At 36.6% G+C, this 56,992-nt stretch carries 64 protein-coding genes (1 of these 64 cut by a window edge); 20 read left to right on the forward strand and 44 right to left on the reverse strand.

What is annotated here, in order from left to right:
* Positions 1-590: 590 nt before the first annotated feature.
* From ABE34_RS18645 to ABE34_RS18665, 5 genes are all read right to left on the reverse strand, one after another.
* Complete coding sequence (locus tag ABE34_RS18645) at positions 591-1,841, reverse strand: thymidine phosphorylase (RefSeq protein WP_197143960.1); 1,251 nt, start codon at positions 1,839-1,841, stop codon at positions 591-593.
* Positions 1,842-1,855: 14 nt separating this feature from the next.
* Positions 1,856-3,037 (reverse strand): phosphopentomutase, encoded by a 1,182-nt coding sequence (gene deoB, locus ABE34_RS18650; RefSeq protein ID WP_197143961.1) that lies wholly within the window; start codon positions 3,035-3,037, stop codon positions 1,856-1,858.
* Positions 3,038-3,112: 75 nt separating this feature from the next.
* Positions 3,113-4,015, reverse strand: a complete 903-nt coding sequence (xerD, locus tag ABE34_RS18655) for a site-specific tyrosine recombinase XerD (RefSeq protein ID WP_079560699.1) — start codon at positions 4,013-4,015, stop codon at positions 3,113-3,115.
* Positions 4,016-4,128: 113 nt separating this feature from the next.
* Positions 4,129-5,712 (reverse strand): zinc ribbon domain-containing protein, encoded by a 1,584-nt coding sequence (locus ABE34_RS18660; RefSeq protein ID WP_197143962.1) that lies wholly within the window; start codon positions 5,710-5,712, stop codon positions 4,129-4,131.
* Positions 5,712-6,134, reverse strand: a complete 423-nt coding sequence (locus ABE34_RS18665) for a zinc ribbon domain-containing protein (protein WP_197229946.1) — start codon at positions 6,132-6,134, stop codon at positions 5,712-5,714. Before ABE34_RS18665 ends, ABE34_RS18660 begins: the two co-directional genes overlap by 1 nt.
* Positions 6,135-6,272: 138 nt before the next feature.
* On the opposite strand from ABE34_RS18665, the gene ABE34_RS18670 reads away from it, so the two are divergent.
* Complete coding sequence (locus ABE34_RS18670) at positions 6,273-7,736, forward strand: TcaA 3rd/4th domain-containing protein (RefSeq protein WP_197143964.1); 1,464 nt, start codon at positions 6,273-6,275, stop codon at positions 7,734-7,736.
* 44 nt (positions 7,737-7,780) lie between these two features.
* On the opposite strand, the gene ABE34_RS18675 is transcribed toward ABE34_RS18670, so the two are convergent.
* From ABE34_RS18675 to ABE34_RS18685, 3 genes are all read right to left on the reverse strand, one after another.
* Positions 7,781-8,245, reverse strand: a complete 465-nt coding sequence (locus ABE34_RS18675) for a Fur family transcriptional regulator (protein WP_132363163.1) — start codon at positions 8,243-8,245, stop codon at positions 7,781-7,783.
* A 301-nt stretch (positions 8,246-8,546) separates the two neighbouring features.
* The gene (locus ABE34_RS18680; RefSeq protein ID WP_241747230.1) at positions 8,547-9,059 is read right to left on the reverse strand and encodes a hypothetical protein; all 513 of its coding nucleotides are present in this window, start codon (positions 9,057-9,059) and stop codon (positions 8,547-8,549) included.
* A gap of 73 nt (positions 9,060-9,132) precedes the next feature.
* Positions 9,133-9,669, reverse strand: coding sequence for an NUDIX domain-containing protein (locus ABE34_RS18685; RefSeq protein WP_197143966.1), 537 nt, complete (start codon positions 9,667-9,669; stop codon positions 9,133-9,135).
* Between the two features lie 76 nt (positions 9,670-9,745).
* Here ABE34_RS18685 and ABE34_RS18690 point away from each other — a divergent pair, with 76 nt between their 5' ends.
* Entirely contained in the window at positions 9,746-10,645 is a 900-nt protein-coding gene (locus tag ABE34_RS18690) for an aldo/keto reductase (RefSeq protein ID WP_197143967.1), read from the forward strand.
* A complete protein-coding gene (locus tag ABE34_RS18695) occupies positions 10,642-11,112 on the forward strand; it encodes a VanZ family protein (protein WP_197143968.1) in 471 nt (156 codons plus the stop codon). Before ABE34_RS18690 ends, ABE34_RS18695 begins: the two co-directional genes overlap by 4 nt.
* A 27-nt stretch (positions 11,113-11,139) precedes the next feature.
* Here ABE34_RS18695 and ABE34_RS18700 read toward each other — a convergent pair whose 3' ends face one another.
* From ABE34_RS18700 to ABE34_RS18710, 3 genes are all read right to left on the reverse strand, one after another.
* Positions 11,140-11,643: a GNAT family N-acetyltransferase gene (locus ABE34_RS18700; protein ID WP_197143969.1), complete on the reverse strand. Its 504-nt coding sequence runs from the start codon at positions 11,641-11,643 to the stop codon at positions 11,140-11,142.
* A 538-nt stretch (positions 11,644-12,181) separates the two neighbouring features.
* Positions 12,182-12,448 (reverse strand): YqkE family protein, encoded by a 267-nt coding sequence (locus ABE34_RS18705; RefSeq protein ID WP_197143970.1) that lies wholly within the window; start codon positions 12,446-12,448, stop codon positions 12,182-12,184.
* Between the two features lie 23 nt (positions 12,449-12,471).
* A complete protein-coding gene (locus tag ABE34_RS18710; RefSeq protein ID WP_197143971.1) occupies positions 12,472-13,656 on the reverse strand; it encodes an acetyl-CoA C-acetyltransferase in 1,185 nt (394 codons plus the stop codon).
* A 256-nt stretch (positions 13,657-13,912) separates the two neighbouring features.
* Here ABE34_RS18710 and ABE34_RS18715 point away from each other — a divergent pair, with 256 nt between their 5' ends.
* A complete protein-coding gene (locus ABE34_RS18715) occupies positions 13,913-14,884 on the forward strand; it encodes an alpha/beta hydrolase (protein ID WP_197143972.1) in 972 nt (323 codons plus the stop codon).
* A 57-nt stretch (positions 14,885-14,941) separates the two neighbouring features.
* Here the strand turns inward: ABE34_RS18715 and ABE34_RS18720 are convergent, their stop codons facing one another.
* The 3 genes from ABE34_RS18720 to sirA all read right to left on the reverse strand — a co-directional run bounded on the left by ABE34_RS18720 (position 14,942) and on the right by sirA (position 16,345).
* A complete protein-coding gene (locus tag ABE34_RS18720) occupies positions 14,942-15,445 on the reverse strand; it encodes an S-ribosylhomocysteine lyase (RefSeq protein WP_197143973.1) in 504 nt (167 codons plus the stop codon).
* A 153-nt stretch (positions 15,446-15,598) separates the two neighbouring features.
* A complete protein-coding gene (locus ABE34_RS18725) occupies positions 15,599-15,817 on the reverse strand; it encodes a YneF family protein (protein WP_049668607.1) in 219 nt (72 codons plus the stop codon).
* Between the two features lie 102 nt (positions 15,818-15,919).
* Positions 15,920-16,345 carry a sporulation inhibitor of replication protein SirA gene (sirA, locus tag ABE34_RS18730; protein ID WP_053483154.1) on the reverse strand — a complete coding sequence of 142 codons (426 nt, stop codon included), beginning with the start codon at positions 16,343-16,345 and terminating at the stop codon, positions 15,920-15,922.
* A gap of 273 nt (positions 16,346-16,618) precedes the next feature.
* Between sirA and ABE34_RS18735 the strand changes: the two genes are divergently transcribed.
* The 5 genes from ABE34_RS18735 (at position 16,619) to ABE34_RS18755 (ending at position 20,063) form a co-directional block, all read left to right on the forward strand.
* Positions 16,619-16,972, forward strand: coding sequence for an ABC transporter permease (locus ABE34_RS18735; protein ID WP_197143974.1), 354 nt, complete (start codon positions 16,619-16,621; stop codon positions 16,970-16,972).
* Between the two features lie 15 nt (positions 16,973-16,987).
* Complete coding sequence (locus ABE34_RS18740; protein WP_197143975.1) at positions 16,988-17,626, forward strand: PspA/IM30 family protein; 639 nt, start codon at positions 16,988-16,990, stop codon at positions 17,624-17,626.
* Between the two features lie 103 nt (positions 17,627-17,729).
* Entirely contained in the window at positions 17,730-18,422 is a 693-nt protein-coding gene (liaF, locus tag ABE34_RS18745; RefSeq protein WP_346655586.1) for a cell wall-active antibiotics response protein LiaF, read from the forward strand.
* Positions 18,419-19,456 (forward strand): sensor histidine kinase, encoded by a 1,038-nt coding sequence (locus ABE34_RS18750; RefSeq protein ID WP_197143977.1) that lies wholly within the window; start codon positions 18,419-18,421, stop codon positions 19,454-19,456. The genes liaF and ABE34_RS18750 overlap by 4 nt, the downstream gene beginning before the upstream one ends.
* The gene (locus tag ABE34_RS18755; RefSeq protein ID WP_197143978.1) at positions 19,431-20,063 is read left to right on the forward strand and encodes a response regulator transcription factor; all 633 of its coding nucleotides are present in this window, start codon (positions 19,431-19,433) and stop codon (positions 20,061-20,063) included. Before ABE34_RS18750 ends, ABE34_RS18755 begins: the two co-directional genes overlap by 26 nt.
* Before the next feature lie 52 nt (positions 20,064-20,115).
* On the opposite strand, the gene ABE34_RS18760 is transcribed toward ABE34_RS18755, so the two are convergent.
* From ABE34_RS18760 to ABE34_RS18780, 5 genes are all read right to left on the reverse strand, one after another.
* Positions 20,116-20,775 carry an HAD family hydrolase gene (locus ABE34_RS18760; RefSeq protein ID WP_197143979.1) on the reverse strand — a complete coding sequence of 220 codons (660 nt, stop codon included), beginning with the start codon at positions 20,773-20,775 and terminating at the stop codon, positions 20,116-20,118.
* Positions 20,776-20,792: 17 nt separating this feature from the next.
* Positions 20,793-21,779, reverse strand: a complete 987-nt coding sequence (locus ABE34_RS18765) for a serine hydrolase domain-containing protein (protein ID WP_197143980.1) — start codon at positions 21,777-21,779, stop codon at positions 20,793-20,795.
* Between the two features lie 181 nt (positions 21,780-21,960).
* Entirely contained in the window at positions 21,961-23,955 is a 1,995-nt protein-coding gene (gene tkt, locus ABE34_RS18770; protein WP_197143981.1) for a transketolase, read from the reverse strand.
* 126 nt (positions 23,956-24,081) lie between these two features.
* Complete coding sequence (locus ABE34_RS18775) at positions 24,082-24,315, reverse strand: DUF896 domain-containing protein (RefSeq protein WP_079560654.1); 234 nt, start codon at positions 24,313-24,315, stop codon at positions 24,082-24,084.
* A 288-nt stretch (positions 24,316-24,603) separates the two neighbouring features.
* Positions 24,604-25,221: a CPBP family intramembrane glutamic endopeptidase gene (locus tag ABE34_RS18780; protein ID WP_197143982.1), complete on the reverse strand. Its 618-nt coding sequence runs from the start codon at positions 25,219-25,221 to the stop codon at positions 24,604-24,606.
* A gap of 243 nt (positions 25,222-25,464) precedes the next feature.
* Between ABE34_RS18780 and ABE34_RS18785 the strand changes: the two genes are divergently transcribed.
* The 4 genes from ABE34_RS18785 to ABE34_RS18800 are packed head-to-tail and all read left to right on the forward strand — an operon-like array spanning position 25,465 to position 27,528.
* Entirely contained in the window at positions 25,465-25,917 is a 453-nt protein-coding gene (locus tag ABE34_RS18785; RefSeq protein WP_346655587.1) for a LytTR family DNA-binding domain-containing protein, read from the forward strand.
* A gap of 5 nt (positions 25,918-25,922) precedes the next feature.
* On the forward strand, positions 25,923-26,360 hold the full coding sequence (locus ABE34_RS18790) for a DUF3021 domain-containing protein (protein ID WP_197143983.1): 438 nt from the start codon (positions 25,923-25,925) through the stop codon (positions 26,358-26,360).
* A 55-nt stretch (positions 26,361-26,415) separates the two neighbouring features.
* Positions 26,416-26,928, forward strand: coding sequence for a GNAT family N-acetyltransferase (locus tag ABE34_RS18795; RefSeq protein WP_197143984.1), 513 nt, complete (start codon positions 26,416-26,418; stop codon positions 26,926-26,928).
* A 60-nt stretch (positions 26,929-26,988) separates the two neighbouring features.
* A complete protein-coding gene (locus ABE34_RS18800; protein ID WP_197143985.1) occupies positions 26,989-27,528 on the forward strand; it encodes a DJ-1/PfpI family protein in 540 nt (179 codons plus the stop codon).
* Between the two features lie 100 nt (positions 27,529-27,628).
* Here ABE34_RS18800 and ABE34_RS18805 read toward each other — a convergent pair whose 3' ends face one another.
* From ABE34_RS18805 to yneA, 3 genes are all read right to left on the reverse strand, one after another.
* On the reverse strand, positions 27,629-27,808 hold the full coding sequence (locus tag ABE34_RS18805) for a hypothetical protein (RefSeq protein ID WP_197143986.1): 180 nt from the start codon (positions 27,806-27,808) through the stop codon (positions 27,629-27,631).
* Between the two features lie 71 nt (positions 27,809-27,879).
* Complete coding sequence (locus tag ABE34_RS18810; protein ID WP_197143987.1) at positions 27,880-28,545, reverse strand: YneB family resolvase-like protein; 666 nt, start codon at positions 28,543-28,545, stop codon at positions 27,880-27,882.
* Complete coding sequence (yneA, locus tag ABE34_RS18815) at positions 28,542-28,859, reverse strand: cell division suppressor protein YneA (RefSeq protein WP_197143988.1); 318 nt, start codon at positions 28,857-28,859, stop codon at positions 28,542-28,544. Before yneA ends, ABE34_RS18810 begins: the two co-directional genes overlap by 4 nt.
* A 163-nt stretch (positions 28,860-29,022) precedes the next feature.
* On the opposite strand from yneA, the gene lexA reads away from it, so the two are divergent.
* On the forward strand, positions 29,023-29,640 hold the full coding sequence (gene lexA / locus ABE34_RS18820) for a transcriptional repressor LexA (protein ID WP_197143989.1): 618 nt from the start codon (positions 29,023-29,025) through the stop codon (positions 29,638-29,640).
* A gap of 170 nt (positions 29,641-29,810) precedes the next feature.
* Here lexA and ABE34_RS18825 read toward each other — a convergent pair whose 3' ends face one another.
* The 13 genes from ABE34_RS18825 to ABE34_RS18885 form a co-directional block, all read right to left on the reverse strand.
* Positions 29,811-30,533 carry a gamma-glutamyl-gamma-aminobutyrate hydrolase family protein gene (locus tag ABE34_RS18825; RefSeq protein ID WP_197143990.1) on the reverse strand — a complete coding sequence of 241 codons (723 nt, stop codon included), beginning with the start codon at positions 30,531-30,533 and terminating at the stop codon, positions 29,811-29,813.
* Between the two features lie 88 nt (positions 30,534-30,621).
* Positions 30,622-31,374 carry a prepilin peptidase gene (locus ABE34_RS18830; protein WP_197143991.1) on the reverse strand — a complete coding sequence of 251 codons (753 nt, stop codon included), beginning with the start codon at positions 31,372-31,374 and terminating at the stop codon, positions 30,622-30,624.
* A gap of 59 nt (positions 31,375-31,433) precedes the next feature.
* Positions 31,434-32,159, reverse strand: a complete 726-nt coding sequence (locus ABE34_RS18835; protein WP_197143992.1) for a potassium transporter — start codon at positions 32,157-32,159, stop codon at positions 31,434-31,436.
* On the reverse strand, positions 32,156-32,749 hold the full coding sequence (locus ABE34_RS18840) for a PilN domain-containing protein (RefSeq protein WP_197143993.1): 594 nt from the start codon (positions 32,747-32,749) through the stop codon (positions 32,156-32,158). The genes ABE34_RS18835 and ABE34_RS18840 overlap by 4 nt, the downstream gene beginning before the upstream one ends.
* Complete coding sequence (pilM, locus tag ABE34_RS18845) at positions 32,749-33,720, reverse strand: type IV pilus biogenesis protein PilM (RefSeq protein ID WP_197143994.1); 972 nt, start codon at positions 33,718-33,720, stop codon at positions 32,749-32,751. Before pilM ends, ABE34_RS18840 begins: the two co-directional genes overlap by 1 nt.
* Before the next feature lie 89 nt (positions 33,721-33,809).
* On the reverse strand, positions 33,810-34,244 hold the full coding sequence (locus ABE34_RS18850; RefSeq protein ID WP_197143995.1) for a prepilin-type N-terminal cleavage/methylation domain-containing protein: 435 nt from the start codon (positions 34,242-34,244) through the stop codon (positions 33,810-33,812).
* Positions 34,245-34,353: 109 nt separating this feature from the next.
* Entirely contained in the window at positions 34,354-35,559 is a 1,206-nt protein-coding gene (locus tag ABE34_RS18855; protein ID WP_197143996.1) for a type II secretion system F family protein, read from the reverse strand.
* Entirely contained in the window at positions 35,556-36,605 is a 1,050-nt protein-coding gene (locus tag ABE34_RS18860) for a type IV pilus twitching motility protein PilT (RefSeq protein ID WP_197143997.1), read from the reverse strand. The genes ABE34_RS18855 and ABE34_RS18860 overlap by 4 nt, the downstream gene beginning before the upstream one ends.
* A 15-nt stretch (positions 36,606-36,620) precedes the next feature.
* Positions 36,621-38,291: a GspE/PulE family protein gene (locus tag ABE34_RS18865; protein ID WP_197143998.1), complete on the reverse strand. Its 1,671-nt coding sequence runs from the start codon at positions 38,289-38,291 to the stop codon at positions 36,621-36,623.
* Between the two features lie 18 nt (positions 38,292-38,309).
* Positions 38,310-39,686, reverse strand: a complete 1,377-nt coding sequence (locus ABE34_RS18870; protein ID WP_197143999.1) for a G5 domain-containing protein — start codon at positions 39,684-39,686, stop codon at positions 38,310-38,312.
* Between the two features lie 614 nt (positions 39,687-40,300).
* A complete protein-coding gene (locus ABE34_RS18875) occupies positions 40,301-41,833 on the reverse strand; it encodes a pilus assembly PilX N-terminal domain-containing protein (protein WP_197144000.1) in 1,533 nt (510 codons plus the stop codon).
* Positions 41,834-42,280, reverse strand: a complete 447-nt coding sequence (locus ABE34_RS18880) for a type II secretion system protein (protein WP_197144001.1) — start codon at positions 42,278-42,280, stop codon at positions 41,834-41,836.
* Between the two features lie 17 nt (positions 42,281-42,297).
* Positions 42,298-42,747: a type IV pilus modification PilV family protein gene (locus ABE34_RS18885; protein ID WP_197144002.1), complete on the reverse strand. Its 450-nt coding sequence runs from the start codon at positions 42,745-42,747 to the stop codon at positions 42,298-42,300.
* Positions 42,748-42,859: 112 nt separating this feature from the next.
* Between ABE34_RS18885 and ABE34_RS18890 the strand changes: the two genes are divergently transcribed.
* The gene (locus ABE34_RS18890) at positions 42,860-42,997 is read left to right on the forward strand and encodes a hypothetical protein (RefSeq protein ID WP_197144003.1); all 138 of its coding nucleotides are present in this window, start codon (positions 42,860-42,862) and stop codon (positions 42,995-42,997) included.
* Between the two features lie 505 nt (positions 42,998-43,502).
* Here ABE34_RS18890 and ABE34_RS18895 read toward each other — a convergent pair.
* The 4 genes from ABE34_RS18895 to queF form a co-directional block, all read right to left on the reverse strand.
* Positions 43,503-45,608, reverse strand: a complete 2,106-nt coding sequence (locus ABE34_RS18895; RefSeq protein WP_197144004.1) for a DUF2339 domain-containing protein — start codon at positions 45,606-45,608, stop codon at positions 43,503-43,505.
* A gap of 97 nt (positions 45,609-45,705) precedes the next feature.
* On the reverse strand, positions 45,706-45,957 hold the full coding sequence (locus ABE34_RS18900; protein ID WP_197144005.1) for a phage holin: 252 nt from the start codon (positions 45,955-45,957) through the stop codon (positions 45,706-45,708).
* 201 nt (positions 45,958-46,158) lie between these two features.
* On the reverse strand, positions 46,159-46,794 hold the full coding sequence (locus tag ABE34_RS18905) for a queuosine precursor transporter (protein ID WP_197144006.1): 636 nt from the start codon (positions 46,792-46,794) through the stop codon (positions 46,159-46,161).
* Positions 46,794-47,294 carry a preQ(1) synthase gene (queF, locus tag ABE34_RS18910; protein WP_197144007.1) on the reverse strand — a complete coding sequence of 167 codons (501 nt, stop codon included), beginning with the start codon at positions 47,292-47,294 and terminating at the stop codon, positions 46,794-46,796. The genes ABE34_RS18905 and queF overlap by 1 nt, the downstream gene beginning before the upstream one ends.
* A 276-nt stretch (positions 47,295-47,570) precedes the next feature.
* Here queF and ABE34_RS18915 point away from each other — a divergent pair, with 276 nt between their 5' ends.
* Genes ABE34_RS18915 through ABE34_RS18925 form a run of 3 tightly spaced genes read left to right on the forward strand, consistent with a single transcriptional unit; the run spans position 47,571 to position 49,477 of the window.
* Entirely contained in the window at positions 47,571-47,930 is a 360-nt protein-coding gene (locus tag ABE34_RS18915) for a GntR family transcriptional regulator (protein WP_197144008.1), read from the forward strand.
* Positions 47,931-47,933: 3 nt separating this feature from the next.
* A complete protein-coding gene (locus tag ABE34_RS18920) occupies positions 47,934-48,800 on the forward strand; it encodes an ABC transporter ATP-binding protein (protein WP_197144009.1) in 867 nt (288 codons plus the stop codon).
* The gene (locus ABE34_RS18925) at positions 48,797-49,477 is read left to right on the forward strand and encodes a hypothetical protein (RefSeq protein WP_197144010.1); all 681 of its coding nucleotides are present in this window, start codon (positions 48,797-48,799) and stop codon (positions 49,475-49,477) included. The genes ABE34_RS18920 and ABE34_RS18925 overlap by 4 nt, the downstream gene beginning before the upstream one ends.
* An 83-nt stretch (positions 49,478-49,560) precedes the next feature.
* On the opposite strand, the gene ABE34_RS18930 is transcribed toward ABE34_RS18925, so the two are convergent.
* Both ABE34_RS18930 and ABE34_RS18935 read right to left on the reverse strand, forming a co-directional pair.
* Positions 49,561-50,118 carry a hypothetical protein gene (locus ABE34_RS18930; RefSeq protein WP_197144011.1) on the reverse strand — a complete coding sequence of 186 codons (558 nt, stop codon included), beginning with the start codon at positions 50,116-50,118 and terminating at the stop codon, positions 49,561-49,563.
* A gap of 178 nt (positions 50,119-50,296) precedes the next feature.
* Complete coding sequence (locus tag ABE34_RS18935) at positions 50,297-51,652, reverse strand: YjiH family protein (RefSeq protein ID WP_197144021.1); 1,356 nt, start codon at positions 51,650-51,652, stop codon at positions 50,297-50,299.
* A gap of 588 nt (positions 51,653-52,240) precedes the next feature.
* On the opposite strand from ABE34_RS18935, the gene ABE34_RS25230 reads away from it, so the two are divergent.
* Positions 52,241-52,702 (forward strand): CotD family spore coat protein, encoded by a 462-nt coding sequence (locus tag ABE34_RS25230; RefSeq protein WP_241747231.1) that lies wholly within the window; start codon positions 52,241-52,243, stop codon positions 52,700-52,702.
* Between the two features lie 384 nt (positions 52,703-53,086).
* Here the strand turns inward: ABE34_RS25230 and ABE34_RS18945 are convergent, their stop codons facing one another.
* A complete protein-coding gene (locus tag ABE34_RS18945) occupies positions 53,087-54,208 on the reverse strand; it encodes an S-layer homology domain-containing protein (protein ID WP_197144012.1) in 1,122 nt (373 codons plus the stop codon).
* Between the two features lie 141 nt (positions 54,209-54,349).
* Between ABE34_RS18945 and ABE34_RS18950 the strand changes: the two genes are divergently transcribed.
* The gene (locus tag ABE34_RS18950; protein WP_197144013.1) at positions 54,350-54,613 is read left to right on the forward strand and encodes a hypothetical protein; all 264 of its coding nucleotides are present in this window, start codon (positions 54,350-54,352) and stop codon (positions 54,611-54,613) included.
* Between the two features lie 703 nt (positions 54,614-55,316).
* Here the strand turns inward: ABE34_RS18950 and glnA are convergent.
* Positions 55,317-56,651, reverse strand: a complete 1,335-nt coding sequence (gene glnA, locus ABE34_RS18955; RefSeq protein ID WP_197144014.1) for a type I glutamate--ammonia ligase — start codon at positions 56,649-56,651, stop codon at positions 55,317-55,319.
* A 290-nt stretch (positions 56,652-56,941) separates the two neighbouring features.
* Positions 56,942-56,992, reverse strand: the 3' portion of a protein-coding gene (locus ABE34_RS18960) for a MerR family transcriptional regulator (RefSeq protein WP_079560583.1). Its footprint extends 324 nt past the window's final position; only the last 51 of its 375 coding nucleotides appear in the window; its start codon lies beyond the right edge, outside the window; it ends in the stop codon at positions 56,942-56,944.

Below are 56,992 nucleotides of genomic sequence, written 5' to 3' on the forward strand. Positions count from 1 at the left end.
TCGCTTCGGCCCTTCTTTCCGTCGCTTTGGCTCTTCTTTCCGTCGCTTTGGCTCTTCTTTCCATCGCTTTGGCTCTTCTTTCCGTCGCTCTGACTTCTTTCCGTCGCTCTGACTTCTTTCCGTCGCTTCGACTCTTTTTTCCGTCGCTTTGGCTCTTCTTTCCGTCGCTCTGACTTCGTTCCGTCGCTTTAGCTTTGCTTTCCGTCGCTTCGGCCCTTCTTTCCGTCGCTCTGACTTCGTTCCGTCGCTTTAGCTTTGCTTTCCGTCGCTTTGGCTCTTCTTTCCATCGCTTCGACTCTTTTTTCCGTCGCTTTGACTCTTCTTTCCGTCGCTTTGACTCTTCTTTCCGTCGCTCTGACTTCTTTCCGTCGCTTTAGCTCTTCTTTCCGTCGCTTTGGCCTTTCGTTCCGTCGCTCTGCCCTCTTTCCTTCACCTAGACCTTCTTCCCGTCGCCCAGACCCTTCTCCCCGTCGCTTCAGCCCTTCTTCCCGCGGCTCTAACTCTCCGTTCAACTGCTCCACCCCTTCGCTTTTCAGAACAAAAAAAGCGAGAATCCCCTTTTATTAAAGAGAATTCTCGCTTTGTAGTATTTATGCAATTGAATAAGCTTTCTGTACTTTTTCGATTGTTTCTTCATCAATTTGACCATTTGAATATAAATAAGCAATCGTTTCGCCAGCACGAACTTGGTCGCCTTTTTTGGCAATTAATTGAATACCGGCATCATAATCAAGCTCTGATTCCTTCGTTAATCGGCCTGCACCAAGACCAACGCTAGCTTCTCCGATTAATAGTGCGTTAATCGTCCCTACAGTACCTTCAGCAGATGCTTTAACAGCTACTTTATTTGCTGTTTCTTTTTGTAAGATATCTGCTAAATCGCCGCCCTGTGCTACGATAAATTCCTCGAATTTTGCAGCGGCTGAACCATCTTCTAATACTCGTTTAACAGCTGCCGTTGCTTCAGCTTCATTCACTCCAGCTGCAACTTGGTACATCAGCGAAGAGATAATAATACATTCATCTAGCAGATCTTCGTGCGTTTCGTCCATACGTCCACTTAATAAAGCAACTGCTTCTACTACTTCAAGCTTATTGCCAATCATTTTACCTAGTGGATTATCCATATCACTAATATGCGCGACTACTTTACGCCCTAGCTTTTCACCGATTGCAGTCATCGTATCAGCTAAAACTTGTGCTTCTTCTTCTGTTTTCATAAATGCACCTGAGCCACATTTAACATCTAGTACAATGCCGTCTGCACCACTTGCTATTTTCTTACTCATGATAGACGCGGCAATAAGTGGAGTTGAATCAACAGTACCTGTCACATCTCGCAACGCGTACAATTTTTTGTCAGCTGGTACAAGGTTGCCTGTTTGACCAGCAACTGCAATTTTATGTTTATTGACATTGTCGATAAATTCTTGTGATGAAAGCTCTGTTTTAAAGCCACGAATCGATTCTAATTTATCGATTGTCCCACCTGTAATGCCTAGACCCTTACCACTGAATTTTGCAACAGGAATACCAAGTGCAGCAATGATTGGAGTGACAATTAGTGTAACTTTATCGCCTACACCGCCAGTTGAATGCTTATCAATTTTAAAACCTTCAATAGATGATAAATCAATAACATCTCCAGATTCAATCATTGCTTTTGTTAAATAAAATGTTTCATCATATGTCATGCCCAATAAACGGATTGCCATTAGTAGGGAACTTGCTTGATAATCAGGAATTGCACCAGTAGTGTAACCCTCTACAAAATACTGTATTTCAGCTTGTGTAAGCTCTTTGCCTTGCTTTTTCTTTTCAAACAGCTGTGCCATATTCATATCTATTATCCCCCTTACTTCAGATCATTTAAGAAGCTTTTACCAAACTTTGGTGCTTCTACTTTGAAGTTTTCTGCAACTGTCGCTGCGATATCTGCAAAAGTTTCACGAAGTGCTAACTCACTACCACCATTAAAGCGTGGTGAATAAACAATTAACGGTACATATTCACGTGTATGGTCTGTCCCTGGGAATGTTGGGTCATTTCCGTGGTCCGCTGTAATGATTAGTAGATCATCTTCTGTCATTGCCTCAGTAATTTCTGGTAAACGTGCATCAAATTCTTGTAGTGCGTTACCATAGCCTATAGGGTCACGACGATGCCCAAAATTCGCATCAAAGTCTACTAAGTTTAAGAAGCTTATACCTTGGAAGTCACGACGTACTACCTCTGCAAATTTATCCATACCATCCGTATTATTTTTCGTACGTACTGCATCAGTAACGCCTTCACCGTTGAAAATATCAGAAATTTTCCCGATTGCGATAACGTCTAAACCTGCATCTTGTAAGACATTCATCGTTGTACGACCAAATGGTTTTAACGCATAGTCATGACGATTAGAAGTACGTGAGAAGTTTCCTGGTGTGCCGATAAATGGACGAGCAATAACACGACCAACTAAATATTCTGGTTGTAATGTTAGCTCACGAGCAATTTCACAAATTTTATATAATTCCTCTAATGGAATAATTTCTTCATGTGCAGCAATTTGTAAAACAGGGTCAGCAGATGTATAGACAATAATCGCTCCAGTCTCCATATGCTCCTTGCCAAAGTCCTCGATTACTTGTGTTCCGCTTGCAGGTTGGTTGCAAAGAACTTTGCGGCCTGTACGTTTTTCAAGCTCTGCAATAAGCTCAGCTGGGAACCCTTCCGGATATACCTTAAACGGTTTATCAATATTCAATCCCATGATTTCCCAGTGACCTGTCATCGTATCTTTACCAACAGATGCTTCTTGCATTTTTCCGTAGAATGCTTTTGGTTTGTCAGTAGCTTGTATACCTTGTAATGGTTCAATATTTGCTAAGCCGAAAGACTCCATATGTGGCATTGTAAGCCCATTCATTTTTTCAGCGATATGTCCAAGAGTATGTGAACCTACATCTCCAAAATTCGCTGCGTCTGGAGCTTCGCCAATTCCAACTGAGTCCAATACAACTACATGGATTTTCTTAAATGGTTTATTCATAATTTTGCCTCCTACTCTCATGTCTCTATTTTACCAAAAAAGCTCGAAAAATAAAGGTCAGACCTCCTACTAATTTTAAGCACGTGGATGAAATTGCTTATAAACCTCTGATAGTCGGGATTTACTAATATGTGTATAAATTTGCGTTGTGGAAATATCCGCATGCCCAAGCATCTCCTGTACTGCACGTAAATCCGCCCCGTTCTCCACTAAATGTGTTGCGAAGGAATGGCGTAATGTATGTGGCGTTAGTTCATGTTGGATGCCTGCTTTTAAAGCGTGCTCCTTCATTAATTTCCAACAACCTTGCCTTGTTAAACGTTTTCCTCTTTGATTAATAAAAAAAGCATCCGTTTTTGGGTACTTTCCTTGTAATTGACTCCGTGCGCCATCTAAATAAGTACTTAATGCAGAAAGCGCGCTTTTTCCAAGGGGAATGATTCGCTCCTTGCCTCCCTTACCAAAAACACGCACAAAGCCCATCGTTAGGTGAATATCAGTTAAGTCTAATGCAATTAGCTCACTAATGCGCATCCCTGACCCATATAATAGTTCTAGCATTGCCACATCCCGAATGCCCTGTGGCTTGCTGCGATTTGGTGACGCTAATATAGCTTCAATTTCTTCAATCGAGAGGACATTTGGTAGCTTTTGCTCAATGATTGGCATTTCTAAATGAACTGTCGGATCTGTTTCGGCTCGCTTTTCTCGAAGTAAAAATTGGTGAAAACTACGAATAGAGGAGATATGGCGGGCAACAGTACGACTTGTCTTTCCTTGCATTCGCAACTGTTCTAAATGACGCAAAATGGTCGTCCTTTCCACTTTACGAAAATCAGACATCCCTTCCGTTTCCCGCAAAAAATTCACGTAATTTTCTAAGTCTCGGCGATAGGATGCTAATGTATTATCAGATAATTGTCGCTCTACTTGGATAAAATGGATATAATCCTCTATTGCATATTGAAATTCATTCATCATAGCGCCCCCTTAACATTCTACTATCTTCCATATTAACATGTTCAATAAACCAAATGCTTGCTCTACAAAAAAAACCTCCCTTCACGCATCGTGTAAGAGAGGTAGTCCATTTATTTTTTTAATTGATACTGTCGCAAATAACCACCAGCGGCAAAACTTGCAGAAGAGACGATTAAAACAAGTAAAGCTGTCAAAATGATTTCAAATGAAAATGAAAACTGGATGAAACCATCGGAAGTTGCAAAATCGAGCTGGATATTCACAAAATAAATAATCATTAACTGTAACGCTGTAAACATACCTGCAAAGATCAAACATTCTTTCCAATTCATACGATGGACAATATATAATACATAGCCAGCTGCACTAATCAATACGATCGTGATTAGTACTAAAATAAATGATGGCAATAACGAATATTTTTCTCCTTCAAATAAACTATTATATAAATAAGACTGGTATACTTCAGATTTTTCATTATCAAAAAGGCTGTAAGTGATGCTCTCTGAAAAACCATCTAGTGATGCATTCATATGCAGCTTTGAAAAAAATGTACATATCCAATTCCAAGTACCCATATAAATACTGCTAAAAACTGAAACAGTTTCTGATTCTAAAACCTTTTTATCCAAACTAAAATAAATGTTTGAGAAATTAATAAGCAACCCAATAAATGTAATGGCTATAGAAAACATAGCATACTGCACATATTTTACTTGGTAGCTCAATTTTTCTAAAATAGATTTATTAAAATAAGTTAAAATTGCAGCAAACCCAAATATTACAATTGATAAAATAGTCGCTGAGAGAATCATATCCACAGCAGAATAATTCATTGACGCCTCCATCATAAATAGCCCTTTAGTTTCTACTTGACCAAGTTTTGTACTGAATTTTGATATGAAAGAGATAACTAACATCACAATAACATACACAATTGTTGAATAAACAATCCCTTGATATAAAGGCCAATTATTTTTCCGTGCCAGAATACCGTAAATAACACCACCTATTGCTAAAGCAACAAAGGGAATGAACATTAGCCCAAATAACACATTGTCCATAGATATATGCAAAGAATTATTATTAGTAAAACCTGTATCTAAAACAACATTCCATTCTGCTTTAACATTATGAACCACTGTCACTAAGCTTGGAAGTGAGAGTATTTTAGGTATACTTAGTTTAATACCAGACTCCTTATATATCTTATCCTCTAGCTCTGAAGGGTCACTCATAATTGCTTTAACGATCGCTGATTGTTCATGATCTAAATCAGCCGTTACTACATCCAGTAAGCTATTTTTCGCAAAGAATGTAAACATAAATATTAATAAAATGGACACAACAATAGGAACAAAAAATAATGGGTTATTTTTAAAGAAATTCACTTTTTCCTTTGAAGCAGTCTTTAATTCTTGACCTTTTATATTCCCCATGTTTGGTACATTCACATTTTTTAACGTTTCGCTTATTACTTTATTGAATGTCGTTTTTTGCTCAACTCTTTTAATAGTTATCTCACCACATTGACTACAAAACGAGCCTGATTCTTCGTTTTTTGTGCCACAAGATAAGCAAAAATCATTTGTTGTATATGTATGTTTAAATGGCTCTTTCTCAATAACTCCATTTGTCTTAGGGCAATATGTAAAATAATTAGGGTGTTGCTCATGACAATGCCTACAAGTCATTATAGCGCCCCCTGTTTCATACCACAGCATGGACAAAATAGAGCAGATTCATGTATTTCTTCAGAACAGCTTTGGCATGATTTATACACAGTATTTGGATCAATATAAGTAGGATTCAATGTACCACAATTCCCGCAAAACTTTGCATTCTCGCCTAGTTGTTGCATGCATTTTGAACACTGTTGTGATGCCGCATTTATATGTGTTATCTGCTTACCATATCGGTAGATTAAGCGATCTTGCGACGCAATTCCTAATGAGATTTCTGACAAATCATCATGATTGAGTTTTTGATTTAATAATTGTAAATGAACCAATTCTCCTAATTTAACAATCAGTTCCATTCGCTTATCTTTCGCCAATTTCAAGCCATTTTTTAAATCCTTCAACTCCATTGTACTTATATCTTTCATATCAATCATATATACACTTCCTTCACTATTTCTATCATTACCCTCCCTAATAGTATCCATTTTTTATTATTTTTTCAATAAGTTATTCTTTATTCTTCCATTTTAAATGGTATATTTATATTATATTTACAAAAAAGGAGTTTTATAATGCGCGAATGTCAGAGTTGTGGAAAACAAGTAATATCGAATGAGAAATTTTGTTTAGAATGCGGTACTAAACTCTCACCTACTCGTTCTGAGGAATCAGAAATTGTAGAAAACATCCCAAAACAACAAACCTATTTCTCTGAAACATCCAACAAAAAAGAACCTATGAGCACAGCAAAAAAGGTTATCATTAGTAGTATTTTCGCTATACTAGCATTGCTAATCGGTGGGCATTTTATTATTAAGAGCCAGATAGATCCTAAAAAACAGCTAGCTGATCTGAACAATTATTTTTCTGATGAAAATTATGAAAAATTCGCCCAATCATTCCGATTTCCTGAAGATACAATCATTGATAGTAAAGCATTTTATAACTATATGAAGGATCAAAATTGGACAAAAAATATTAATCCTGTGTTAGAGGAAAATTTGAATGAATTTATGGAAAAAGGATATACCGAACCTGTAACAAATAAGGATGATTCGAAACTAATTACGATAAAAGAAAACAATTTCTTAATATTTTACAAAAAATATACATTTGATATTCAACCAATTGAATTAAGTGTACATACTATTAGTCCTGTTAAACTTGACACAAAATTTAAATTAGGAGAATTGGTTTCTACTGATTTATCTGATGAAACAGAAAAAATTGGTAAGTTCGCCCCTGGAATTTACACTTATAGTTTAGCGTTAAAAGATGAATATTTTCAAAATGAAATTAAAGATCAGCTAATAATTTCTAATAATGAAGAGAACAAAAAGATGCTTTCAATAGATCTTGCAGATTATCAAGTACATCTTACATCTGATATTGAAGATGCAATTGTATTTATCAACGGAAAAAGTACGGGAAAAAAAGCACAAGATGTTAAGCTTTTCACGGCAAAACTAGACGATTCTGTTAAAGTACATGCTGTTAAAAAAGGACAAGATGGTCAAGAAGAGAAATCCGAAATAATAACATTAAATAATCCGCAACATCATCTTCAATTTGGCTCTATACAGACTAAACAAAGAGCTGAAGCTGAAAAAAAAGCAAATCAACAAGCATTGCAAGCTTTCCTTTCTGAATATGAAGACGTGGCTCGCTCCCTCTTCTATGATTTTCGTAATAACTACAAGTACGCTTTAGATAATGCTGATTTTAGTTATGTTCAGGATTATTTTTTAGAGGGTACACAAATACGAAGAGATTACAGTAAATTCGTAACGGATCATAACACATTTGATTACTATTCCTATGATTTCAAGTCTAATATGATTGACAAGGTATATGCTACGGATCCATCCACCATCATTCTTGATTCGACGGAAATATTTGATTTTTACCTAACAGAAGATGGTACTTGGTCATACCAGCGCGAAAAACGTTACACAATGAAACTATCAAATAATAGATTACTGATTACAGACATCCAAGACCGTTCAAAAGTTATTAAAACTAAAATTTCAGATTAAAAAAAACGTCCCAAAAAGTCATAAAACTTTTTGGGACATTTTTTTTACTTTTCTTCTGATACTTCGTCGTTTTTATCATGACAGCGCCAGCAAATGCCGTGGAAAGTTAATCGGTGGTCCTTTATAATAAAATTCCAACGTTTTTCAACAACGGCTTCCACGTCTTCAAGTAAATCTTCCTGAATTTCATCAACCGCACCACATTCGATACAAACAAGATGATGGTGGAAATGCGCAGCTCCCTCTTGGCGTAAATCATAGCGCGAAACGCCATCGCCAAAGTTGATTTTGTCGACAATTTTGAGCTCAGTTAGTAACTCTAACGTTCTATAGACAGTCGCTAGACCAATTTCTGGTGCTTTTTCTTTTACTAAAAGGTAAACATCTTCTGCACTTAGATGGTCTTCCTCGTGCTCAAGCAGTACAGCAACTGTTGCTTCTCGCTGCGGCGTCAGCTTATAACTAGCACTATGCAACTGTTTTTTTATACGATCTATTCGGCTCTCCATGTGACGCCCCCCTAAACTCTTCCCATTATACCAAAGGAATAAATCCTATTACAAGGTAGTGAGTAGATTTCGAATTTGCTTTTGTATGTTTTTACCTGACGATCAATTATGCCTCGGCATAATTGCGCCCGGAGGCTTTGGGCCAACGTTATGTTGGTCACTCAGTCGTCACCACAGGTCGTGGCGTTCTTAAACTGTGTTCCTCTGTTTCAGCAAATGTCTTTTGTACCGAAAGCGTAGCGATAGGTACAGGTTTTAGGACACCCGCTAAAAAAGGGTAAATTCCCGTGAATTGTATCTATTAGTTAATTACATAAGAAATAACAATAAACTCAGCCACTATTATGATGAAAAATGCAAAAAAATTCAACAAAATTGTCCGACCATGTATCATTTTTCCGATTTTTCTTTTTGACCAAGCTGGTACAAGTAAATTACATAGGACTAGCAACAATATACAATAGATGAGCTGAAATGGAAACCACCAAATCGTATAAACCCAGAAAGCTTCAAGTTTTTGTAATAAAAAAACCGAGCTAAAGCCAAAAAAGGTTGCACGTATCGCCACTGTAACACGTACTAAAACCTTCAGGAGACTGTGTGTTGCAAGCAATAGTATAAGAGCGATTGAAACAGCAACAGGTAACACTAAACGAAATAGAGAATGCCTGTCCCCATCTATTAAACGAGGCTCTATAAATGAAATAAAAGGCTCCGCATTCGGCCCACCAATAATATGAAATAAGATAACGCCACAAACGAAACTCACCGCAATAATGGATGCGTGATAAAATATAGACACCGTACGAGACATAAACATGCTCCTTTTCTATCAAGGTTTGTACAGCTTATGCTCGTCCGCTTCTATTATGCAAAAGATTATTATCTTATTGTGCTGCAAGCCAAAGTACTGCAAACGCTGTCTTAGCATCGTATATACGCTCATCTGCAACCATTTGCCCCGCCTCTTCCAACGAAACTTCTACTAATTCGACAAACTCATCCTCATCTAGATTTGCTTTGTTTTCAATTTTATATAAATCTTTTGCTACAAATAGATGGATGATCTCATCTGCGAAGCCCGGGGATGTTGCAAACGCTTGTAAATACGTTAAGCTTTGTGCACCGTAACCTGTTTCTTCCTCCAGCTCACGTCGAGCCGTCACAATCGGCTCCTCACCAGGTTCAAGCTTACCAGCTGGAATTTCAACAATTGAACGTTCTAAAGCTTTGCGAAATTGCTCCACTAGTACTAACTTTCCTTCATCGGTAACAGCAATAACTGCCACTGCACCAGGATGTTTAATAATTTCTCTTTTTGCAACATTACCATTCGGTAAAGTGACATCGTCAACTTGTAGTTTCACAATTTTCCCGTCATAAATGGGTGTAGTCTTTGTCGTTTTTTCTTCAAACTTTTTCATTGACTATAACCTCGCTTGTTCTTCAGATACGTTCATTGTACCATTACAAGTAGAGAAATCGAAGGAGGGCATTGGTATGAAAAAAAGACAGCTTGGCTCAAGTGAATTGTTTATTTCAGAGATTAGTTTAGGAGGCATGTCTCTTTCGACAGATAAGATAAAGGCTGCTGAAATCGTTGATATGGCATTAGATGCAGGCATTAATTACATCGATACAGCCGATTTATATGATTTTGGGGCAAATGAAGAAATGATCGGCGCTATTTTAGGAAAGCGTCGTCAAGATGTTATAGTCGCGACGAAAGTGGGTAATCGATGGACAGAAGGTGTAGAAGGGTGGCATTGGGATGCATCTCCGTCCTATATAAAGGAGGCTCTATATGCTAGCTTAAAACGCCTAGGTACTGACTATATTGATGTTTACCAGTTACATGGCGGTACTATAGGGGACGATTGGGATGGAATTATCGACACTTTTGAAGATTTAAAAAAGGATGGATTAATTCGAGAATATGGTATTTCCTCTATTCGACCAAATGTACTAAAGCGTTTTTTACCAGCAAGCTCTGCAAAAAGTGTCATGATGCAATATAGTGCTTTAGATCGTCGTCCAGAGGAATGGCTCGACTTTATCGCAAATGAAGGGGCTTCTGTTGTAACGCGTGGGACTGTTGCAAAGGGTTTACTAACGGATAGTTGGAAAGAACGTTTACAGCGTGTCAATGGCTTTAACACTTACACAAAGGACGAATTAACTGCTGCATTGACAGGCTTATCATCACATTATAACGATTTACACGCACTAGCAATCGCTTTTAATCTAAAGGAATCTACTATCGCCTCAACAGTAATTGGTGCAAGCTCACAAGAACAGCTGGCACAAACACTAGCTGCCTATGAAAAAATTGATTCGATATTAGATTTTAAAGCTATCAAAGAGCTAACGAAAGCCGAACAATATATGGATCACCGATGAAAAAATGGCTTATCTTAATTATATTTTTAGTAGTACTTGCGATTTCCTCCAGTATGACCTATGAGCAACAGTCTATTATTCCTGAGTTGGAGCAGATATTAGTAAATAAGCCGTTTGAAAAGCAATTATCTATTTTAAAAATTCCATATTGGGATACAGTTGTTTCCGTTGAAGAGCGTGGTTACTTTAAGTTTGTAGAATTTTTAATTCGGAAATTCACGCATTTTGCTGGATTCGGCTGCATCGCACTTGGCATTTACTTTGCATGGGGAAAACGTCGATTCGCCGCAGGAGTCGCTATTGCCGGGACAGCTCTTATTGCAACGCTTGATGAGCTACGTCAAAGCTTCACACCCGGACGCACGATGAGCGGACAGGATGTTATTTTGGATACCGCTGGAGCAATTGTATTTGTTGGGATTGTAGTGCTTGTGAGGAAGATTTTTAAAAGGCAAAGGGCGCGTTAAAAGCACCCTTTGTCTTTTAGTATGATGTTATACGAATCTCCAGAAATATAGTTCTTCAGATTCTGAATATAACATTGCACCTGCTTTTTGTAATACTTTATGGGAGGCAATATTATTTTTATCAGTGTCAGCAATCACATACTTAACATTAGATTGACTGAGTAACCAATCTTTCATCAACCTAACAGTATCTGTCATGTAGCCATTTCCCTGATACTGTGGAAATGTATAATATCCGATTACGACTTCACCTAGCTCATTCGGTAGACCTTTTAGCATAATGCCACCAACGATACAGTTTTTTTCTTTCGATACGATTACCCAATTCGTATACCAAATATAATCTTCTTCATCTTCTAATACTTTTGATAGTCTAAACTTCAAAGCTTGTCTTAGTTCTTCATCAAGAAAAACTTCATTACTACTCACTGACAATTCTATTTCCAATGTTTTTTCTTCATTAATTAGTAATTCTAAATACTTTGCGTTTAATGGGATTACTCTTAATCTTTTCGTGCTTAATTCAATCATTTTTTCTCTCCTATCTTAGATTTATCTAAAACTATTAAGAGATATATGTATTGGCAGCGTCCCCCGTTTTTTATTTTTCAAATAAATTTTGATCTAATCACCATTGAGTGGACTTGATTTCCGTTCCGGCTGGGCGCTTTTATTCAGCCTCCACTACAATCAACATATTACACGGCAATTTGCTTATAAAACGAAATATCCAACTTTTAAGTGATTATTCTTAATTTTATCAGTAAAGCAATAATAGAGAAATTATAATTTATCTATTAAGAAGTAATAAATTCTCCTAATCGAGATCGTACAATAAAATTTTCGCTCGTGTACTTAAAAATTTACAGATCATCACATCCGGGATTTATCGAAACAAAATCGCTCTTTATCGAAACTATTTGAGCTTTTATCGAAACAAAATCTCATTTTATCGAAACTTTTTGGGCTTTTATCGAAAAACAAGCTCTTTCTAGCAAAGAAATCAGTATTGTTCCGATAAAACATAAAAACAGCGAACCCGCATACATTCGGATTCACTGTTTTAAATTTAAAATTTCGAGCCTTTATCGCCGTATTCGTTTAGAAGTTCTTCAAACGATTTGTTTTTTTCGCGTTGCTTGCGTTCAAAGGCTAGCTTTGCTTGGCGCTCTTCTTCAGCGGCTTGTTCTTTAACTGTTAAATCTTGCTTTGCAGCTTTTAATTTGGCTAGCACGTCACCGCCTAGCTGATCGGCTAATGTCACTGCCTCCTGCTTTGGTAGACTAGCTGTTATGCTACTATCCACGCGTTGCTGCTGTTTTCGTTTTTTTCCCATTGCATTTCACCTTCTTATTCACTTCAAGGGCGCTTGACAATTGTTGCTACGCCTTGCCCACCACCGATACATAGTGTTGCGAGACCTGTTTTTGCATCACGCTTTTCCATCTCATGTAAAAGCGTTACTAAAATACGTGCTCCACTTGCACCAATTGGATGACCAAGGGCAATTGCTCCCCCGTTCACATTTAGTTTATCATGATTAAAGCCTAGTTCGCGATCTACAGCAATCGATTGAGCTGCAAAAGCTTCATTCGCTTCAATTAAATCTATATTATCTAATGTCACATCAGCCTTTGCTAATGCTTTCTTTACTGCCGTTACTGGACCTGTTCCCATAATAGCTGGGTCAACACCTGCGCTTGCATTCGCTGTAATTAGTGCCATTGGTCGAATGCCTAGCTCTTCTGCTTTTTCTTTCGACATGACAACGACTGCCGCTGCGCCATCGTTAATGCCGGATGCATTTGCAGCTGTCACAGAACCATCCTTTTTAAAGGCAGGACGTAGTTTAGATAGAGACTCAGCTGTAACGCCTTGACGCGGGAATTCATCCTTATCAAAAACAATAGGATCCCCCTTGCGCTGAGGAATTTCAACCGCTATGATTTCATCGTTAAACTTTCCTGCTGTAATTGCCGCTTCTGCACGCTGTTGTGAACGTGCTGCAAAGGCGTCTTGTTCCTCACGTGAAATCTCATAGACATCACATAAATTTTCAGCTGTAACGCCCATATGGTAGTCATTAAAGGCACACCATAATCCGTCATGAATCATCGTATCGACTACTTTTTGATCCCCCATGCGGAAGCCTTCTCGTGCATTTTTTAATACATACGGTGCTTGGCTCATATTTTCAAAGCCACCTGCAACGACAATATCCGCATCCCCTGCTAGAATGGCTTGCGTCGCTAAGTGAACAGCTTTTAGTCCTGAGCCACAAACTTTATTAATCGTTAATGCAGATACTTCATGTGGTAAACCTGCTGCAATTGCTGCTTGACGAGCTGGATTTTGTCCAAGCCCAGCTGATAAGACATTCCCCATAATGACCTCGTCAACTTTTTCACCTGCAACACCAGCACGTGCTAATGCTTCTTTAATAACTATGCTCCCTAATTTTGTCGCTGGTACGTCCTTTAATGTTCCTTGGAATGAACCAATAGCTGTACGTACTGAACTTACTATTACTACCTCATTTGTCATAAACATTCTCCCCTTTTCCCCGTTCAAAAATGAACACTGCATGCATATGCTACTAGCAGATATATCTATTTTAACAAATATTTTGACGATTTTCGATAATAGAAATAATCGCAGTTTTGCCAAAGATATTGTAAAATGTTGACGTGTTTTAAACAATCTCAGTTGGGAACATTACAATTAAGCAAAGTGCATACATACGAAAGATGTCGTTAGTATGCCTAGACAACAAAAGAAACAGGACGTGGAGGTGTTAATAATGAAAAAGAAAATGCTTTTATTTTCAGGTATAACGACGACGCTTGCCGCAGCAGCAACAGGTCTGTTTGGCTTCGCGCTCTCCAATAAATTAATGTTTATTAAGCAAAAGGATCCTGAATTTGTTCGTGAACGTGAAACGACTGCAAAACGTTTTGACGAAGCTTGGTACAATAAAAATTTAAAATGTGAATTGAATATTGACTCTCCAAATGGCTATACGATTCGCGGTATTATGTTTCAGCCATTGGAAACAAACAATACCATCATTATTTGCCATGGCGTAACGGAAAATAAAATTAACTCCGTCAAATACGCTCGACTTTTTGAACGGCTTGGTTACAATTCCGTTATTTTTGACCATCGTAGGCATGGGGAAACTGGTGGGAAAACGACTAGCTACGGCTATTATGAAAAAAATGACCTTGACGCAGTTGTCAAAACTGTCCAGGCAATGATTGGTGAAGACGCTCTTCTTGGTATTCATGGTGAATCGATGGGTGCCGCAACAATGCTCCTATATGCAGGAACTGTAGAGGACGGTGCGGATTTCTATATTTCTGATTGTGCGTTCTCAGATTTTTCAATGCTGTTAAAACAAATTGCGAAAACCGAATTTAAATACGGTTCGATTATTCCTATTCGTTTTGCCGATTTCTTCGTCCGCTTGCGAGACGGTTATTCCTTTAAAAGCGTGACCCCTTCTGAAGCTGTGACAAATATTGAAAAGCCAGTACTCTTTATCCATAGTATTCCTGACACATTTATTCCAGCTTCCATGTCACTGGATTTATACAATAAAAAAACTGGGCCTAAGAAGCTACAGCTATTTGATAATGGTGCTCATGCACAATCCTTTAATGAAAATATGGCTGAATATGAGGATTTAATCCATGATTTTTTAGAAAACTTCATCTACCAAAAAATAAATCGTGATTCATCTTCGTCCAATGTCATTCCATTTCATTTTTGAGAGAAGCTACGAAAAAAAGGCAGAAATGTTGATTTAACAACTTTTCTGCCTTTCATTTTATTCTGCAAAAACGATATGCCATTCATCGCGTTTTGCTAAAAATTCTTTAGCTAACGCTTGTGCACCCTCTAGACTATGGCTAGCGGCCCAGCCGCATTGCACTTCATTGCACGCCGGAACTGCAGTGGCCTTTGTTACATCTGTAAATGTTTTTTCTAAAATATTCAATAAATCTTCGTAATCATTGTGATTGATTAGTGATACATAAAAGCCCGTTTGGCATCCCATTGGACTGAAATCAACAATATGATCAGAGTAATTGCGGATCATGTCTGCCGATAAATGCTCTAAGGAATGTAATGCAGGCATTTGCATATGCTCTTTATTAGGCTGTTTAAGTCGAATATCATATTTGTACACTTCATCGCCATTTTTTCCCGTTTTAACACCTGCTAAACGTACATATGGCGCTTTTACTTTCGTATGATCTAAATCAAAGCTTTCAACATTTGTTTTTTCTTTCTGCAATACACACAACTCCTTTAAATAGAATATTTCCATTATAACGAGTTTTCCGATAGAATTATATGTTTTTTTACAAATTATTTATACAATTCACAAAAATCGATATTATCCGAAGGTTTTACTTACCACTGAAAAAACTAAAAAAGCAACTGGCCCAGGCTTGGACTAGTTGCTTTTTAAAAATTCCAATTATTTTTGGAATTTATTCATTTGTGACATCATTTGGCGTACTTGCTTTTCAGACGGCGTACGACCCATCTGCGCCATCATCATACGAATCATTTGCTCGTTAATCGGTGGGTTTTCTTTTAAATATTTCATCATAGCTTGACGAGCTAAAAAGAACCCAAGTGCTGCGCCCGCTGCTAATGCGATAATTACAATAATAATCCAGCCCCATGTAGGCATACAACCAACCTCCTCCACTACAATATATACCGAGAAAAAAACTCTCCACGCTCCATTATACACCAAATATTAGCGTGTTACTATATATTGTAGTGAAATTTCCTAATGCATTGTATACTTCATTGGCTTTAGCCACCCACACTCATTATCTTGTTTATTAAATGCTATAAAGCGTTCACTCATCTTTGCAAGCATTTGGAATAAATCCAAATCAAGCATCCGTGAACCCTCACAATAGACACAAATTTTGCGTTCCACTAAATAAATAGCCATTTTTCCTTTTATAGGATGTTCTAAAAATAATGCATTACGAGCTCTCTCTAAATGTGCATACTTGGAATCTAGTTGCGCCTCTAGCATCGTAGCTATCTCATCGAAGCGAACGGTTTCACATATATATGCAAGTTCTTTTAAGGATTTCTCGTTAGCGTCTTCACAGCCTTGCATCATCTCTAATAACTTACGCTCTCTGCCAAAAATAAACGTTAAATGCTCTTCTTTTATTTTATATATGGAATAGGTTCTCACTAGAAATCCTCCTTCGCTCATTTCTTTTTCATAAGTATAGCTCATCCAAACTCTTTAATTTGTCAAAAGAAGGAGGCATTCATCTTCTATTTTTGTCGAAAACATTCTACTTTCAGTTCTATTAATTACATTATGGCTAATTGCATTTTCGCTTTTTTATACTACTTAGAATACTCTCAGCCTCAAGACCTAGAGTTAAATCAATTTCTAGTCCGTTTTAGCAAAGCGCGCTAATAGGTAATATAAAGGTATCAACGAAAGGAGCTAAAACATATGAGAAAATTTTTTCTACTAATAGGAGGCTTTATCGCAGGATGTGTTGCACTTGCTTTAACTGGACCGCTTGCAGGGCTACTATTTTCAGGATTGTTTGTAGCACTCGGTATGCACTTCTACACTGCGAGTAAATCGTCATTCGGCAAAATTTTATGGGTTACAGTAGGTCTGATAGGTGTTCTATCAGCAATATCTAATATTCCTGCAATGATTGGTTTAGCAGCAATCGCTGTCATCTACGTTATCTATAAAAAATGGAACAACGAAGATGTAAAAATCCCAACAATTGAAGCTAAAGAAGGAGATCCGTTTACAAACTTTGAAAAAGAATGGTCTAACTTAACAAAATAAAAGGAGCGAATTTACATGAACTTATTTCAACGTTTTAAATATACAATAGAGGCAGACTTGCATCATTTATTTGATAAGAAAGAACAAAAAAATCCAATTGCTATGTTAAACCAATACATTCGTGAAGCAGAAAAACAAACAGAGCAAACTGGAAAATTATTAGAGCGTCAAGGTCAATTAAAGGAAAAACTAGAGCAGGAATTTAAGCAAAATGCAGATTTACTAGCTAAACGTGAAGCTCAACTTAAATTAGCGACTACTAGCGGTGAGCAAGATTTAATCGATTTTGCTACTGATGAAGTAGCTGCTTACACAGCACGTAACAATATATTACAAACTAGTATTGAAGCAAGCACACGTGAATACTTCGAGCTTGAACGCAAATTTGAAACGATGAAACACAAAATTAAAGATATGAAAGTGCGTCAATTACAGCTTATGGGCAAAGAAAACGTCACACGCGCTCACCATCAAATGGACGGAATGATTGCTAAAAACAATAAGACCAACTTTGAAGATTTAGAATCATACATCGATAAGCTTGCTTACCAAATCGACAAAGATCATGAAGTAACATCTTTCGAAACTCGTCTTGCACAGCTTGAAAAAAATGCCGCAGAAGATAACGCACCACTGCTAATTGAAAATAAATAACATGTTATAATAAAAAGAAATGCGCCGTATTTAGAGGCGCATTCTTTCACGTTTTGAAATAGAGGGACCCATTCCCTCTCTTATACTCTTAGTAGAAAGAAGGGTGACCCTCTTGCAAAATTTCACAACTAATAAGCTCACTTTTTGGGTACTATGCTTCTTTTTACTCGTTTTTGTTGAGCTCACAATTTTTAATAACGGCGGCGCCTTTTGTCTATTGATTGGAGTAGGACTTCTTTATTTAAGTTTCTCGAAAAAAAATCGTTTCTTTAAATGGACGGGAATTTTCTTTATCTCGATTGCACTCTTTACGATGTGGAGTTTACGCTTATTTATCGTCATTATTCTTTTATATATGCTCTATCAATACTTACAAAGAGAAAATACGGCCAAAGTTGTTGGTGCGGAGCTTTTCGAAAAGCTTCCCGCTACAAAAAGTGATTTATTCGGTACATTGCCGGCACCAGTAGAAGCTTATAAATGGCAAGATGTCCAAATACAACGACTTGCAGGCGACATTACGATTGACACAACACAAACAATTTTACCTACCGGCACAAGTATTATTACGATTCGACAAGGCATTGGTAAGGTACAAATTTATATCCCATATGAAATTCCATTCCGCTTACACTACACAACATTGTTTGGTGAATTAAAGTGCCTACATGTTGGGCCACAACGTATACTCAATGAAAGTGTAAGTTTCTCAGATGGAAACCCTGAGGATGCAAAGCGTACCCTTGTTATACATGTTGCAACATGGCTTGGGGACTTGGAGGTGCTACGTAAATGATTGCCTTTATCTCAAGAATATTTACCCTACTTTTTATATTAATGAGTGCTGCATTCGGTCTTCTTGTCGTTGTTTGGGGTGAACCAAACGAGAAAACATGGGAGCCCTTATGGCAACAGAATTATAATAATATCCCACTCGGTGGTTTTATTGTCGTCATTCTTTTTGCACTTAGTTTACTGATTGCTAGCTGGATTAGTATGACTGCCCGTGCTAGAGAAGCTCAGGCGACCCGTATCGTGAAACAGTTAGTTGAACCTGATTTTGCCTTACCTAAAAAACAACCTTTACCAAAACCTTTGAAGAAAGCTTTAGTTCAAACAAGTGAGTTAATTGATACGCAACGAAAAAGCTTACAGCGCTTATCCAATGAACGTGCAGAAGCTAATGATAAAATTATTCAAGAGCGAATTATTGCTGAGCGTCAACGTCTCGCTCGTGAGCTCCATGATTCAGTATCACAGCAATTATTTGCAGCTTCGATGTTGCTTTCCGCCTTAACTGAAACCGATGAAAATGCTACGAGCTTAAAGCAAGTCGAAAAAATTGTGCAACAGGCACAGCTGGAAATGCGTGCATTATTATTACACTTACGCCCTGTTGCTCTGCATAATAAAACGCTGGCACAAGGTCTTGAGGAACTAATAATTGAGCTACAGCAAAAGGTATTTTTTCATATTGAATATGAACTTGAGGAAATGTCGTTATCCAAAGCGGAAGAGGATCATTTATTCCGTATTGCACAGGAGGCGTTATCGAATACACTACGTCATGCCAAAGCGAGCGAAGTTGAATTATTGCTCGTTGCACGCGATGACTTAGCAATTTTACGTATTCAGGACAATGGCCTCGGCTTTGATGTCGAAGCCGATAAATCTACTTCTTATGGACTGCAAAATATCGCTGAACGCGCTGTGGAGATAGGCTGTACTTACAAAATTGTGTCAGTACCTGGTGAAGGAACAATTGTAGAGGTGAAAACCCCTTTACAAAAGGAGGTTGAAGTGAATGATTCAAGTGTTAATAGTGGATGACCATGAGATGGTTCGTATCGGTGTATCTGCCTATTTGTCAGCACAACCAGATATCACCGTTGTAGGTGAAGCTGAAAATGGTAAAGAGGCAGTGGAACGTGCTCTCGCCTTGCGTCCAGACATTATTTTAATGGACAATGTGATGCCAGTCATGACAGGAGCTGAGGCGACAGCTGAGATTTTAGCTGCATGGCCAGAAGCAAAAATTATGATGGTGACAAGTTTTTTAGATGATGATAAAGTCTATCCTGCATTAGAGGCTGGTGCAGTCAGCTATATTTTAAAAACATCAAATGCGAAGCAAATCGCCGATGCCATTCGTAAAACAATGGGCGGTGAAACCGTTCTAGAGCCAGAAGTAACATCAAAAATGATGCATCGCATGCGCCACGGCTCTAGTACCCCACTGTATGAGCAGCTTACCGATCGTGAAATGGAAGTATTATTGCTCATGGCTAAAGGTAAAGCAAATCAGGAAATCGCCGATGACTTATACATTGCTTTAAAGACTGTGAAAACACATGTTAGCAATATTTTAGCGAAGCTTGATGTTCAAGATCGCACACAAGCCGTTGTCTACGCTTTTCAAAACGGGCTTGCAAAATAAGTTTTTCAAAAAAATACGAAACTGCATATTTATCAATGCAGTTTCGTATTTTTCAATTTAATCTATTAAAAAATTCTTGAAGCTCGTTTACATTTTCAACTATGTATGTTGCTTGTGCATCCGTTAATTCGTCAAGTGAGCCATAGCCATAAGTAACACCGATCGAATCCATTTGATTTTCGTGTGCCCCTACAATATCGTATTTACGATCTCCAATCATAATAAATTGATCGTTATTCGCTTCATTAAAATGTTCGCGTGCAAATGTGATGACTTCCCCTTTTGCTGAACGTGTGCCATCTAAATTACTACCTGCGACAAGTTCAAAAAAATGTTCAATATTGAAATATTGTAAAATCTGTTCTGCAAATACGGTTGGCTTAGATGTAGCTATTGCTAACTGATATCCCTCTTTCTGTAAATACTCTAATAATGAAAATATATTTTCATACAAATTATTCTCATACAGGCCGATTTGGATAAAACGTTCACGGTAATAGGCAATCGCTTGCTGTATTCGAACATCATCCAATCCATATATTTCTCGAAATGATACTTGTAAAGGTGGCCCAATAAACGTTTCAAGTTTATTTAAGTTTTCTTCAACTATACCAATTTTTTGTAAAGCGTATTGAACAGATTTCGTTATCCCTACTTTAGGATCAGATAGTGTGCCGTCTAAATCAAATAAAACAACGCTATACTTTTTCATACCTAGCTCTCCTTTTATTAAAGAATTGATTGATACACTGTTGAACCAAAATCATGAATATCCTTTTTGTAATCAAAACCTTTAGGTGAACCAAAGCTATTAAATCCACGAACTGCCACAATATTTTTATTTGGAATAACCAATATAGCAACACTTGTGTAACCAAGTAGTTGAAAGCTTCCTTGTGGCAATATTGGGCTTAACTCTGTATTCCCCTCTCTTTGTTGAGGCTGAACAAACCAGAAAAAACCATTAGTTGGTAGATTCTTTGGTTTAGAATTAGGAGATTGAATTGTCGTCATTAGCTGTATGATTTCTTCAGGTATCATTTGTTTTCCATCCATTCTCCCTTTATCAAGAAGCACTTGTCCCCACTTAGCTAGCTCTCTTAAAGAGCTATACATATTCATTTTGCTGCCATCACATACATCGCTTTTATACCAAAATGGACTATCATTATGTATTACTTCTACATGTTGTTCCCCTTTTTCACTAAACCAATTTGTCTCAGTAAAAGACAACCTCTGAAATATTTGCTCATCTACAATTTCTGCAATAGTTTTTCCAGTGACCTTAAAAATAACTTTGACAAGTAGTTCTACATTGATATCTCGATATGCCCAGTTATATCCTGCTTTAAATTCTTTCATTACTTTTTCATTTTGTAGACGCAAACCGTGAGTATGTGTTAGAAGATGTCTAATCGACACATCTGTAAAGACTTTTTCATCTTTTAAATAATCTCTTAATTTATCATCTATTGAGGCAATATAGTTATGATAAATCGCATATGCTACAGCAAATCCTACAAAAGTTTTGCGAACTGAAGCAAGATGAAAAAGAGTATGTGGACCTACCATCTTCTCGTCTTTTTGTCGCCCTTGTACACCAAAATATTCTTCTAGTACAGTTTGACCATGTTTATAAATAATCACTCCGCCACCTGTACAATCTAATTCTGAGAAAGTTCCCTTTACTTGTGTAACTATATTTTGTAGCTTCATTTAAAAATACCCCTTTTGCGAACACCACTAAAATATTTAAAAATTAATACTATTATTATATATCAAATGGTAAATAATACTATAAAAGTTTATATCTATCAATCAGAAACCTTTTAACGCGTAAAAAACCGCAACACTCAGTGGAGATTTAATCCTCACTGAGTATTGCGGTTTTAATAAATTATAGAGCTTTAACCTTCGCTACAACATTTTCTACTGTGAATCCATATTTTTCCATTACTAATTCACCTGGTGCAGAAGCGCCGAACTTGTCAATTGCAAGAACGTCTCCTTCAAAACCAGTGTATTTATGCCAGCCGAATGATGCGCCCATTTCAATTGCAAGACGTTTTGTTACAGCTTTTGGAAGAACAGATTCTTTGTAAGCTGCGTCTTGTTTTTCGAAGCGATCCATAGATGGCATTGAAACTACTGCCACATCCATGCCTTCAGCTTTTAGTGCTTTTTGTGCTTCAACTGCAAGTGAAACCTCAGAGCCTGTTGCAATTAAAATAGCATCTGCCACTTCTTTTGTAGCAGGAGACACTGTATAAGCACCTTTTGTAACACCTTCACGTACTGTATCAATAGATGCGTCAAGAACAGGTAAGTTTTGACGAGATAATACTAAAACAGTTGGTGTTTTTTCAGATGCTACTGCAAGCTCCCATGCAACTGCTGATTCATTTGCATCAGCTGGACGAACAACAGATAGATTAGGCATTGCACGTAAAGATGCAAGGTGTTCGATTGGTTCATGCGTTGGACCATCTTCCCCTACAGCAATTGAGTCATGTGTAAATACATAAGTAACAGGAAGACCCATTAATGCAGAAAGACGTACAGCTGGACGAACATAATCAGAGAATACGAAGAATGTACCACCAAATACGTTAACGCCACCGTGAAGTGCCATACCGTTCATGGCAGCACCCATTGCAAATTCACGTACACCGAACCAAATATTACGGCCAGCATAATCATCTGCAGAGAAATCTCCAGCGTCTTTCATCGTAGTTTTGTTTGAGCCAGCAAGGTCAGCTGAACCACCGAAGAATGATGGTGTTTTCTTCGCAATTGCATTGATCGCATCTCCAGAAGAAGAACGAGTTGCTACTGATTTACCTGCTTCATAAACTGGTAATTCTGAAGCGAAATCTTCCGGTAATTGACCATTCATTGCGTTCTCAAATTGAGCAGCTAATTCTGGGAACTCTTGTTTATATGCTTCAAACTTAGCATTCCAAGCTTCTTCAGGTTGTGCTCCTTGAACTTCAGCAGCTGCTGCAAATGTATCATAGGCTTCAGCAGGAATTTGGAATGGCTCGTGCGCCCATTCGTAAGCCGCTTTTGTTAAAACGACCTCATCTTGACCAAGTGGTGCACCGTGAGAAGCAGCTTTACCTGATTTGTTTGGTGAACCAAAACCGATAACAGTTTTCACTTCGATAAGTGTTGGCTTGCCAGTTGATTTTTTAGCTTCTTCGATAGCTGCGTTAATTGCTTCAACATCTGTACCATCAGCAACTTTTAAATAGTTCCAGCCATAAGATTCAAAACGCTTTTGAACATTTTCTGAGAATGATTTTTCTAAATCACCATCTAAAGAAATATCGTTTGAATCGTATAAAACGATTAACTTTTCAAGTTTTAAGTGACCTGCTAAAGAGATAGCTTCAGCTGCTACACCTTCCATTAAATCGCCATCGCCACAAAGTGCAAATGTATAGTGATCCACGATGTCATGTCCTGGTTTATTGTAAGTAGCGGCTAAATGGCGTTCAGCCATTGCCATACCAACTGTCATAGCAATACCTTGACCTAGAGGACCTGTTGTTGCCTCTACCCCTACAGTATGACCATATTCAGGATGTCCTGGAGTTAATGAATCCCATTGACGGAAGTTTTGTATTTCTTCCATTGGTAAGCCGTAGCCCCCAAGGTGAAGTAGGCTGTATAGAAGCATAGAGCCATGACCTGCAGAAAGTACAAAACGATCGCGGTTATACCATTTTGGATTAGCCGGATTATGGCGAAGTTGTTTTGTCCAAAGCGTATAAGCCATTGGCGCTGCCCCCATCGGTAAACCTGGGTGACCTGAGTTTGCTTTTTCAATTGCATCGATTGACAAAGTTCGGATAGCATTAATCGCTAGTTGATCCGCATGTTGAGTCATTATTTTGTGACATCCTTTCTCGTCCTATATATTGTTCTTATACAGTTTAGTCAACATTGCTTCAGAAAACAATATTTTTGTTATACTATTTGCGTTTTATTACATACTTTATAGAAATGTGACACATTAATTTAGAAATTTATTTTTTTTCGCTTGTTTAACTTTTTCTGGTGTTACATCATTTCCTTCAGCATCTACCACTTTTACGTTTTCAATTGTATCACGCATCGTTGCTCTAAATGTATCTAGATATTCCTTACGAAGCGCTGTTCGTTCTTTAGCTTCTGCCTCTGTTAAAGTACCATTTTTAGACTTAGCAGAAAGTTCATTGATTCGGTTAATTTTTTCTTTTGATAACATAATTACACACCTTTCAATACATATCTTAATGAATATGGTATGCAAAGTATAGCATGTATTCCCTGAAAATGCAGTAATACCAGCCTTTCAAGTATCCGTTTATTCTTTAACAAATATAGTGTAGGGAAAAACGAATTTTTGATACCCCATTCAATACTCGATTACCAGGAAATAAAAAACATCCACTTATAAAAAGTGAGATTTAGGACATTTAGTAAGACTGCAATAGCCTAACATACTATCATGGCTACACGTTTCAAAAATATATATACATAATCAATTTGTTCTTTATTTATTATCCCATTTTCCAGAAACAGCAGATAACATTAGCCATGGTTCTATAAACATGTTAATAAAAATATGAGCGAGGATTGGTGCAAAGGTACTTCTTCCAGCCATAATATAAAGCATCGCAAGAAGACTTCCTAAAATAGTGGTACTTAAAATTGCAGGTACCGCAAACTTCCAATCCCCTTTCAAAAGTACCCATACACCGTGAGCTATTCCAAAGAGTATCCCTGAAATTAGTATTTGTGTCACGTCTGAAAATCCAATAGTTAATAAGTATTCCATAAGTAAATGTCTAAAAACAACTTCTTCTACTATCCCTGTTACAATTGCAGCCCATATTCCAATTACTTTAAGCCAAGAAATTGTAAATAAATGTGCTTTTACGAAAGGTAAGGCAATAATTGTATAAGCAATGTATCCTGATATGATAAAAAGCGAAAAAATCCAAATAAAAATATTTGAAAATACTTCTGCCCTAAAGCCAATTCCATTTTCTATAAAACCTTCTGGATTATTAAAATACCAAAAAATGATACTAGTTGTAAGCATCGTTGAAATACTTATTAAGATCCAACTAGTTTTATTTCTTTCACTTGAAGTAGTCAATTCATTCATAATAGCCCTAGCCTCCTAATCATGAACTAGCCGAATACTCATTTCTTCGAAAAATTCATGTTCTAATTTTATTTAGACCTCTATTTCGTTTGATGTACATCTTATCTGAACTCAATATAACGAACTAAATATTTGCCAACAATACGTTCGGAGTAACATGTTGTTATGATTGTCTAAGATGCCTTTTTCAAAGTATGACCTGCATTTCCCTAAATGCTGGATATGCTATAATTTTTTTAAGAGGTGATCAAGCTGAAAATAGAGGTAAAAATAGATTCAGAGTATGAAGAGCCGCATGTAACAATTTGTACAGCAAAACTTACGCCTACGATACAAGCTGCTATTTCTTTATTGCAACAAGAGCAAGAAGAACAATTTTTAACAGGAATAGCAAATAATAAAACATATATCATTGATCCAATTTCAATAATTGTTATTCGAACGGAAGGAAGAGAATTAGCTTTATATGATGAAGCTGATAATCGTCTCATTTTAAATAAACCTTTATATGAATTAGAGCGACAATTAGGGAATAATTTTATTCGGATTTCTAAATCTGCAATTATAAATCTAGCAAAAGTTAAAAATATCGAAGCTTCATTTAATGGAACAATGGAAATTGAGCTAGTTCTAGGAATCAAAGAAATTATTTCTCGTAATTATCGAAAACAATTTAAAAAGCGTTTGGGGGTTTAAGATATATGCATTTTTTAAAAAATGTAGCGTTTGGTGTAAGTATGGGGTGTACAGTCTTTGTTTTGATTAATCTTTTTGGTTCTTGGATTTTTGGAAATATTTTTTTAGAAGCTATTACGGCTGATTTTATACATCAGGCCTTAGGTTCAATTATCGTGGGGCTAGCTTGTGTATTACCATCCGATATTTATCAAGTAGAACGATTTACGTTTTTACTACAAACAGCTATCCATTTTGCAATTTCTATAGGTACTTTTATTGTTGTTGCGCTATCTTTAAATTGGCTTCCAACATCATCTCTAGCAATAACTATGTTAATGCTATTTTTTAGTGTATTGCTCTTTACTCTTATTTGGCTGTTATTTTATTTATATAACCAATCTGAAGTAAAAAAAATGAATAAAAAGATTGATGAGCTAATAAATAAAAATAATATCCTATAATTTTTTTATTAAGAGAAGAAACTAATGTGAAATTTCATTACAGGGGGAAAATGAAATGTTTATCAAAACAAACAGACTATTAATAAGAGAATTCGAAGTTCAAGATTGGCAAGCTGTCTATGAATATACTTCAAATCCAACTGTGATGAAGTATATTCCAGAGGGCGTTTTTAATGAGGGGCAAGCAAAAAAGTTTGTTTCAGAAAATAGTGGTGAAAAAGCAAAACACTTCCCTATTATTTTACTAAGTGAAAATATGGTTATTGGTCATATTGTTTTCCATCAATACTTTGGTGATCATACGTACGAAATTGGCTGGGTATTGAATCCGAGCTATTACAACAATGGATACGCATCTGAAGCGGCAAAAGCTGTACTGGACTATGGATTTAAAGAAATGAAACTGCATAGAATTATTGCAACTTGCCAGCCGGAAAATATCCCATCCTATAAAGTGATGGAGAAAATCGGCATGAAACGCGAGGGTTATTTTAAAAAATGTATACCACACAATGATGAGTGGTGGGATGAATACTACTATGCTGTCTTAGATGAAGAGTGGGTATAAGATATACTTTCACTATTGTGTTGTTCTAAATTTTCGTTTTAAAATAGATGGGAGAAATATATGAAAAAGACCGCTATATTATTGTATCCCCAATTTAGTGAATATGAATTGAGTGTAGCATTATCTATATTAATGCAAGGAGATAAACCTATTGTTACTGTTGGGTTAAATAGTGAAAAAATTAAAGGGGAATCTGGGTTATCTTGTATAGCCGATACACAAATAAGTGAAGTTAATCTTGATGAAATCGACAGCTTGTTGCTACCAGGCTGTATGGATATAGCTTTACTAATAAATGAGCAAGAATTAATTGATTTTATTGGTAATGCGCATGTCAAAGGAGCAATCATTGCAAGTATCTCAAGCTCTCCATCTCTTTTAGCGAAAGCTGGAGTATTAAAAAACAGAAAGTATACTGTTGGATTGCTGCTAGAAGATATTAGAAAATTAGACTTCTTCGATCTTACTCATTTCTCTGATGACCTAGTTGTACAAGATGGTAACATCATAACTGCAAGAGGTAGAGGTTTTATACAATTTGGTATTACTATTGGCAAGGCCCTACATCTCTCTTTTGATGAAAATTGGTACAGAGAATAACGAAATAACTCTAATTGATATGAAAGATTACTACAGAAAAAGATGGCAAGTTGCTAGAGAATATTGAGCGAGAGAGGTAGAAATAGCTACTTCTCTTATTTTATTTCCAAAATGTCCAATCTGTTGGACATTCTTTCGCTGTTCTATCCACCACTTTGGCGTTTCTATCCACGTTTTTCGCTGTCCTATCCGTCACTTTGGCGTTTCTATCCACGTTTTTCGCTGTCCTATCCGTCACTTTGGCGTTTCTATCCACGTTTTTCGCTGTTCTATCCGTCATCACGTTCCTTCACCTTCATCTAGAGCTTTAAAGAAAAAAAATCAGTAGGAAAACTCCCACTGATTAGAACGTTACTTTATTTCATTTCTCTCTAAATGTTCCCGATATCTCCTATGGACAGTAGCTTTGCTTACGTCAAAGCCTAGCCCCCTAAGAGTCATAGCTATTTCCTCAAATGTGAAGCCTCGATTGCGTAGTTTGACAATTTCTTCTATAGGGACATCTTTACGTTCCTGGCCGTTTGGGTTGCCTCGGTTAGATAAATTATTTTCAGGGCGGTAGCCATTTTCAACTGCACGACGCATGCCACGACGTATTTTAGCATTGTGGATTCTACGCTGGTACTCCTCTACTATTGCTAAAATTTCTAGGAGCATCGTATCCATTTCATTTAATTGTACAGGTCCCTCGTCTCGCATAGAGAAGACATTAGTTTCAGTTTTCTGTAATAAATGCAAAACAGCCATTCGAGCATTTCCACGTCCTAAACGTGTTTCATCCTGCACAAATAATGCTGTTACTTCTTTTTCTTTTATGAAATCGAGCATTTCTAGTAAACCTTCTCGTTCCACATCATAGCCGCTATGCTTATCCTTAAAAATACGCTTCACTTCGTAGCCTTGTTCTTTAGCATAGCGTACTAACTCCTCCTCCTGTCGCTCTAATGAGGAGCTTTGTGTCTCTTTTTCTGTACTCACACGGCAATAGACAACAGCCGATTGTTGTTTAGTTATCATTTTACATTTCTCGCAATTTCAATTGAATTTATAGGATGGGGTTGGTCGTCACCCACTACTGGAATCACTAGAGAATTACCTGCAATAATTCGTACGTTCGATAATTCATTTTCTGCCTTAACAAGCTTAATCCATTCATCCGACTTCATTTTACCACGGTATTGTTCAGCTAACGACCATAAGCTATCACCATGTTCGATTTCAATTTCTGCGTATGTAACATCACCTGGATCTGTTATAAAAAGATATGCTGTAAATAGTAGACAAGCTCCTAATAATGTTGTTATATGTGGATTTTTTTTAAACCAGTTCATGTGTATAACCCCTTTTCAAGAATGTTTGTTCGGAATATATGTTCCTATAATAATGCGAACAAACGTTTTTGTCAAACACTTTTCGAACCTATGTTTGCTTAAGTGTTCGCATTCTGCTATACTATTAATAAGTAGAATGATTAGAAAAAAGAGGTGAGCAATCATGAAAAAAGTTTCGAAAAGACAAGAGGCCATATTAGATTTCATTAAAGAAGAGGTACGTGCAAAGGGGTATCCACCATCTGTACGTGAGATTGGTGAAGCAGTTGGACTTGCTTCAAGCTCTACAGTTCATGGACATTTAGCTCGTTTGGAGCAAAAAGGCTTAATTCGACGCGACCCAACTAAACCACGTGCCATTGAAATTCTAGAGCCAGAGGATTCTATTCAAAAGCAACATGTTATACATGTACCACTTGTTGGGAAGGTTACTGCAGGTTCTCCGATAACTGCTGTTGAAAATATCGATGAATATTTCCCGCTACCGGATATTTATGGTACAAGCGAAGATCAGTTATTTATGCTAGAAATTATGGGCGAATCAATGATTGAAGCTGGCATTTTAGACGGAGATTTAGTTATTGTTAAACAAAAATCAACAGCTGATAATGGTGATATTGTTGTAGCAATGACTGAAGAGAATGAAGCAACTGTTAAGCGTTTCTTTAAGGAAAAAAGCCATTTCCGTTTACAGCCTGAAAACGCAACAATGGAGCCAATTATCGTAGACCAAGTTTCTATTTTGGGCCATGTTGTAGGTCTTTATCGTCGTGTTCATTAAAAGTATCTCAATAGCAACGTACAAAAAGAGGATTTTATGTTCACAAATGGGCATATACCTCTTTTTCTTATTTTTCGAGTGCCATTTTGACACTAAAAAAAGAACCCACTTTGTATGGATTCTTCCCTCTAGCAAATTTCCGTCCTAAGTCATGTAATGCTTATCGAGTTTTATGCCTCTACCTTAAATTTCAAACACGCCTTTACAAATGCAGTGAATAATTTTTTTGATGCTTCATCTCCTACAATGGCTAGCTCTTCAGGATGCCATTGTACTGCTAGACAAAATGGTAAATCTTCGTGTACTACGGCTTCAACGATACCATCACTTGATTTGGCTGCCACTTTCAATTTTTCTGCTGCTACGTTTATTGCCTGATGATGAAATGAATTCACCGCAATTTTTTCTTCCTCGATAATCGTTGTTAATAATGTATCCGGTGTTAGATGAACATGATGTGTAGCAACGCCCCGTGCCGCTTGTTGCGTATGCTTTATTAATTTTTTACTATGATATTCACTATCAATATCCTGATAGAGTGTGCCTCCAAATGCAACATTTAGCATTTGAATCCCTCGACAAATGCCGAAAATCGGCATTTTCCGAATAGCGGCCGCTTCAATCAATGAAAGTTCGACTGAATCCCTTTCCGGATGAATCTTCCCTAATTTTGGTGTAGGTTCTGCACCAAAAAGAAATGGATGCACATCATGTCCGCCCGATAGTAATAATCCGTCCGTCAACGATAAAATTTGTGCTACATCCTCTTCAACTCCAATCGGAATTATAAGAGGTACACCCCCAGCTTCAATTATACTTTTGCTATAAGCAGCATTTAATCTTGAGGACAAATCATCCTCCGCAAAGGCTGTTATTCCGATAATTGGTTTCATGTCATCCCCTCCATGATCTTTATCTACCATTAACTTCCTATAAAAGCTTGAAGGCTATTAATCATCGAAGGACTCCCCGACTGATTAATTACCAAAATCCAAGATACCAATTCATCAACGCATCCCCATAAAAATAGATAATAATCGCCGCTAGAGCAATAGAAGGTCCGAATGGTATAGGCGTTTTTCTTCCCTGTCCGCGTACTTTTAACATTACTATTCCAACAATCATACCAATTACAGCAGCTATAAATAGCGTAAGAATTGCATGTATTGTACCGAGTACGAGACCAAGTAAAAAGAATAATTTAATATCGCCACCACCCATTCCACCTCTTGATAGGACAGCTACACAATATAATATGCCAAAACCTACCAAAGCTCCAACTATACTGTCCCACCACGGAGACAAAGGGGATATGACGCGTCCAAAAACTAGCAATGGTAAAAAGAATAATAGCACTTTATCGGGTATAAGCATATAAGCAAAATCCGACACGACAATAATGACTAATAATGAAATTAATAATAGTGCTACGAAAAATTCTGCACTAAAGCCCAATTTCCAATAAGCAAATGCAAAAAATACACCTGTTATAAGTTCCATCAGTGGATAAATCCAAGAAATTTTTTGACCACAACTACGACATTCCCCCCCCAGAAATACATAGGACAAAACAGGTATCAAATCAAACGCCTTCAACTGTCTCTTACAAGAAGTGCAATGCGAGGGTGGACGCACAATGGACTCCTTCAAAGGCACACGTAAACCAACTACATTAAAAAATGAGCCTAAAACGAGCCCAAATACGAAAACAGTAATTGTATAAGCAATCTCCATTTTTATTTCCTCCTATACTAATAGACGCCCATACATTAGAAGTATGCGCGCCAATCAATCTATTGTTGTCCTTCATAGTAGAACGTCGTTACTTGTATGGTAGATTTTAAGGTTGTATCGGCGTCCTCCTGGAATTTCTCTTCTTCACCAGTCAACGTGAAATCGATAGCATCAATTTTCATCACACGATCAATTTTTTCAACCTCTTTTATAAACTCAACCATCGCTTCATTATCCAGTGCGACAACATCAATACTAAATGTTACTAATTTTAATTCTTTTGGTAAGGAGTCTTTACTGAAAGTAGCTGTTGGTATTTTTTCTTTCACTTCTGGTGTTTCATCATTTTTATCAACAGCTTGTTCCTCAGCTTCATTTGCAGATTGCTTTAAATCAGCCTGTTCCTCAGAATTTGTCGAGTTGGGATCTGTCATAGTAGAATCCATTACAAGCGAATCATAATTATTAAAGTCCATAGCTTCTACCCGTGTTCCCGTCACCGCTTCAATCTCTTCAATATTTCGAATTACCTCTTCAATAGCTCGAGTTTGAGGTACTTTTTTACGCAATGATAAATTACTTGCACTAGCTAATTTGCCTTTCTCTTCAATTAAAGCAATCTGCTTCTGAATTGTTGATATTTCTTGTTGAAGAGAGTTAATTGAACTTTCCTTCGCATCTACTTCTTCTAATTTAGGTGTTACGATATAGTAAAATAGCGCAAATAAAATGGCTGCAATGAAAGCTGTTAAGATCAGAATCGTTGAATTTTTACTACTAGTCATGATTCACTACCTCCAGCGAGAAATTTAAAATCAATTCCTAATGTAATAGTTGCCGAGTAACGTGGCACTTCCTTAAACTTGTTCTTCGCACTTTCTTCCTCTTGATTTCCTATAGATACATCAAAATTAGAAATAGTATCAACCTGAATATCATTGAAATAACGGCTTGCTGTTAGCTTTTCTAAATAAGATGATATGACTGACATTGTTTCAAAATCTGCCGTAACCTCAACATTTTTTTCACCAAATACATAATCCCTTAAATACGTTTGCTCTGGTAACAATACTTGGGTTTCATCCATTAAGGGCGTCACTGGATACGAGACTTTCTCCACAAATTGTACAGATTGTTCCAGTGAGCCTTCGTTCACATTTTGCTTTACATCTAACTCAGTTTGGAGTTGTTCGTGTTGGGATGAAAGCTCCATTTCCTGCGCACTTAATTTTATAAGATCATTTTTTGCTTGGAAAAACAAGAAAATCATATATCCTACTATCATACCAATAAGAATGATAAATACTACATAGATTAAAGTAGGTGTAGAATGCTTTTTTTCTAAATCCGGCAAGAGGTTTATTTCTGGTACCATCAGTTAACCTCCTTTAATGCAAGTCCAATTAGGCTAGCAAATTTCTCTGAAAATTGAGGGAATGATTTTTGAATGACTGAATCATTTAACATAATAATCGGTGTCATAAAATTATTTTCTAAAAACTCTTCAATGGTAGGGAGTAGTGGATTATCTCCTAAAATGATAATCTCATCGACACTTTTCTCACCTTTATGTAAGGAAAACTTAAAAAAATTCATGATACGATCGATTTCAAGCATTTGATCGGTAAGAATGATACGATAATCGTCTTCAGCATCTAGACGATAAGTAAAACTATACTCCTCTTTCTCTTCAAACTTCCATTCCGATAAATCAGTATCAAATGATTGGTAACGTAAAAATTCTAGTTGGCCGTATGAAAAAATACTAATCGACAATTCATTGATGGACCAATCCGCTATTAAATAAGTTCGATTATCTTTTATTAATTGCAAATACTCTAACAGACGAATATTACACAATGCACGAATATCTGCTACTTGAGGTTCTAATGAAGCATCGAGTAAAAGCCCAATCATTTTCGTCACTTCTTCTGAAGGCGCTGCAAAAAGCATGGCCTGTCCATCACTAGGTTTTGGATCATACACATCAATAAGAGGATCTTGAAATGGAAGATGAATGGACTGACCAAGCTCCATTTCCACATACCCTTTTAATTCATGCCACTCTACATCATCAGGATGTTCAAAGCTCTTTAACAAAACGGAAGTATCCGGTACAAAAATACGCGCATTTTGCTTTTTGCCTGCCCATTTTGCCACATTATTTTTCATGACATCAAACAATTCCATTTCATCATGGATAACAGAACCTTCAACAATTCCTTGTGATAATGGCATTTCATAGCCCTTCCATTGCGACGGATCAGCACCTTTTGCTACAATCGCACGCAATATATAATCCTTTATCTCAATCGACACATGCGATTTTTTCTTTTTTGTAAACATGGGGAAAGATGCCTCCTTTAAATAAATTAATCGTTCTTTCCTAAGCCTGATACTACTTTTAAGCATCAGACTCAGTTAGAGGATTAATTTTAATTAATATCTACTACACCATTTTTACCTCCCTTAGATTCAGGCTTAATATCGTCTATAGTTGCTTCAGTAAAAGTAATTGTAATATTTCCTCTGATCACTTTACCACTAAATTTCAAAGCAGAAGTACCTGTACCCCCTGCTGGTTTAGTAACCTTCCAATCCTTTGCACCACCAGCAGTGTCATAATATTCTTTTTTAGTTGCATCAAATTCATCAGTTGCTCCATCTGTATAATACAAATGTGCTGCATTAATTAAGTTGACCGCATCAGCTTTTGCGCCTTTAATTCTACTATTATCAATGATATTGCCAATCGCAGGAATAGCGATTACCGCTATAATAGCTAGGATAACAACTACAGCTAGAACCTCGATTAACGTTAAACCTTTTTGATTTTTTAGTAGTTTTTTGTTCATGATTTTTTTGAACATCGGTGTTCCTCCTTATAAATTCATATGATTAGTCCGAAAATATGTACCCCCTACAACAACAACTACTACTACCGTCTTTTCTATACCACCCCCTTTATAATTTGAACGCTTACATATTTTCGTATAATGCGAACATTGGTAGGAAAATCGCCGCGACAATCACTCCTACAACCACTGCTAAAACGAGTATCATCAATGGTTCAATGAGCGATTTTAATGTATCAACGGAGCGATCCACTTCTTCCTCATAAAAATCTGCTATCTTTTCGAGCATATAATCAAGAGAACCTGTTTTCTCTCCGATAGATGTCATTTGAGTTACTAAAGGAGGGAATAGCCAACTTTTTTCTAGTGGCTCAGATAATGTACCCCCTTTTTCTAGGTTATCTCTTGCCTCCAAAACAACCTTCCCTACAACTGGATTCCCTACAACTTTCTCAACTATGGTCAGTGCATGTAGAATGGGTACTGAACTACTGAACAGAGATGATAAAGTTCTAGTCATGCGAGAGATTACATTTTTTTGCATTAAAATACCAAATACAGGTAATCTCAATAATGCATAGTTCACTTTGTAATGAAATTGCTTATTATTTTTATAGAAAAATCGAAATAGAAGAATCGACAATATGAGAATCCCAATTGCAACATACCAGTATGCTATTAACCAATCTGAAATATTGACAACAACAACCGTTAATATTGGCATTTCCATGTCCATTTCATCAAAAGTAGCCATAAACGTCGGGACGATAAAAATCATTAGAAACATACCTACAGCAATTGTCAGCACAGATAAAATTGCAGGATATGTCAATGCTGATTGTACTTTCTTTTTAATTTTGAATTGCTTCTCAAGTGTCCCTGCCAAACGCTCTAGCGTCTCATCGATATTCCCCGTTGCCTCACCAGAGCGCATCATATTAATAAACATTTCTGGAAAAACCTTTGGATGTTTGGCTGCTGCATCTGAAAACGCTGTACCCCCACGTATATCTTCTTCCACCTGTTCTAAAGCTTTTTTTAATGCTTTACTTTTTGTTTGCGTACTTAAAATATGTGTTGCCTCTACAATTGAAACGCCAGCACGGATTAGTGTTGCATATTGGCGACAGTAAATAACGAAATCCTGGTGCTTTACTTTACCGCCAATATTTAAGTCTTTGTGTAAAATGCTTTTAGACTCTTCCAGCTCACGGGCATTAATGCCTTGTGCTCGTAATTTTTCAAGTGCTACCTTTTTGTTAGTCGCGTCAATGATTCCTTTTTTGTGTGCACCCGTTTTTGTGCGTCCACTATATCGAAAAACGGTCAATTATAATCCCCCGCATTCATATATGGCCTTGCGTCCTCTAAAGAAATTTTCCCCATGGCGATTAGCTGCTGCATAGAAGATTCCAAAGTATGCATACCTAACGTTTTACCCATCTGCATAACAGAAGGAATTTGGTGAACTTTTTCATTTCGAATTAAATTTGAAATAGATGGTGCTTGCACTAATATTTCAGTTGCAGCAATTCGCCCCTTGGCATCTTTACGTACAAATAAACGCTGTGAAATAATGCCCACTAAAACATTGGCTAATTGCACACGAATTTGTCCCTGTTGATGTGGTGGAAAAACATCTATAATACGATCAATCGTAGTCGGGGCACTACTTGTATGTAATGTCGCCATCACTAAATGGCCCGTTTCCGCTGCAGTAATGGCTGTTGAAATCGTTTCGTAGTCACGCATCTCGCCTACTAAAATAATGTCAGGGTCCTGACGAAGAGCAGCACGCAAACCATTGGCAAAGCTCTGAGTATCAACCCCTACTTCACGTTGATTGATAATGGATTTTTTATGTGTATGTAAATATTCAATCGGGTCCTCAAGCGTTATTATATGCTTTGATTTTGTTTCATTAAGATGATCAATCATCGCAGCAAGCGTTGTAGATTTACCAGAACCTGTTGGACCTGTTACTAAAATAAGACCCTGTGGCTTTTCTGCTAATTGATACAGTATCTGTGGCATATTTAACGATTCAATGGAAGGAATTTTTGCTTCAATCAAACGGGCAGCTATTGTCACTTCATTGCGTTGATGATAGGCATTTACACGAAAACGACATTTCCCTTGCAATGAATAGTTAAAATCGGTTTCCCCTTTATTATGAAACTCTTGTAATTTATGCTCAGGTAAAATAGTTTTAACCATTGTCTGTAATTCTTCAGAAGTTAGTAGTTCACTCCCAAATTGCTCTAGTTGTCCATGGATACGATAAACTGGCGGGATTCCCTTTGTTAAATGAAGGTCAGACGCTTTTTCTTCAAATGCGCGTGTTAATAGCTCATCAATATTTCTACATGTTGTCATGAACAAATTCACATCCTAATCTGCATTTGCTACACGCAATACTTCTGAAGTAGTTGTTTGTCCTTCTACTACTTTTAACAACCCATCTACCAGTAAAGTGTAATAGCCTTCTTGTTTCATATAATCACGGATTGCACTATCGCTACTTCGACTTAATATCATTTCTTTAATATTGCGATCGATTGGTAAAATTTCATGAATAGCCATCCGTCCACGATACCCTGTTTGATTACACGAAGGACAGCCTCTTCCGCGTCTTCCATGTGTAACTCCTTCAATACCGTTCTTATGCATTATTTCTAATTCATGCTTCGTAAAAGTATAGTCTTCTCCGCAATCTCGACAAATACGTCGTACTAAACGCTGCGCCATAATCCCTACTAATGAGGAGGATAATAAAAACGGTTCGATCCCCATATCCTGCAGCCGAGAAATCGACTCAACAGCACTATTTGTATGTAGAGTACTTAAAACTAAATGACCCGTTAATGAGGCACGAACTGCTATTTGCGCTGTTTCAAAATCCCTAATCTCACCTATCATTACAATATCTGGATCTTGACGCAAAATTGAACGCAATCCTGTGGCAAATGTTAAACCGACTTCTTCTTTCACTTGAATTTGGTTTATACCATCAAGCTGATATTCAACAGGATCTTCTACTGTAATGATGTTTACATCTTCTTCATTCAAATTACTTAAGGCCGCATATAATGTAGATGATTTCCCTGATCCTGTAGGGCCCGTAATGAGCAAAATACCATTCGGATTGTCAATCATGTTTCGGAAAAGGGCTTCATTTTGCTCTGTAAAGCCAAGCTTGTCAATAGAATTGGCTACACTACTTAAGTCTAAAATACGCATAACTACTTTTTCCCCATAAACTGTTGGAAGCGTCGAAAGTCGAATATCTACTGGCTTAAAATTAACATTCGTTTTAATTCGTCCATCTTGAGGAATTCGATTTTCCGTAATATTTAAGTTCCCCATAATTTTGATACGTGCTAATATTATGTTTTGCATATGTTTCGGTAATGAACGCTCGGTTCTCAATACACCATCCACTCGATAACGAACCCTTAAATCCGTCTCCTGTGGGTCAAAGTGGATATCACTCGCTCGTTGGGCAACTCCATTTGCAATGATCTGATTAACTAGTCGGACAATCGGGGAATCCTCTCGTTCAATTTCCTCCTGTGTTTCAGCAACCGTCGCGCCGATGTCGAGCAATGCCGCTTCCATAGACTCTTGTAAATCATAGTATTTCGTTAGCGTACGATATAAATCATCCTTTGCTGCAATACTTGTTTCGATTTGGCAGCCCGTCGCCATACGTACTTCTTCAATTGCAAAATAATCCATTGGGTCAGCCATCGCGATAAAAAGCTTATTTTTTTCACGACGAATCGGAATAATATTTGTGCGTTTAGCGAGTTCAGCCGGAACAAGTTGAAGTAAATCCGGGCTTATTGAAAATTGATTTAAATGAATGTGTGGGATTCCTAGCTGAAATTCAAGTACTTCAATTAACTGCTGCTCTGTTAAAATATTCTCCTTTATAAGAAAATCGCCTAATTTCTCTTCTTTTGTTTTGTTCGTAAGAGCAAATTCTAATTGCACGTTTGTAATAACACCAGCTTCAACAAGTAAATCACCTAAGCGCTTTCGCCCAGTTTTTGCGACCATTCACATATGCTCCTCTCTTTATGGACTTGTTTGTACGAAATTACCACCTTTATCATAGTAGCCATATACAATCTCTGGATCATTCGGGTCTTTCGAAGTATCCGTATTTACCGATGTATCTTTATTGGTTTGTGCAGCATCATTGCCGGATGTTTCATTTTCAGATTGTCTATCTGGTAATCCATCTCCATCTAAATCCATGTTTAAATCAGGATCACTTGAGTCGGAAGTTCCCACTTTCTCACTACTATCTTCTAAAACATCAGGCTGTCTTGAAGATTTCACGATGATTTTATTAACTGGTGGATAATAGTCACGGCTAACTAGTTCCTCCGTAGAGTTACCATTTTCTAAAATCGAGCGATATACTTCGACCCGTACGCCTTCTTGACCTTTTTGGATAACCTCCTCGCTGCCTGCTGGTAAGTCTTTAGAATAGCGAGTAATGACACGTGGTTGTATGATCTTATCTTTACTAACTCTAACAGTGATTTCTTTTTCTTTCTTTTGGGCTAATAATTCCACTTTTAAAGAATCACCTTCTACTGTGAGTTTTAATTTATTCGATTGATCAAAACGGTTTACAAATTGCAAATCTTTATCTAACACACGATTTACCCTCGCATCCAACCCTTGCTGTAAATAACTTGGCCTCTCTTCTTGAGAATGTCTCTCTGATATCTCATATTCAGTTTGAAGAGCTGCATGATAAAGCATAGAGGCTACGAAATTAATTGCTTCACTATTTGCTTCGTCATATTTTTCTTCTATCGTTGTTAAATAAGAAAACGGCATTTCCGGAAAAATAATAGCATCATTTAGCATATTCGTTAGTTTATCAATACCTATTGCATTTGCAGGTATTTTCTCAATCGATAGAGCCAAACGCTCCGCTTCTATTAAATGAGTATCTGCAACTGTTGCAGTGATTTTATGACTTTTTAAATAGGAAACTTGAGTGATAAGAGCATTCAAGGTCGCATCAACCTCCCATACACCTGTAGCCTCAAGCTGCTTCTTCACTTGATCATCTACTTCCACATGTAAGGGTATATGTACCGCTTGTTCTTGCTTCCAGAAAGCAAACCAAGACTTATCTGTTAAACTATGATATTCAGCTATAGAACTCTCTACATCAAATACAAATAATTTTGGATCCAGTGAAATCGTAATATTGGCTCCTCCTACGCTAACAGGAACGTCTCGCCAAATATTAATAGCCTCTTGTAAAGCATTTTCAATATCACCATCCTCTAAATCCTTAACTGATATTCCTCCGATTGTAGATTCAACACCTTTAGCCAGTGCACTATCTACGATAATATTAGGTACCCAGACTGTTAATAAGATGATTAGAACAGCTACCATTGCGCCTAACTTCAAATATAATTTCATAGCCTCATCACCTTTACAAATATAATCAAAATAAGAATGTCTATTTACTCATATAAAACAATTACTTTTTATTCATATTTTTACAATACAACACAAACTATATTTAAAAATGAGTCTTTCATCCTAAAAATAGTTAAAATTTAGTGAACTATACTTTTACAAGCATGAAATTGTAATCACTATTGAAATGTTGTTAATGTGTTTTATGGACTACAAAATCAAGGTATATATTCTCACTCAACTTTCGATATATACATATCGAATCACGTTCCCTAGATAGAAAAGACTATTAATTTTAAGTTCAATAGAATGGTTGCATTTGAAATTCAAACAGTACCCTCTTTCTATTCTCACCAAGAGTTAAACCAATATTAAAATAAGGGTTATTTAGAAAATCTGTTTTCATTCCAGACATTCTAAATAACCCTTTTCTATTACTTTCTCAATACTATCTCATCAGTAGGAATCCCATCGTTATAGATAGCATTATAAGCTTCTCTAAAGCTACCTGTTTAGTTGTAAAAAATGTAATTACTAAGAAGACAAACTTAGTATACTATTGTATAAAAGCCAGAATATCGGATTCTAAACAACCTCTTCATGCTCCGTGATATTTATTCTACTTCAAGCATACTATTAGAAATTGTTAAATTATTATTTTCTTCAAATACTAAACCACCATTTGATATTGTATCTTCAATCGTTTTTGGTTTGTAAGTAACCGTTGAACCTCCACTCGTATTTACTGTATAAGCCATTATTCCTCCTATTACTTCTCCTGATCCTCCCATTGTGATTTTTGCGTCGGGGGCATAAATATATAAGTCGTGATTATAAGACCCTCCTTCAACAGTGATATTCGATCCACCTGCATATAGATTTCCTTGTACGCTACCAGAACCATTTATTTTTATATCAGCTGATTTAGCATATATAGAGGCTTTTGTTTTTGTATCACCAGTAAAATCCATTAACGAAGTGCCTTTATAATATACACTTAATCGCCCTATGTCTCCTGTATTGTTCATACTCGAATCTCCCTTTAAATTAAAAGTATCCTTAATATACAAAGTTAATTTACCACTTCCCGTAATATTTAAGTGCCCTTGAGAGAAGTCAAAGTTATCTATATATAAATTTTTGTCTGAATCACCTACATCTAAAGTTAACGTTCTGTCCGAAGAAACCGTAAGCATTTTCAAGTACATATTTTGAGTAAGTGGGAGAGTACCACTAAAGTTTTGATACCCATTTATGTGTCCATTTCCTCCACCATCAATCTTAATTGAATGATTTTTTAAAGAAAGTTGAGTTTGCTTTCCATCGATGGTAACCTGTATTGAATTTGTATACGGTCTTGTGCTTAAACTAGTAAACTCATTATCCGGGAAAGGTGGTAATACATCCTTTGGAAATGCAACATTCCCTATAATCTCATTAGTAACATTCATCCAGCTCGGCTTTGAAAACTTATCTGGAGTTGTTCCAATCTTCCCAGTAATTTTAGCACTTTCTTGTGTAATACTAATTTTTCCACTGTCGGAAACAACATCCCCATTAAGTTTACCTCCTCCAAGTTCGATGTTTTTTATTGCGTGGATAGCTGCGGAATTTGAAAAACCAGAACCCGTTCCGCTTCCTAAATCGATTGTAATTGTCTGTGCTACTGTTCTCGTTTTCTTGCCAATATTACCAACGGACGTTATTTTATATTGTAATTGTTCAGTACTTTCTTGAATAACCGTTACATTTGCAAAAGTTTTTTCATTAAATTGTTCATCAAAAGTTACTGTATCAGCATATGTTGATTGATTCTTTTCAAAGATTTTTTCTAAGCTACTTTCAAATGCATCTATAAAATCTAACTTAAATCTTTCTGGTTTTCTTTTATCAGGAGGCAGCTTATTGAATTTTTTTCTATTTTCATCGTATGTAATTTTAACTAATTGTTCTACTTTGCTTTTTGTACTGTTTAAGCCACCTTCTGCAATGTAAAAAACAGATTGATCATCTCGCTCATTAGCAGACATCTTTAATGAATTAGCAGTAAGTGTTAAAAGCGTAATTCCAAGAACTGAGATAAAAGCGATTGTCAAAATTACTAAAAGTAACGAATAGCCATTTTCTTGTTTTAGATTCTTAAACATTTAGCTGCCTCCCCTAAAATATATAGTTGATGAAAAAGGCTTACTATTTAGCGTTGTAATATCAATAATTACATGACTCCGTTTATCTTCAATGTTAAAATCAAGCACATTCGCTGCAATCATTTCATCATTTCTCGTAATCGTCTGATCCTTTTGGTGGTATACATAAGTATATTTTTTATTATTTTGATTATTTATAAGTGTATATTCTGTATACTCATCTAAAGCCTTTTTATGAATTTCCGTAGATTTACGCGTATCTTTAGTAACAACTTTCAAAATATAAGTTATGTCAGATAATTGAATAGTCGATTTCATTTGTTTATCGCTTGTAGTCTTACTGTTCGTTAAGATAGACACAAGAACAATAGATACAATCGTAGCTATTATCGTAACAGCCAAAACTTCTAGTAAGGTCACGCCTCTCTCATTTTGGAATTTAGACATATGAACCACCTCTTTTTTTATAAGCTAAAGATATTTTGCACTTTCGCTTTTAATGTCGCCCCTCTTGCATCATATACTTCGATAGTAATCCTAACGGTATTATCATGCGACATATCTTCAGCATTCACTATTATGATTTCCTTATTTTTAGCATTAGAGGGCGTCACTTTATACCGAGTGATAGTACCTGTTGAATTCACTTCATCCTTTTCAGCTAAGTAAGGAAAATTAGATTCCCAAGTTTCAATTGTGGTGGATTTAAAATAGTTATACATTTTCTCCATTTCCTTTTGCGCTAAATAGGTAGCATCAATAATTTGTTCAGAGCTTTTTCCGGTTTTATTCGTTTGAATGAGTAAGCCGAAAAAGGATAATAAGATGATAGTTATTATAACTAAGGAAGCAACAACCTCAATTAAAGAGAATCCCCTTTGACTCTTAAATATTTTTCTATTTTGACGCTTCATATTCTCCCTCCTTATTGCCAATCATGCTTTTTAGTAGTGTAAGTTAGTCAATTATGCCTCGGCATAATCACGTCTGGAATCGGCTTTGCGCTTAGGCCTGCAGATGTTTTTTGTGCGAAAGCGCAGTGCTAACGTAGCGACAGCGACACGAGGGCCGACACATGTCGATCATTTCGGTAATACCACAGGACGTGGTGTTATTACCGATGCAGGTCAGTTAGCCGTTATCGCATGGTTGTTATGGTTTTAGGCTAATATCCCCTAAGCATTCCTTTCCGATTGCGCGACATCCACCGGAGTCTTTCGGCCAACATGATGTTGGTCATTCAGTCGTGTGTTGTTGTTGTTGTTGCTGCTGTCGCTTCGCTTTCGCACAGATAAATTACCACAGGACGTGGCGTTCTTAGACTGAGTTCCTCTGTTTAGAGGGCGTTTGGACACCCGCTGAAAGAAGTCAAAAATACATTAGACTTAAACACTAAAACAATAGTACTTATAGTAAATAAAGTTTCCTATTAATTGAATCTTTTCTGTGCTAATTATACTATTTCATATATAAACTGCATTTACAACACCACTTTTTCCTATGAATTTGTATTTATTTTTAAATTTTTCAATTCCGAAAATATGTAGATCAAGCTACATTTAAGTGACCATAAAAAGCGATTAGATATAAAAAAACCGCTTACCTTAAAATAAGGTAAACGGTTTTAAATGTTGTTTTATTGCAACTTCATACTTTAGATCTATATTATTTATTTCTTCAACAACCTACCCGACAACAGCAACCCAATCCCACCTATCAAAATAAACAGGACAGCTCGTATTAATAAGTCTAGGGCTGATAAATCAAAGAATATAAGCTTAATAAACGCAATCACTAAAATAACAAAACCTGTTAGGCGTAATGTCTGTAAGTTACGCACGGTACTAAGCCATAGTGAAATACTGGCTGTCAGGAATAATGTAATCGTTGAAAAGGCAATGCTTAGTTTCCAATCAAGCAAACTATTATAGGAAAGTTGATGTATAAGACCCCAAACCGATATCATCGTAAGCACAACGCCTGCACTTACAATTTGGTCTAGATGTTTCTCTGCTTGCTCTTGATAGATTTGGTAAATACGGCCCTTCATCAGTACATCAATCATAATTGCTACGATTACAGCAATATAAACGATTCTTGTTACTATATTTAGCCACTCGACACCTTGCATATTGTACGGAATAATTTCAAGCATTACGGTGAAGAGAACGAAAAATCCACCAAGTACTGGCGTTAATGCACGCCCCTTGTATTTTGTTGGTACTAAAAGTGATCCCGCGAAAAGTAAAGCGAGGATTAAACACGTTAGATGCGGGATATTACCAACACTTGCAAAGTACAATTCATCCAACTTTCCGATATAGGCTAAGAAATAACCAGCCGTAATAACCGCTAAAATATCAACCACATAAATTTCCTTCATAAACTTTTCGAAGGATGTCAGTGTCTCTTTTGGACGTCTCGCATATACATAAATAATTAGGAGATATATTCCGGGCATTATTAAGCTAATATGATCTATGCTGAACAATGGTGTCGGCTCATGAATAATAAAATTTAAAGCGACTGTAATTGTAAATGAAAATGAGCCGACAACCTTCATCATACTTGCTCGTAATCGTAAACTCATCATAACGCCTGCAAAGGTGATGAACGGGATGAGCAATTGATCTACTCCCCCTGGTAAATTCATAACTAGTAGCGTATTACATAGTGTAATAAATGCGAGTGTTACGGCACTATCAAATGCCTCCTGCCATTTTTGCTTATAGCCATAACCCGCTACAGCTGCAAACAAGCTGACTACTATGAGTAATAGTACTTCGCTATATTCAATTGGTCTAATAATAAAGTTCAGGAGTAATAAACTAAAAGTTCCTAGACTGAATTGAAGTCCGACATGAATATTTTTCAGTTTAGACTCTGCATTATATAATCGGCACCAACTCGTGTAAAAAATAGTTAGAACCACAAGGAAACCTATTGCAAAAACAACTCGATTGTCATGGTTCATAAACGCTATAATGCTGACAGCTAGCAAAGAGAAAAAGGTTGCTAGATAGAATGCCAGCTTCTGCTTGTGTTGAAGAATGACAAATTGCAACATCATAAATAGTACAACCACATAGATTAGGATGATACCAGGACTAAAATCCATATATTCTAGTAAATATGGTAATAATAATGATGTAAACGCCACAAATATTGTTAGTACTTCGTTTTTCTTCAAATAGCTAATAACAATACCGTAGCCGATATAAACAACGGCAATAACAAGTGCCATCGTTAAACCTATAATTTCATACAATATCGCACTTGCGGCTGTTGTTAATATCCCAACAATAAATGCACCACCATATAAAGAAATTGTTATAGCCGGTGATCCTGTTTTTTTACGCTCTAACACATAGGCTATTACTACTAAGGCAAGAGATAATACGTAGGCAAGGATAATTTTAACTTCGTTCGCTAAATAGCCATAATCACTCACAAGCTTAAGTCCCCAAAGTACCCCCATCACTAAAATGACCATAAATAATTTTGGAAGTGCCCACATAATACGTTCTTCCAATGTTCGCTGTGGCTGCACCTTTTCTTCTGAATTTGTCATTATTTCCGGCTTTGGTTCCAAGTTTGAATTTGGCTTTAGAATTTGCGCTGGTTTTGGTGCAAATTGATCAACCATGGATTGCCTAGCACTCAAGGCACTTGATTTTTCAACAGGTTGTTGACGTTTTAAGCCTTCTAATTCCTGCCGCAAATCCATCATTTCCTGCTCGAGTTTGGCAACCCTCCGCTCCATTTCAAGCGACATTCAATCGTCCTCCCTACTTTATCTTTATCAATTTTTAATCATTATAACACATTTACCAAAAATGTAAAATTACACTTTTAATTTATTTTCACCCTTTCTATCTAGGCCTTCTATACATTAAAGCACGTTGACTATCACTGGTTCCCCGTGTTGTAGGATCTACTACAACTCCTAATAAAGCGAAAATTGATAATACGGTATTTAAGATGGTCATTGCCTGCTCACTCATTGCACTCGTTAAATCATAGCCAAAAATAGCTGCTACTTGCTGTGCGAGTAATACAATCAACGAAAATAGCGCAAGTAAAAATAGTTTATGCTGAAAACGGATCTTCCAGTTAATTCTCATAATTGCTCACCTCCCCTTCTTATCCACAGTATATGCTCGGTCGTAACGTGACACATATGCAAAAATGGAGCTATAAACGTAGATAAAAGAGATGTTATTTAATAATATTCGATTATGAGAGCACTATTAACTTTCAACAGAAGAATTATGTCCCTCTCTTCCATCGGATTATTTAAAGAACGGAATGTAAAAAAAGCCATCTCAGTAATGAGATGGCTCGATGCTTTTAAGTTTATCAAATTTCCGTGCAACGTAAACTAACCCATAAACAAGTGGTGTTGCAACAATGGACGCCAAAAATTTAAATATATACTGTGTGATAAATAATATTAGTAACACCTTAAATGGCAGTATTCCAAAAAAGGCTATCGTAATAAATAATGCCGTATCGATGAGTTGGCTTAGCATCGTAGAAGCATTGTTTCGGAGCCAAAGCTTTCCGTCTCCATGCTTTTCTTTAAATTTACTAAATATCATTACATCCAAGTTAACACTGACCGAATAGGCTACAAGACTTGCAATAATGACACGCATACTGCCGCCGAGAATTGTCTCAAACTCCTGCTGATGGACAAAGGCTTGTGCAGGTGGTAGTTCAATTGCTATAGCGATAAAGAATACCGCAAACACTTGAGCAATAAGCCCTGTTCTAACCGTGCGACCACCCGCTTCCTTACCATATACCTCGCAAATTACATCAATAAGGGGATACGTAAAAATGATTAAAATCGCTGCGGCTGGAAGCACCATCCATTCGCCTATACTAAACACTTTAACAGCTAAAACATTAGCTAATATTAAAAAGCCAACAAACAATCCATTTAAATAGTAAAGCATCAGCGGTTATCCACCTTTTCCGGATACATATCGTGGTTCATCAAACGGTGCTCCGCCATTTTTTCATATTTTGTGCCTGGTCGGCCATAGTTACACCATGGATCAATGGACAAGCCACCACGCGGCGTAAACTTACCCCATACTTCAATATAGCGCGGCTCAATCAGCTTAATTAAATCATTCATGATAATGTTGACACAATCCTCATGAAAGTCCCCATGATTACGGAAACTAAATAAATATAGCTTTAATGATTTACTCTCGACTAGCTTTTTATCTGGAATAAAAGAAATATACATTGTCGCAAAGTCAGGCTGCCCTGTCATTGGACATAGGCTCGTGAATTCCGGGCAATTAAATTTTACAAAAAAATCGTTTTTCGTATGCAAATTATCGACCGCTTCAAGTATTTCCGGTGAGTATTCAAATAAATATTTTGTATTTTGGTTACCAAGGAGTGTTAAATCCTGTAAACCTTGTTCTTCTTTTCTTCCTGTCATAATAAATGCCTCCTCAAATTGTGAGAAGTCCATTGCGTGAAACCAAATAAAAAAAAATCGCCATATCCGCATTTTGGGATATGGCGTAGATGACGTCATCCATAGTTTTTTATAGAGGGTATGCGCTATGAACCTCTTTCTTATTCGCTAGTTATATTAACTTAATGAACGCGTTCAGTCAACTAATTTTTTCACAATATGGAATTGACAAAAATATCCTCACGTTGTATGGTTAGTTACACAAGTAATTAACCAATTAACATAAGGAGGTGGATAGTGATTCACTCTTTAAACAATGAAAAGCCCATTTTCCAACAAATACGCGAACGAATAGAGGATGGAATTTTAGATGGACACCTACAACCCGAAGATCGCATTCCATCCACAAATGAATTCGCAAAAGAATATCAAATTAATCCTGCAACAGCTGGAAAGGGCGTGAACGAATTAGTGGACAAAGGCGTAATTTATAAAAAACGTGGAGTCGGCATGTTTGTGAGTAGTGACGCTCGTGAAATATTAATTGCAGAGCGTAAGGAAAATTTTTTTACGCAACATATAGAGCCGTTAAAGAAAGAAGCAATACGATTAGGTATCTCAGATAAAGAATTACAAAATATGTTACAGAGGGGTTAACGTATGAAAATCGAAGTGAAAAATGTTAGTAAATCATACAGACATAAGGAAGCTTTAAAAAATATCTCTTTTACAATTGAAGGACCAAAAATAATTGGATTTTTGGGTCATAATGGCGCTGGTAAAACAACATTCTTAAATTTATTATCAGGACTTATTTCTACAACTAAAGGAAACATATCAGTCAATGAAGAAAATGTTTTCAATGTACCTTTAACTTTACGTGATATTTGTTTTGTTGCAGAGAATGGAAACTTTCAAGAGGAAATGACAATTGCACAAACGTTAAAGGCGAATAGCTTCTTTTATCCAAAATGGGATGGAGATCTCGCAATGGAGCTACTAGAAGTTTTTGCTCTTAATCCAAAAGATAAGGTTCGCAGTTTATCAAAAGGAATGGTGTCTGCGTTAGGCATTATTACAGGCTTTGCAAGTAATGCAGGAATTACGATCTTTGATGAGCCTTATATCGGACTTGATGTAGCTGCCCGAAATACTTTTTATGATTTATTGATTGAACAACAAACCGACAATCCAAGACTCTTTATATTGTCTACACATTTAATTGATGAAGCAAGTAAGCTATTTGAAGAAATACTAATTTTACACGAAGGACAATTACTGCTTCAGAAAACCGCGGAGGAATGGCATGAGCATATTGTTGCAGTAAAAGGTAATCCTTCTGATGTTGAGCAGGCAATTAGTGGTCTGAAGATTATTTATAAGCATACATTTATGCAGGAGCTAACTGCAATTGTCTTCACTGATGGTCAATCCATTGAAGGACAGAATATAATGCTTGAACCTGTTTCATTACAGGATATGTTAGTGTATTTAAGTAAACAGCAGAAAGCGAGGACTATTAAATGAATACAATCAAGGGAAGCTTGTATGTATTATTTCAAAGTTATAAAAAGCAAATTTTAACTTTTTGGTGCATTTTATTTTCAATCGTCCTATTGTCGTTATTCTTAGATACTTTTTTTGACCTGTATATTTATAATTTTTATATCATGATTTCTATACCTGTTTATATCTTCTCCAGTATTATGGCTGCAAAGTTACTAAATAAAACCTTGTCCTATTTTTTAAGGCTTGGTTTATGTCGCTTGCAATTCATGTTCAATGTGGGGCTCTTTTTCATCTGTTGGAGCCTAGTAAGTGCCTTCATAATTGGTTGTACACAAAAAATACTTTCTAACGTTTCTAACATATTCATTATTCATCCTATTTTACTTTTTAATAATTCCCCATCATTTTTACAAACGATGGCATTGGATACTGTTTTACTGCTCTTCTTCCTAACATCAGGACTTTTATTGAATGTTGTCTTTTATCGCTTGGGAACTCTTGGCGGTTACAGTTTTATAGGGTTACTCGTCTTAATTCCGATTGTTACAATCATTTTTAAATGGTATTCTCCTTTGTTTGATCTACTATCAAATATATCTAGCTTCGCTCTATTAAGTGGTTTGTTAGTTTTTAGTGTATTACTCTACTCTATCATAACGATGGCGATCAGAAATACTTCTGTCAATCCCGCTTAATTATTAAGGCTATTCGGCATACTATCAAAAAGAAAATGATGCCAAGACCAAAAAACTTTAGGTCTTGGCATTTTCCAGCTGAATTAACCCCGTTCATCCTCTAGCGTTGTATAGTCAATGGAATTTGCAATGTCAACTAACACTTCAGGTGTCACCTTATTTGAAACCCTTTTATCAATCCACAGCATATATTGCCAATTTTCTCTTTCGAAAGCAAGTACATGAAAACCCGAGATTTCCATATAGATTGAAGTCGTTCCCTTTTTCAATATGAAAGTCTTTACTATACTCTCCTTTTTAACTGGAAACTTATACTGAATAGGTCGAACTGTAATTTTATAATGATGTTCAGGAAGTTGATTATTAACAAATGTAACTTCAAAAAAATCGTTCATATCACCATCTAGATCATTAAACCGACCAAAATGATGTGTAAAACTAATAGGAGGTACTCGAAGTGGTAGCTTTAGTCCTTGATGAAAGTGCCGTTCAAAATCGGAGGCAGCTCCTTCAACCGTTTTATAGCCTATTTCAGGATAGACTTCTTCGTAAGAACTAGGTGAGTCTTTTATATAGGCATCACTAGGCTGAGAAAATAACAAATAACAAGAACTTAAGCAGAGAGAAAAAATTCTGTCCATTTTATCACCTCAGTATCATCACTTTAAACGTAGTTTTTCCCAACTTAATGAATTTATGTGCTAGTTATATTTTGTTCACTGAATTCCTTTTTTTAGATATTCTCCTTTTTCGCGCGTACTTTAACAAAGAAAAAAGCAATTGTTCGCATTAGTAAATTCGAACAATTGCTTTTTTAATCTAAAAGAGTATATGTGCAACTAATGCTGCGATTGGTAGTGAAATAATCGTACGTATTAAGAAAATAACAACTAAATCTAAAAATTTCAGTGGAATTTTTGTACCTAAAATAAGGCCACCGACTTCAGACATATAAATAAGCTGTGTAACAGAAACGACAGCAATCACAAATCGTGTCGTTTCAGCTTCAATTCCCGCTCCTAAAATTGAAGGTAAAAACATGTCAGCAAAGCCAACAACCATCGTTTGCGCTGCCTCAGCTGCTTCTGGTAAACCAAGTACTGTTAAAATAGGTTCAAACGGTTTTCCTAAAAATGCAAAAATATTAGTGAATTCAGCAAGCATTAAAGCAACCGTACCAAATGCCATAACGACCGGCGCTACACCAATCCATAAATCCAAGACATTTCTAGTCCCATCTTTCAAAAATTGACGTGGGTCACGATTTCCATGCGCAACGGCTAAAGCATTTTCTAAGCCATGAGATACAGAATTATAGCCTTCAGGTAATTCCTCACGTGATAAATCTACTGGTGTACCGTCGATATAAGTGTCTTCTTTGTTAGCAAGCGGAAAAATTCGCGGCATAACGATCGCTAACACAAGACCGCAAAGTACAACCGTTAAATAATATGGAATAAAATAGCGTGACAAATGCACTGTATCTAATACTACGATACAGAATGTGATGGATACTACAGAAAAGCTCGTTGCTATAATGGCAGACTCTTTTTTCGTATAGTTCCCCATTTCATATTGCTTACTCGTCATAAGAACACCAATTGTTCCATCACCAACCCATGATGTCAGTGCATCAACTGATGAACGACCTGGACTTTTAAAGAGCGGACGCATGATTTTTACCATCATCGTTCCGAAAAATTCAAGCAATCCGAAGTTTGTTAAAAACGGTAATAGTAGGCCTGCAAATAAGAATATCGTAAATAAAAATGTTACTAAACCACCGTCAGGGTTCATTAATAATCCACCCGTATTTTCATTGTTAATCGCGGATGGTCCAAAATTAAACACGACCATTGAGGCAAATACTAAACCGATGACTCTTATAATTGTCCAAAACCAATTTACATAAAATAATGTATATAAAATACTAGATTCCTTTGCATTATTCCGAGGAATAAATTTGGCGATGAGTGAACCAATTGCCGAAATTGCAAATATAATTAAAGTAAAGTAACTAATAATAGGTGCCACAAAACCTGCTAATAAATTTGCTAAAATAGCAATCGGAACTTTCCATCCATCTTCCGTTAAGACTGGTGTCATAAATAATAGAACACCAATAAGAGACGGAATTATGAAGAAAAAGTATGAAGAAGTAGGATATTTTTTCATCATTTAAAGCCTCATTTCTTTAGGTTTTTTCGAAGTTTTATACATCAAGCTTGTTAGGTACTTTAAAACCGCCAAGAAATGTATATCTGTATAAAGTGTTGCATTCATCAATCTGGCATTTCCGAGTAGTTAATGAATGATCAAATAAAAAACATTCCTTTAAAAAGTAATAAAGGAATGCCCAAACACTACTTTTTTATAATTAGAATCCTCAATGCATAAAGTTTTTTAGAATAATCACTATCATTCATTTTTATGAGCTAAAAAATATCGTAAACCTACGATACATCGGTTAATTCTACAACAAAATGCATTTTTATTCAATCTAAAATTTAATATTATTATTATTCTCTTCTAATATTATCTGCAATTCTTCTTTGTATCATTACTTTTCAAAAAAGCTCAATTTTACAGTGGCTGACGACGTCTAAATGAAGTTGAAATTTGGTGAAACTCTCCATTAATCATACCTATTTTGATTGCCTAAGAGATTTAACCAGCCCTTAATAGGCATACAAATAGACCATATCGTCTTTTATCTCATATGTTAATTATGAACCACAACTTATCAAAACAGGAGGTTTTACCATGGAAAGACATATGCAACATATGCAGCATATGCATCACATGCAGCATATGCATCATCATCATCATGCAAAAGGCCCGCATTGTTGTCCACCACTTACATGTCCAACTCAATATGAGCCGCCACATTGTTGTCCACCAGAGGAATTCGTACGTACAAATTACATCCATACAGTTGTACCACATGTACAGCCAGCACATGTCACAACAGTTAATAAACATATAATTGATCATCAGTATCATTTCCCTTGCACTGAATCTGTCGTGAATGAATGTTGTGAGACTCATACACTTTGCGAAATGCCACCTGAGCCTTGCCATATGCCACATCATCACCACCAACATCACCACATGGGACATCATCACCATCACATGGGGCATCATCACCACATGGGGCATCATCATCAACATCACCAACATCACCATCAGCAGCATATGCCGTGCCACCATCATATGGGCTATTAAAATAGAAGCGATGAGGATATGCTGTACATGATGGTTTCTTATATCATAACTTGTTTATAATGTTACGCTTATTATAAAAATGCACATTACTAAATTCCAATTTTTAGTAGTGTGCATTTTATTTTTTGCTACTTAACATTCCTACTAGGACTTAAGAAAGTCTCTACACCATTTTTTAATAACGGCGAACCCATTCACTTACAAATCCGTCACCCCGACGTCTTCCGCGATTTCAATCTTAGATTCATCTCCATTTAAGTATCGCTGGTCTGCTTGAATCGTTGTTCGGCATTTACTTTTGCCATAAAAAAACCCCGTAAAAGTTAGATTGATGTCTAACTTTTACGGGACGGTTCAGAGAATTTTCCTTACTCTTTTTTGTTCTTAGTTGATCTCAGCTTCTAATGTTTCTTTCCAATCTTGTTCATAGTCATCTTCATCAAGAACAACGTTATAAATTTTCCATTTACCATCAGCATTTTTCTTAAGCTGAGCAGTTCCTGATAAATCAATATTCATGTTAAAAGACATATCTGGCGCTGTAAAAGATACTTTATATACTAAGTTATCAATGCGGACTTGAGCAAAATGATTATTTACAGAAACCGCTTTGATCGCATATTCACCAATTTGTTCCATCTTGTATATAGTATCCGATCCTTCAAACATACCTGCCATACCCATACTATCAAGTGAATAAGCTAATTGGTAACCAATTGTCGTTTCACGATAAAGTGCTTCTAATGCTTTTAAGTCTTGTTGTTCAGTGAATTTCATCTCATCTTTAATGTTACGATCAACTGTTTGAATGACCGCAAGTTGATCCCCATCTGTTGCGGGCTCTAGATGCAAGGCACGATCAATCATCACGATAGCTTCAGCACGAGTTGCATCATTGTAAGGCTTGAAAACATTTCCGTACCCTTTGATAATTCCTACAGCTGCCGTTTTCACAACTGCTTCATAGGCGAAATTCCCCTTTGGTACATCTGGGAATACTTTTCCTGTTGCTGAAAAATCAAGCTTTGACTCGAATGCACGGTAAATCATGACTGCCATTTCGTTACGTGTAATCTTGTCATTCGGTCGGAAAGTACCGTCTGGTTTACCATTGATAATGCCTTGGCTACTAGCAACCTTAACAAACTCGTAATACCAATTCGCTGGTTTTACATCAGGGAACGATTTAACTGTTTCACCTGCACGTAAATTCATCGAATTCACTAAAATTTTAGTGAATTCAGCACGAGTAATCGAATTTTTTGGTTTTATAGAGACGGATGTGTATTCATATTCCTCTCCATCTTCTTCAAACGATTCTGTTTCCACATATCCGTCTATGATATCCGAATACAAGAAGCGTTCCAATTCATTGTATGCCCAATGATCATAATCAACATCCTCCAAAAAATACATATCGATGGATTTTTCTGCTGCTTCTGCTGGCGAAACAGAAATAAATCCAAACAATACAAGGGAAGATAAAAAAACATATAGTGCTTTCATTGGTTTGTTCCTACTTTCTTCTATTAAAATTTTACCAATAGAGATAGTTTACATGACTGCTACAAATATATATAGAGGGAAAAATATGGTAATATAGAATGTTTTCGAGAAAAAATTAGTCGTATTCCTTATGAAAATCTGGTGGAGGTTTTATTAGCTAAAGATTTGGTTACATTAGAGGATCATTACGAGCCGAAAAAGAAAGTATTTCAGGGAAAAGGGCATTTCCAGGGGGCGGCGGGGTTTGATTTTGAGGAAGAGCAAGGATTGTTGAATTTCTCTTTTAGAGAAATTGATTTTGAAACGGCCTATCAAATTGAAGTGGAACGATTAAAGAAAGAGGGGAAATTAGATAATTCGAAAGGTGAAAAAGGTTCGAGAGTTCTAATCACAAATAAAAGCTGAACGAATGCAAAAATTAGTTCAGCTTAAAAATAATTCGTTATAATGTTGTACATTTCATAAAGAATACTGAGTAACAAGCGAATTACTTAACCTCTTACTTTTAATCGCTAAGAATGGTTGTTGAATGCATTTTTCATCAGTCTATGTATCTGTTTATTTCTTCTTTTTGTAAAATCAGTAAATCTATTAGCGACCAAATGAAGAATAGTAATGGTAAACCACTGATGATTAAAAACGGAAATAGAGATGAAATCATCCTGTATTCTCCGCTACCTGATGACATAGCGCTAAGTATAAACGCTACTGGAAGAGTCGCGAAAAAAATCAAGAAATTAATCACACATGTAAATTTATAATACTTAAAAGAAGCTTCTATAGGTTCTTTTTTTCTGAAAAAGATAAAAAAGATAATTTGATAAAGATAAAAAATTGATATACTTATTAATCCAAACGATGATACTACCGTCATTTAATTCACCTCTTTAAAAATAATAATGCCCGAAGTCACGTGTGTATAGGGCATATAAGAAAAACTTAAATATTTATGATTAACTTAGCTTTTATGTATTGATTTGCGTTCTTTTTATTATTTTGAAGACCTAAATTTAGCTGATTTTGATCTGGAGATACCGCATAAAATGATGTACGTCCAGGCTGGGTGCACAAAAAAAACGTTGGAGCATCATAGCTCCAACGCTTTTAATTAGTACATTTTTAAATATTGATCGCGTTCCCATTGGTGTACTGTTGTACGGTACATGTCGAACTCGATTTCTTTTGCTTCTTTAAAGTTTGCATAAATATGCTCACCTAAAGCTGCTTGAGCTACTTCATCCTTAGCAAGTAATGCTAACGCATCATCAAGCGCTGGTGGTAAGTTTGCGATACCATTCGCTTTACGCTCTTCATCAGACATCACATAGATGTTTCGATTGATAGCAGCTGGTGGTGTTAAGTTGCGACGGATCCCTTCAAGACCCGCTTCTAAAATAACAGCCATCGCTAAATACGGATTAGCAGATGGGTCCACAGAACGTACTTCTACACGAGTCGAAAGACCACGTGCTGATGGGATACGGATTAGTGGTGAACGGTTTTGAGCTGACCATGCTACATAACATGGCGCTTCATAACCAGGTACAAGACGTTTATAAGAGTTAACTGTTGGATTTGTCACTGCTGTGAAGCCTTGAACGTGCTCAAGAACACCTGCCATGAATTGCATTGCTGTTTCAGAAAGACCTAATTCAGTAGATTCATCGTAGAATGCATTCTCTTTACCTTTAAATAATGAAACATTAAAGTGCATACCAGAACCCGCTTCACCGAATAATGGCTTCGGCATAAATGTAGCATGTAGACCGTGTTTACGTGCAATTGTTTTAACAACTAATTTGAACGTTTGAATATTGTCACAAGCTGTGATTGCGTCTGCATATTTGAAGTCGATTTCGTGTTGTCCAGGAGCTACCTCATGATGAGATGCTTCAATTTCGAAGCCCATTTCTTCTAGCTCTAATACGATATCACGACGGCAGTTTTCGCCAAGATCCGTTGGTGCTAAGTCGAAGTAACCACCGTGGTCGTTTACTTCTAATGTTGGTTCACCTTTTGCATCTAATTTAAATAAGAAGAATTCTGGTTCAGGTCCTAAGTTGAAGCTTGAGAATCCCATATCTTCCATTTTTTTAAGGATACGTTTTAAGTTGTTTCGTGGGTCACCAGCAAATGGCTCGCCTTTAGCAGTGTATACATCACAGATGAAACGTGCTACTTTCCCTTTTTCAGAAGTCCAAGGGAACACTACGAAAGAATCTAGATCAGGATATAAATACATATCTGATTCTTCGATACGTACGAAGCCTTCAATGGATGAGCCATCAAACATCATTTTGTTTTCTAGTGCTTTGTCTAATTGGCTTACAGGAATCTCAACGTTTTTGATTGTGCCAAGAATATCTGTAAATTGTAGACGTATAAAGCTTACATTTTTTTCTTCGATTAGACGTTTAATGTCCTCTTTAGTGTATTTACCCACAGTTTTCCACACTCCTATAAATTGTCTAGCTTTTTATCATTACTCTACTCTATTAATAAAGAAATGAATGATGTTGCTTTTTATTGGATCATCACCAAAACGTGTAGTTGATTTCCGTTCCGACTGGGCGCTTTCCTGGGGGCGTCCGATGAGCCGCTTCGCTTCGCTGCAGGGTCTCATCTGTGACGCTAATCCCCAAGGAGTCGCCCAGCCGTAACGAAGATCAACTTATTTACATAGTAGACGTTTTAACAAAAGTCATCCACAAACTTTGGTGATGAACCCTTTTATTAATAGAATCGAGATAAATCCCCACGACGGATGGATGATTTTTGCATGCG

Source organism: Lysinibacillus sphaericus (assembly GCF_015844675.1).
GTDB lineage: Bacteria > Bacillota > Bacilli > Bacillales_A > Planococcaceae > Lysinibacillus > Lysinibacillus sphaericus_E.

Excerpts from the sequence above, each read along its gene's own strand:
- ABE34_RS18645 (WP_197143960.1), bottom strand. The coding sequence starts at position 1,841 with ATGAATATGGCACAGCTGTTTGAAAAGAAAAAGCAAGGCAAAGAGCTT.
- deoB (WP_197143961.1), bottom strand. The coding sequence starts at position 3,037 with ATGAATAAACCATTTAAGAAAATCCATGTAGTTGTATTGGACTCAGTT.
- xerD (WP_079560699.1), bottom strand. The coding sequence starts at position 4,015 with ATGAATGAATTTCAATATGCAATAGAGGATTATATCCATTTTATCCAA.
- ABE34_RS18660 (WP_197143962.1), bottom strand. The coding sequence starts at position 5,712 with ATGACTTGTAGGCATTGTCATGAGCAACACCCTAATTATTTTACATAT.
- ABE34_RS18665 (WP_197229946.1), bottom strand. The coding sequence starts at position 6,134 with ATGATTGATATGAAAGATATAAGTACAATGGAGTTGAAGGATTTAAAA.
- ABE34_RS18670 (WP_197143964.1), top strand. The coding sequence starts at position 6,273 with ATGCGCGAATGTCAGAGTTGTGGAAAACAAGTAATATCGAATGAGAAA.
- ABE34_RS18675 (WP_132363163.1), bottom strand. The coding sequence starts at position 8,245 with ATGGAGAGCCGAATAGATCGTATAAAAAAACAGTTGCATAGTGCTAGT.
- ABE34_RS18680 (WP_241747230.1), bottom strand. The coding sequence starts at position 9,059 with ATGTCTCGTACGGTGTCTATATTTTATCACGCATCCATTATTGCGGTG.
- ABE34_RS18685 (WP_197143966.1), bottom strand. The coding sequence starts at position 9,669 with ATGAAAAAGTTTGAAGAAAAAACGACAAAGACTACACCCATTTATGAC.
- ABE34_RS18690 (WP_197143967.1), top strand. The coding sequence starts at position 9,746 with ATGAAAAAAAGACAGCTTGGCTCAAGTGAATTGTTTATTTCAGAGATT.
- ABE34_RS18695 (WP_197143968.1), top strand. The coding sequence starts at position 10,642 with ATGAAAAAATGGCTTATCTTAATTATATTTTTAGTAGTACTTGCGATT.
- ABE34_RS18700 (WP_197143969.1), bottom strand. The coding sequence starts at position 11,643 with ATGATTGAATTAAGCACGAAAAGATTAAGAGTAATCCCATTAAACGCA.
- ABE34_RS18705 (WP_197143970.1), bottom strand. The coding sequence starts at position 12,448 with ATGGGAAAAAAACGAAAACAGCAGCAACGCGTGGATAGTAGCATAACA.
- ABE34_RS18710 (WP_197143971.1), bottom strand. The coding sequence starts at position 13,656 with ATGACAAATGAGGTAGTAATAGTAAGTTCAGTACGTACAGCTATTGGT.
- ABE34_RS18715 (WP_197143972.1), top strand. The coding sequence starts at position 13,913 with ATGAAAAAGAAAATGCTTTTATTTTCAGGTATAACGACGACGCTTGCC.
- ABE34_RS18720 (WP_197143973.1), bottom strand. The coding sequence starts at position 15,445 with ATGGAAATATTCTATTTAAAGGAGTTGTGTGTATTGCAGAAAGAAAAA.
- ABE34_RS18725 (WP_049668607.1), bottom strand. The coding sequence starts at position 15,817 with ATGCCTACATGGGGCTGGATTATTATTGTAATTATCGCATTAGCAGCG.
- ABE34_RS18735 (WP_197143974.1), top strand. The coding sequence starts at position 16,619 with ATGAGAAAATTTTTTCTACTAATAGGAGGCTTTATCGCAGGATGTGTT.
- ABE34_RS18740 (WP_197143975.1), top strand. The coding sequence starts at position 16,988 with ATGAACTTATTTCAACGTTTTAAATATACAATAGAGGCAGACTTGCAT.
- ABE34_RS18750 (WP_197143977.1), top strand. The coding sequence starts at position 18,419 with ATGATTGCCTTTATCTCAAGAATATTTACCCTACTTTTTATATTAATG.
- ABE34_RS18755 (WP_197143978.1), top strand. The coding sequence starts at position 19,431 with ATGATTCAAGTGTTAATAGTGGATGACCATGAGATGGTTCGTATCGGT.
- ABE34_RS18760 (WP_197143979.1), bottom strand. The coding sequence starts at position 20,775 with ATGAAAAAGTATAGCGTTGTTTTATTTGATTTAGACGGCACACTATCT.
- ABE34_RS18765 (WP_197143980.1), bottom strand. The coding sequence starts at position 21,779 with ATGAAGCTACAAAATATAGTTACACAAGTAAAGGGAACTTTCTCAGAA.
- tkt (WP_197143981.1), bottom strand. The coding sequence starts at position 23,955 with ATGACTCAACATGCGGATCAACTAGCGATTAATGCTATCCGAACTTTG.
- ABE34_RS18775 (WP_079560654.1), bottom strand. The coding sequence starts at position 24,315 with ATGTTATCAAAAGAAAAAATTAACCGAATCAATGAACTTTCTGCTAAG.
- ABE34_RS18780 (WP_197143982.1), bottom strand. The coding sequence starts at position 25,221 with ATGAATGAATTGACTACTTCAAGTGAAAGAAATAAAACTAGTTGGATC.
- ABE34_RS18790 (WP_197143983.1), top strand. The coding sequence starts at position 25,923 with ATGCATTTTTTAAAAAATGTAGCGTTTGGTGTAAGTATGGGGTGTACA.
- ABE34_RS18795 (WP_197143984.1), top strand. The coding sequence starts at position 26,416 with ATGTTTATCAAAACAAACAGACTATTAATAAGAGAATTCGAAGTTCAA.
- ABE34_RS18800 (WP_197143985.1), top strand. The coding sequence starts at position 26,989 with ATGAAAAAGACCGCTATATTATTGTATCCCCAATTTAGTGAATATGAA.
- ABE34_RS18805 (WP_197143986.1), bottom strand. The coding sequence starts at position 27,808 with ATGACGGATAGAACAGCGAAAAACGTGGATAGAAACGCCAAAGTGACG.
- ABE34_RS18810 (WP_197143987.1), bottom strand. The coding sequence starts at position 28,545 with ATGATAACTAAACAACAATCGGCTGTTGTCTATTGCCGTGTGAGTACA.
- yneA (WP_197143988.1), bottom strand. The coding sequence starts at position 28,859 with ATGAACTGGTTTAAAAAAAATCCACATATAACAACATTATTAGGAGCT.
- lexA (WP_197143989.1), top strand. The coding sequence starts at position 29,023 with ATGAAAAAAGTTTCGAAAAGACAAGAGGCCATATTAGATTTCATTAAA.
- ABE34_RS18825 (WP_197143990.1), bottom strand. The coding sequence starts at position 30,533 with ATGAAACCAATTATCGGAATAACAGCCTTTGCGGAGGATGATTTGTCC.
- ABE34_RS18830 (WP_197143991.1), bottom strand. The coding sequence starts at position 31,374 with ATGGAGATTGCTTATACAATTACTGTTTTCGTATTTGGGCTCGTTTTA.
- ABE34_RS18835 (WP_197143992.1), bottom strand. The coding sequence starts at position 32,159 with ATGACTAGTAGTAAAAATTCAACGATTCTGATCTTAACAGCTTTCATT.
- ABE34_RS18840 (WP_197143993.1), bottom strand. The coding sequence starts at position 32,749 with ATGGTACCAGAAATAAACCTCTTGCCGGATTTAGAAAAAAAGCATTCT.
- pilM (WP_197143994.1), bottom strand. The coding sequence starts at position 33,720 with ATGTTTACAAAAAAGAAAAAATCGCATGTGTCGATTGAGATAAAGGAT.
- ABE34_RS18850 (WP_197143995.1), bottom strand. The coding sequence starts at position 34,244 with ATGTTCAAAAAAATCATGAACAAAAAACTACTAAAAAATCAAAAAGGT.
- ABE34_RS18860 (WP_197143997.1), bottom strand. The coding sequence starts at position 36,605 with ATGACAACATGTAGAAATATTGATGAGCTATTAACACGCGCATTTGAA.
- ABE34_RS18865 (WP_197143998.1), bottom strand. The coding sequence starts at position 38,291 with ATGGTCGCAAAAACTGGGCGAAAGCGCTTAGGTGATTTACTTGTTGAA.
- ABE34_RS18870 (WP_197143999.1), bottom strand. The coding sequence starts at position 39,686 with ATGAAATTATATTTGAAGTTAGGCGCAATGGTAGCTGTTCTAATCATC.
- ABE34_RS18875 (WP_197144000.1), bottom strand. The coding sequence starts at position 41,833 with ATGTTTAAGAATCTAAAACAAGAAAATGGCTATTCGTTACTTTTAGTA.
- ABE34_RS18880 (WP_197144001.1), bottom strand. The coding sequence starts at position 42,280 with ATGTCTAAATTCCAAAATGAGAGAGGCGTGACCTTACTAGAAGTTTTG.
- ABE34_RS18885 (WP_197144002.1), bottom strand. The coding sequence starts at position 42,747 with ATGAAGCGTCAAAATAGAAAAATATTTAAGAGTCAAAGGGGATTCTCT.
- ABE34_RS18895 (WP_197144004.1), bottom strand. The coding sequence starts at position 45,608 with ATGTCGCTTGAAATGGAGCGGAGGGTTGCCAAACTCGAGCAGGAAATG.
- ABE34_RS18900 (WP_197144005.1), bottom strand. The coding sequence starts at position 45,957 with ATGAGAATTAACTGGAAGATCCGTTTTCAGCATAAACTATTTTTACTT.
- ABE34_RS18905 (WP_197144006.1), bottom strand. The coding sequence starts at position 46,794 with ATGCTTTACTATTTAAATGGATTGTTTGTTGGCTTTTTAATATTAGCT.
- queF (WP_197144007.1), bottom strand. The coding sequence starts at position 47,294 with ATGACAGGAAGAAAAGAAGAACAAGGTTTACAGGATTTAACACTCCTT.
- ABE34_RS18920 (WP_197144009.1), top strand. The coding sequence starts at position 47,934 with ATGAAAATCGAAGTGAAAAATGTTAGTAAATCATACAGACATAAGGAA.
- ABE34_RS18925 (WP_197144010.1), top strand. The coding sequence starts at position 48,797 with ATGAATACAATCAAGGGAAGCTTGTATGTATTATTTCAAAGTTATAAA.
- ABE34_RS18930 (WP_197144011.1), bottom strand. The coding sequence starts at position 50,118 with ATGGACAGAATTTTTTCTCTCTGCTTAAGTTCTTGTTATTTGTTATTT.
- ABE34_RS18935 (WP_197144021.1), bottom strand. The coding sequence starts at position 51,652 with ATGAAAAAATATCCTACTTCTTCATACTTTTTCTTCATAATTCCGTCT.
- ABE34_RS25230 (WP_241747231.1), top strand. The coding sequence starts at position 52,241 with ATGGAAAGACATATGCAACATATGCAGCATATGCATCACATGCAGCAT.
- ABE34_RS18945 (WP_197144012.1), bottom strand. The coding sequence starts at position 54,208 with ATGAAAGCACTATATGTTTTTTTATCTTCCCTTGTATTGTTTGGATTT.